This window comes from Gracilibacillus sp. D59, from assembly GCF_052246695.1.
In the GTDB taxonomy this organism is placed as follows: Bacteria; Bacillota; Bacilli; order Bacillales; family Amphibacillaceae; genus Gracilibacillus.
The window spans coordinates 1-57671 of the sequence record NZ_JBQQCK010000015.1 but is presented as its reverse complement, the minus strand read 5'-3'; the positions used below and the strand labels follow the sequence as shown (position 1 = coordinate 57671).

At 36.3% G+C, this 57671-nt stretch carries 57 protein-coding genes (1 of these 57 running past the window's edge); 41 read left to right on the top strand and 16 right to left on the bottom strand.

Going from position 1 to position 57671, the window contains the following annotated elements; genetic code table 11:
* Nucleotides 1–902 carry the 3' portion of a glycosyltransferase family 2 protein gene (locus tag ACTWP4_RS19800; RefSeq protein ID WP_443130520.1) on the top strand. Its footprint begins 376 nt before the window's first position, so 902 of the gene's 1278 nt are visible here — the last part of the coding sequence; the start codon falls outside the window, past its left edge; it ends in the stop codon at nt 900–902.
* A gap of 50 nt (nt 903–952) precedes the next feature.
* Nucleotides 953–2050, top strand: a complete 1098-nt coding sequence (locus ACTWP4_RS19795; protein ID WP_443130519.1) for a glycosyl hydrolase — start codon at nt 953–955, stop codon at nt 2048–2050.
* Nucleotides 2051–2256: 206 nt separating this feature from the next.
* Here ACTWP4_RS19795 and ACTWP4_RS19790 read toward each other — a convergent pair whose 3' ends face one another.
* Entirely contained in the window at nt 2257–2925 is a 669-nt protein-coding gene (locus ACTWP4_RS19790) for an SIMPL domain-containing protein (RefSeq protein WP_443130518.1), read from the bottom strand.
* Nucleotides 2926–3223: 298 nt separating this feature from the next.
* Here ACTWP4_RS19790 and ACTWP4_RS19785 point away from each other — a divergent pair, with 298 nt between their 5' ends.
* Nucleotides 3224–4228, top strand: coding sequence for a DUF3231 family protein (locus ACTWP4_RS19785; protein WP_443130517.1), 1005 nt, complete (start codon nt 3224–3226; stop codon nt 4226–4228).
* A gap of 173 nt (nt 4229–4401) precedes the next feature.
* Here ACTWP4_RS19785 and ACTWP4_RS19780 read toward each other — a convergent pair whose 3' ends face one another.
* Nucleotides 4402–5763: a PFL family protein gene (locus ACTWP4_RS19780; protein WP_443130516.1), complete on the bottom strand. Its 1362-nt coding sequence runs from the start codon at nt 5761–5763 to the stop codon at nt 4402–4404.
* A gap of 12 nt (nt 5764–5775) precedes the next feature.
* On the bottom strand, nt 5776–6048 hold the full coding sequence (locus ACTWP4_RS19775) for an ACT domain-containing protein (RefSeq protein WP_443130515.1): 273 nt from the start codon (nt 6046–6048) through the stop codon (nt 5776–5778).
* A 134-nt stretch (nt 6049–6182) separates the two neighbouring features.
* Between ACTWP4_RS19775 and ACTWP4_RS19770 the strand changes: the two genes are divergently transcribed.
* Together ACTWP4_RS19770 and gndA are read left to right on the top strand one after the other, a co-directional pair.
* Entirely contained in the window at nt 6183–6914 is a 732-nt protein-coding gene (locus ACTWP4_RS19770; protein WP_443130514.1) for a Cof-type HAD-IIB family hydrolase, read from the top strand.
* A gap of 175 nt (nt 6915–7089) precedes the next feature.
* Complete coding sequence (gndA, locus tag ACTWP4_RS19765; RefSeq protein ID WP_443130513.1) at nt 7090–8511, top strand: NADP-dependent phosphogluconate dehydrogenase; 1422 nt, start codon at nt 7090–7092, stop codon at nt 8509–8511.
* A 211-nt stretch (nt 8512–8722) separates the two neighbouring features.
* Here gndA and ACTWP4_RS19760 read toward each other — a convergent pair whose 3' ends face one another.
* The gene (locus ACTWP4_RS19760) at nt 8723–9352 is read right to left on the bottom strand and encodes a cyclase family protein (RefSeq protein ID WP_443130512.1); all 630 of its coding nucleotides are present in this window, start codon (nt 9350–9352) and stop codon (nt 8723–8725) included.
* Between the two features lie 72 nt (nt 9353–9424).
* Nucleotides 9425–10906: a glucose-6-phosphate dehydrogenase gene (gene zwf, locus ACTWP4_RS19755; RefSeq protein WP_443130511.1), complete on the bottom strand. Its 1482-nt coding sequence runs from the start codon at nt 10904–10906 to the stop codon at nt 9425–9427.
* Nucleotides 10907–11159: 253 nt separating this feature from the next.
* On the opposite strand from zwf, the gene ACTWP4_RS19750 reads away from it, so the two are divergent.
* A complete protein-coding gene (locus ACTWP4_RS19750) occupies nt 11160–11930 on the top strand; it encodes a TIGR01457 family HAD-type hydrolase (RefSeq protein ID WP_443130510.1) in 771 nt (256 codons plus the stop codon).
* A gap of 28 nt (nt 11931–11958) precedes the next feature.
* Here the strand turns inward: ACTWP4_RS19750 and ACTWP4_RS19745 are convergent, their stop codons facing one another.
* A complete protein-coding gene (locus ACTWP4_RS19745; RefSeq protein ID WP_443130509.1) occupies nt 11959–12840 on the bottom strand; it encodes a DMT family transporter in 882 nt (293 codons plus the stop codon).
* Nucleotides 12841–12976: 136 nt separating this feature from the next.
* Here ACTWP4_RS19745 and ACTWP4_RS19740 point away from each other — a divergent pair, with 136 nt between their 5' ends.
* Complete coding sequence (locus ACTWP4_RS19740; protein ID WP_443130508.1) at nt 12977–13138, top strand: hypothetical protein; 162 nt, start codon at nt 12977–12979, stop codon at nt 13136–13138.
* 15 nt (nt 13139–13153) lie between these two features.
* Nucleotides 13154–13420 carry an immunoglobulin-like domain-containing protein gene (locus tag ACTWP4_RS19735; protein ID WP_443130507.1) on the top strand — a complete coding sequence of 89 codons (267 nt, stop codon included), beginning with the start codon at nt 13154–13156 and terminating at the stop codon, nt 13418–13420.
* A gap of 96 nt (nt 13421–13516) precedes the next feature.
* Here ACTWP4_RS19735 and ACTWP4_RS19730 read toward each other — a convergent pair whose 3' ends face one another.
* The 3 genes from ACTWP4_RS19730 to ACTWP4_RS19720 are packed head-to-tail and all read right to left on the bottom strand — an operon-like array spanning nt 13517 to nt 16652.
* Nucleotides 13517–14548, bottom strand: a complete 1032-nt coding sequence (locus ACTWP4_RS19730; RefSeq protein WP_443130506.1) for an ABC transporter permease — start codon at nt 14546–14548, stop codon at nt 13517–13519.
* On the bottom strand, nt 14526–15488 hold the full coding sequence (locus tag ACTWP4_RS19725; RefSeq protein WP_443130505.1) for an ABC transporter ATP-binding protein: 963 nt from the start codon (nt 15486–15488) through the stop codon (nt 14526–14528). The genes ACTWP4_RS19730 and ACTWP4_RS19725 overlap by 23 nt, the downstream gene beginning before the upstream one ends.
* Before the next feature lie 3 nt (nt 15489–15491).
* Entirely contained in the window at nt 15492–16652 is a 1161-nt protein-coding gene (locus ACTWP4_RS19720) for a COG1470 family protein (protein WP_443130504.1), read from the bottom strand.
* A 120-nt stretch (nt 16653–16772) separates the two neighbouring features.
* Here ACTWP4_RS19720 and ACTWP4_RS19715 point away from each other — a divergent pair, with 120 nt between their 5' ends.
* Both ACTWP4_RS19715 and ACTWP4_RS19710 read left to right on the top strand, forming a co-directional pair.
* Nucleotides 16773–17333, top strand: coding sequence for an RNA polymerase sigma factor (locus tag ACTWP4_RS19715; RefSeq protein WP_443130503.1), 561 nt, complete (start codon nt 16773–16775; stop codon nt 17331–17333).
* Between the two features lie 2 nt (nt 17334–17335).
* Nucleotides 17336–18058, top strand: coding sequence for a zf-HC2 domain-containing protein (locus ACTWP4_RS19710; protein WP_443130502.1), 723 nt, complete (start codon nt 17336–17338; stop codon nt 18056–18058).
* 97 nt (nt 18059–18155) lie between these two features.
* Here ACTWP4_RS19710 and ACTWP4_RS19705 read toward each other — a convergent pair whose 3' ends face one another.
* From ACTWP4_RS19705 to ACTWP4_RS19695, 3 genes are all read right to left on the bottom strand, one after another.
* Nucleotides 18156–18392, bottom strand: a complete 237-nt coding sequence (locus ACTWP4_RS19705) for a DUF2164 domain-containing protein (protein WP_443130501.1) — start codon at nt 18390–18392, stop codon at nt 18156–18158.
* 36 nt (nt 18393–18428) lie between these two features.
* Nucleotides 18429–19439, bottom strand: coding sequence for a rod-share determining protein MreBH (gene mreBH, locus ACTWP4_RS19700; RefSeq protein WP_443130500.1), 1011 nt, complete (start codon nt 19437–19439; stop codon nt 18429–18431).
* A gap of 699 nt (nt 19440–20138) precedes the next feature.
* Nucleotides 20139–20273, bottom strand: coding sequence for a YflJ family protein (locus ACTWP4_RS19695; RefSeq protein ID WP_443130499.1), 135 nt, complete (start codon nt 20271–20273; stop codon nt 20139–20141).
* A gap of 137 nt (nt 20274–20410) precedes the next feature.
* On the opposite strand from ACTWP4_RS19695, the gene ACTWP4_RS19690 reads away from it, so the two are divergent.
* The 19 genes from ACTWP4_RS19690 to ACTWP4_RS19600 all read left to right on the top strand — a co-directional run bounded on the left by ACTWP4_RS19690 (nt 20411) and on the right by ACTWP4_RS19600 (nt 36171).
* Nucleotides 20411–21058: an MOSC domain-containing protein gene (locus tag ACTWP4_RS19690; protein ID WP_443130498.1), complete on the top strand. Its 648-nt coding sequence runs from the start codon at nt 20411–20413 to the stop codon at nt 21056–21058.
* Between the two features lie 6 nt (nt 21059–21064).
* Nucleotides 21065–21433: a J-domain-containing protein gene (locus ACTWP4_RS19685; protein WP_443130497.1), complete on the top strand. Its 369-nt coding sequence runs from the start codon at nt 21065–21067 to the stop codon at nt 21431–21433.
* Between the two features lie 88 nt (nt 21434–21521).
* Nucleotides 21522–23192 carry a putative bifunctional diguanylate cyclase/phosphodiesterase gene (locus ACTWP4_RS19680; RefSeq protein WP_443130496.1) on the top strand — a complete coding sequence of 557 codons (1671 nt, stop codon included), beginning with the start codon at nt 21522–21524 and terminating at the stop codon, nt 23190–23192.
* A gap of 49 nt (nt 23193–23241) precedes the next feature.
* The gene (locus ACTWP4_RS19675; RefSeq protein WP_443130495.1) at nt 23242–23721 is read left to right on the top strand and encodes a low molecular weight protein-tyrosine-phosphatase; all 480 of its coding nucleotides are present in this window, start codon (nt 23242–23244) and stop codon (nt 23719–23721) included.
* A gap of 51 nt (nt 23722–23772) precedes the next feature.
* Nucleotides 23773–24060, top strand: coding sequence for a hypothetical protein (locus ACTWP4_RS19670; RefSeq protein ID WP_443130494.1), 288 nt, complete (start codon nt 23773–23775; stop codon nt 24058–24060).
* Nucleotides 24053–24901 carry a YihY/virulence factor BrkB family protein gene (locus ACTWP4_RS19665; protein WP_443130493.1) on the top strand — a complete coding sequence of 283 codons (849 nt, stop codon included), beginning with the start codon at nt 24053–24055 and terminating at the stop codon, nt 24899–24901. The genes ACTWP4_RS19670 and ACTWP4_RS19665 overlap by 8 nt, the downstream gene beginning before the upstream one ends.
* A 208-nt stretch (nt 24902–25109) precedes the next feature.
* Nucleotides 25110–25946, top strand: a complete 837-nt coding sequence (locus tag ACTWP4_RS19660; protein WP_443130492.1) for a transporter substrate-binding domain-containing protein — start codon at nt 25110–25112, stop codon at nt 25944–25946.
* 11 nt (nt 25947–25957) lie between these two features.
* The gene (locus ACTWP4_RS19655) at nt 25958–26623 is read left to right on the top strand and encodes an amino acid ABC transporter permease (protein ID WP_443130491.1); all 666 of its coding nucleotides are present in this window, start codon (nt 25958–25960) and stop codon (nt 26621–26623) included.
* An 868-nt stretch (nt 26624–27491) separates the two neighbouring features.
* Nucleotides 27492–28640: an NAD-dependent epimerase/dehydratase family protein gene (locus tag ACTWP4_RS19650; RefSeq protein WP_443130490.1), complete on the top strand. Its 1149-nt coding sequence runs from the start codon at nt 27492–27494 to the stop codon at nt 28638–28640.
* Between the two features lie 30 nt (nt 28641–28670).
* Entirely contained in the window at nt 28671–29813 is a 1143-nt protein-coding gene (locus ACTWP4_RS19645; RefSeq protein ID WP_443130489.1) for a glycosyltransferase family 4 protein, read from the top strand.
* Nucleotides 29810–30241 (top strand): GtrA family protein, encoded by a 432-nt coding sequence (locus ACTWP4_RS19640; protein WP_443130488.1) that lies wholly within the window; start codon nt 29810–29812, stop codon nt 30239–30241. Before ACTWP4_RS19645 ends, ACTWP4_RS19640 begins: the two co-directional genes overlap by 4 nt.
* A 34-nt stretch (nt 30242–30275) precedes the next feature.
* Nucleotides 30276–30668, top strand: coding sequence for an OsmC family protein (locus ACTWP4_RS19635; RefSeq protein ID WP_443130487.1), 393 nt, complete (start codon nt 30276–30278; stop codon nt 30666–30668).
* A 57-nt stretch (nt 30669–30725) separates the two neighbouring features.
* Complete coding sequence (locus ACTWP4_RS19630) at nt 30726–31493, top strand: YfkD family protein (protein WP_443130486.1); 768 nt, start codon at nt 30726–30728, stop codon at nt 31491–31493.
* 296 nt (nt 31494–31789) lie between these two features.
* Complete coding sequence (locus tag ACTWP4_RS19625; RefSeq protein ID WP_443130485.1) at nt 31790–31939, top strand: SE1561 family protein; 150 nt, start codon at nt 31790–31792, stop codon at nt 31937–31939.
* 24 nt (nt 31940–31963) lie between these two features.
* Nucleotides 31964–33268 carry a Na+/H+ antiporter family protein gene (locus ACTWP4_RS19620; RefSeq protein ID WP_443130484.1) on the top strand — a complete coding sequence of 435 codons (1305 nt, stop codon included), beginning with the start codon at nt 31964–31966 and terminating at the stop codon, nt 33266–33268.
* Nucleotides 33269–33326: 58 nt separating this feature from the next.
* Nucleotides 33327–34121: a delta-lactam-biosynthetic de-N-acetylase gene (gene pdaA, locus ACTWP4_RS19615; protein ID WP_443130483.1), complete on the top strand. Its 795-nt coding sequence runs from the start codon at nt 33327–33329 to the stop codon at nt 34119–34121.
* 258 nt (nt 34122–34379) lie between these two features.
* Nucleotides 34380–34997, top strand: coding sequence for a hypothetical protein (locus ACTWP4_RS19610; protein WP_443130482.1), 618 nt, complete (start codon nt 34380–34382; stop codon nt 34995–34997).
* A gap of 57 nt (nt 34998–35054) precedes the next feature.
* Complete coding sequence (locus ACTWP4_RS19605) at nt 35055–35528, top strand: hypothetical protein (RefSeq protein ID WP_443130481.1); 474 nt, start codon at nt 35055–35057, stop codon at nt 35526–35528.
* 88 nt (nt 35529–35616) lie between these two features.
* Nucleotides 35617–36171 carry a hypothetical protein gene (locus ACTWP4_RS19600; RefSeq protein ID WP_443130480.1) on the top strand — a complete coding sequence of 185 codons (555 nt, stop codon included), beginning with the start codon at nt 35617–35619 and terminating at the stop codon, nt 36169–36171.
* 750 nt (nt 36172–36921) lie between these two features.
* On the opposite strand, the gene ACTWP4_RS19595 is transcribed toward ACTWP4_RS19600, so the two are convergent.
* Together ACTWP4_RS19595 and ACTWP4_RS19590 are read right to left on the bottom strand one after the other, a co-directional pair.
* Nucleotides 36922–39018, bottom strand: a complete 2097-nt coding sequence (locus ACTWP4_RS19595; RefSeq protein ID WP_443130479.1) for an RNA degradosome polyphosphate kinase — start codon at nt 39016–39018, stop codon at nt 36922–36924.
* A gap of 96 nt (nt 39019–39114) precedes the next feature.
* Nucleotides 39115–40641 carry a Ppx/GppA phosphatase family protein gene (locus tag ACTWP4_RS19590; RefSeq protein WP_443130478.1) on the bottom strand — a complete coding sequence of 509 codons (1527 nt, stop codon included), beginning with the start codon at nt 40639–40641 and terminating at the stop codon, nt 39115–39117.
* 84 nt (nt 40642–40725) lie between these two features.
* Here ACTWP4_RS19590 and ACTWP4_RS19585 point away from each other — a divergent pair, with 84 nt between their 5' ends.
* On the top strand, nt 40726–41598 hold the full coding sequence (locus tag ACTWP4_RS19585; RefSeq protein WP_443130477.1) for a DNA-3-methyladenine glycosylase family protein: 873 nt from the start codon (nt 40726–40728) through the stop codon (nt 41596–41598).
* Between the two features lie 5 nt (nt 41599–41603).
* On the opposite strand, the gene ACTWP4_RS19580 is transcribed toward ACTWP4_RS19585, so the two are convergent.
* Both ACTWP4_RS19580 and ACTWP4_RS19575 read right to left on the bottom strand, forming a co-directional pair.
* On the bottom strand, nt 41604–42950 hold the full coding sequence (locus ACTWP4_RS19580) for a tetratricopeptide repeat protein (RefSeq protein WP_443130476.1): 1347 nt from the start codon (nt 42948–42950) through the stop codon (nt 41604–41606).
* 459 nt (nt 42951–43409) lie between these two features.
* Nucleotides 43410–44300 carry an AraC family transcriptional regulator gene (locus ACTWP4_RS19575; protein WP_443130475.1) on the bottom strand — a complete coding sequence of 297 codons (891 nt, stop codon included), beginning with the start codon at nt 44298–44300 and terminating at the stop codon, nt 43410–43412.
* Nucleotides 44301–44551: 251 nt separating this feature from the next.
* Between ACTWP4_RS19575 and ACTWP4_RS19570 the strand changes: the two genes are divergently transcribed.
* From ACTWP4_RS19570 to ACTWP4_RS19520, 11 genes are all read left to right on the top strand, one after another.
* A complete protein-coding gene (locus tag ACTWP4_RS19570; RefSeq protein WP_443130474.1) occupies nt 44552–45880 on the top strand; it encodes an ABC transporter substrate-binding protein in 1329 nt (442 codons plus the stop codon).
* 138 nt (nt 45881–46018) lie between these two features.
* Entirely contained in the window at nt 46019–46894 is an 876-nt protein-coding gene (locus tag ACTWP4_RS19565) for a carbohydrate ABC transporter permease (protein ID WP_443130563.1), read from the top strand.
* 16 nt (nt 46895–46910) lie between these two features.
* The gene (locus ACTWP4_RS19560; RefSeq protein WP_443130473.1) at nt 46911–47735 is read left to right on the top strand and encodes a carbohydrate ABC transporter permease; all 825 of its coding nucleotides are present in this window, start codon (nt 46911–46913) and stop codon (nt 47733–47735) included.
* Nucleotides 47736–47751: 16 nt separating this feature from the next.
* Nucleotides 47752–49704, top strand: a complete 1953-nt coding sequence (locus ACTWP4_RS19555; RefSeq protein WP_443130472.1) for a glycoside hydrolase family 127 protein — start codon at nt 47752–47754, stop codon at nt 49702–49704.
* A gap of 341 nt (nt 49705–50045) precedes the next feature.
* Nucleotides 50046–52172: an ATP-dependent Clp protease ATP-binding subunit gene (locus ACTWP4_RS19550; RefSeq protein WP_443130471.1), complete on the top strand. Its 2127-nt coding sequence runs from the start codon at nt 50046–50048 to the stop codon at nt 52170–52172.
* A 166-nt stretch (nt 52173–52338) separates the two neighbouring features.
* The gene (locus ACTWP4_RS19545) at nt 52339–52848 is read left to right on the top strand and encodes an RNA polymerase sigma factor (RefSeq protein WP_443130470.1); all 510 of its coding nucleotides are present in this window, start codon (nt 52339–52341) and stop codon (nt 52846–52848) included.
* Nucleotides 52845–54140 carry a DUF4179 domain-containing protein gene (locus ACTWP4_RS19540; protein ID WP_443130469.1) on the top strand — a complete coding sequence of 432 codons (1296 nt, stop codon included), beginning with the start codon at nt 52845–52847 and terminating at the stop codon, nt 54138–54140. The genes ACTWP4_RS19545 and ACTWP4_RS19540 overlap by 4 nt, the downstream gene beginning before the upstream one ends.
* Before the next feature lie 581 nt (nt 54141–54721).
* A complete protein-coding gene (locus ACTWP4_RS19535; RefSeq protein WP_443130468.1) occupies nt 54722–55552 on the top strand; it encodes a dimethylarginine dimethylaminohydrolase family protein in 831 nt (276 codons plus the stop codon).
* 115 nt (nt 55553–55667) lie between these two features.
* Nucleotides 55668–55853, top strand: a complete 186-nt coding sequence (locus tag ACTWP4_RS19530; protein ID WP_443130467.1) for a PLDc N-terminal domain-containing protein — start codon at nt 55668–55670, stop codon at nt 55851–55853.
* On the top strand, nt 55854–56762 hold the full coding sequence (locus tag ACTWP4_RS19525; RefSeq protein ID WP_443130466.1) for an ABC transporter ATP-binding protein: 909 nt from the start codon (nt 55854–55856) through the stop codon (nt 56760–56762).
* Nucleotides 56762–57538 carry an ABC transporter permease gene (locus ACTWP4_RS19520; protein ID WP_443130465.1) on the top strand — a complete coding sequence of 259 codons (777 nt, stop codon included), beginning with the start codon at nt 56762–56764 and terminating at the stop codon, nt 57536–57538. The genes ACTWP4_RS19525 and ACTWP4_RS19520 overlap by 1 nt, the downstream gene beginning before the upstream one ends.
* The last annotated feature ends 133 nt before the right edge of the window (nt 57539–57671 follow it).

Genomic DNA, 57671 nt, shown 5'->3' with positions numbered 1-57671 from the left:
TAAATAATGGTTTTCATGTATCAACTGGGGAGATTATTTGTGTATATGATGCTGACAATTGCCCAGAACCAGATGCAATTTATTGGTTGGCTCTAGGTCTAATTAATGATCCTAAAGCAGGGGCAATTGTTGGGAAGTTTCGCGTGGTCAATGCCACTAAAAATCTATTAACTAGGCTTATAAATGTGGAAACCCTCACCTTTCAATGGTTAGCTCAGGCGGGGAGATGGTTTTGGTTTAAAATGGCTACCATTCCCGGAACTAACTTTGCCATACGCAGTTCTATTTTAGAGGAATTAGGTGGCTGGGATGAAAAAGCGTTATCCGAAGATACGGAACTTAGCTTCCGTGTATATAATTTAGGCTACCATATCCGCTTTTTTCCCTCTGCGGTTACATGGGAACAAGAGCCAGAGACGTTAAAGGTTTGGTGGAGACAAAGAACACGTTGGGCACGTGGGAATATCTATGTTGTTATCAAATTCATATTAAGTTTTCATAAATTAAAGAGGAAAAATATTGGTATTGATCTGTTTTATTTCTTGTATACGTATCTACTTTTTTTCGGTGGTGTCATGATATCACACGTGATTTTTATTATTAATTTATTTGTTGATTTGAAACTGACAATTGGATTTGTATCCTACATTTTGTTAGTTTTAGGATTTTTACTATTCGTTACAGAAGCTTTACTTGCACTAAGTGTAGAAAAAGGTCAATTGACAAAAAGGAATTTCTTAACAGTGCTTTTTATGTACTTCAGTTATTCGCAAATGTGGTTGTTTTTAGTAGTCTATGCATCTTTTTTAGAAATCAAACGAGTACTATTAAAACAAGAGGTACAATGGTATAAAACAAAGCGTTTTAAACAAACGGTTGTTCCAAAGGATAAATCAGCCTAGTTTTTAGCACACTTCTCTTAAAATCTATTCTATAGGATGTGTGACAAGGGGTGAGGAAATTAATAATAGCATCTATAATCGTTGTTATGGTAGTAATATCAGCTATATATCATATTAATAAGCAAGAAAACCATGAACAAGCAACGGAACAGTTTATTAAGAAATGGCTCATTAATGAAAACGGTACCCTAGCTACTTATATAAAAGAAAGTAAAGAAGTAGATGGGGATTTCGTACAAGGGAGAGAGGCGTTATCTGAAACGTTGGGGCTTTGGATGGATTATGCATTGGAAATAGAAAATGAACAACTTTTTAATAATGCGTTTAATACACTAACCGAATATTTTTTAGAAGAAGATGGATTTATTCATTGGAAACTAGGAAAATCAGGGGAGAGCGAAGTTTATACGAATGCTTTAGTGGATGATTTACGGTTAGTGGATGCATTATTTGATGGATACGGAAAATGGAAAAATGAACATTACATCGATGTTGCAATGGAAATCAGTAATTATCTTGCTCAATTTAGTACAACGCAAGATGTTTTAACGGACTTCTATGATCGGAAACATCAGGATAGTAGTAATTTTGTTACAGTATCCTACATTGATCCAGAACCTTTGGAGAAAATGCTTAATTATCGAAGTTTGGGCCAAAGAACATATCAGAATACGATAGCTGTACTGGTTAATGCACCTCTTGAAAATGGCTTTTATCCAAAAACATATCATGTGAATAAGGGATTCTATCAATTTGATGACGAGATTAACATGATAGATCAAGCCTTAGTAGCTTACCATCTTGCCAAGTTGAACATGGTATCAACTGAATTTATTCAATTTATTAAGGACGAAATCTCGACGTCTGGAGTAGTTGCTGGAATGTATGATAAAAACAGTAAAAAGCCAGTTGTTACCTATGAGTCTCCAGCGGTATACGGGCTATTAATCTTGCTCTGTCTAGAGACAGATAACTACTCGTTAGCACATAAACTATATGAACGAATGACTGAATTTCGCAATGACCGAAAGAGAGATGAATTTTATGGGGGATATTCTGTTAGTCCATCGGGTAATACACATATTTTTGATAACATCGTTCCTTTATTAGCTGAAAGAAAGTTAATAAAGTCTTTGAACAAAAAATAGCGACGCATTCCCCTTGAAAAGTTGGGGTTAGTCGCTAAGCTTTTATCAAGGGGATAACGGACGCTAACACCCTGATAAGTTTAACTAATCATCAGTGGGGGGATAAGCCCCTCACTGATGGAAGTCTCACTTTATAAACCTTGTTCTTCTTTTTTAGATTGCCTTCAGCATAAACAGACAACTAAGGCTGGCGAAATTCTACATTTTCAATAACGAAACTCTGCCTCAACTTTAGCTTTAATTTCCAATCTGCCTGGTTCGATTGGGGTGGTAGGACTGTCAGTGGAAATACCTAATACGACTGGTCGATGCTCCCTATCTTCACGCCTCGAAATTTCCTTCAAAGAATATGGCACAGAACTAATGCTTATTCCTAACTCTTGTGCTATTATGCTGGCTTTTACTTGAGCACTTTCCACAGCACGTTTGAGCGCTTCTTGATAATATCGATCTTCATTTACTACGGTTAATTGAATGTTACGAACGATATTTGAACCATGATCAACAACGATATCAACAATCAGCCCAACCTTATCAATTGGTTCAATGATAACCTGTAGCAAATTAGTTACGCGATAACCTCTAAAAATTTGAACGCCTTCCTTATAGTCATACTCTATATCCATGCGGTATTCATGGGTTTGAATCTTGTCACGAGGTATATTCTCTTGAAGTAGTGCATTAATTACGTTGTTTGTAGATTCAGCATTCTCACTTTGTGCTTTTTGAAGGTTTGAATCTTCTGTTACAACACCTAAGATAACTACGGCTTGATCTGGTTCAACAGACACAATACCATCGCCTGTTACTAGTAGTGAATGATCAAGCTGTCGTACTTGTGAATCGGATCTTATGTAAGGATTGGCATAATACATCACATTCACCTCTTTCCTGTTATAACTTCTTTTACTTCTACTTTACTCGGTATATGGTGAATACATTCGATGATTGAGGAGATAAATTTTTTAGTAATGGATAAAAAGATAATATTCATCTAACGAATAATGCGGTGGCACTTACAGATACAAATAATCAACATTGGACGTAAGGGAAGTACGAAACCCACTTTTACATAGAAACCTGTATATTACTATTGATCAGTATTGTTTCAGAAGAATAGGGAATATTAAAGCAAACATTTAGTAATATTATTTATAAAAGGATTGATGGTCTATGGAAGTAGATAACTCACAACTAACAGCAGCGGAAATGGGAAAACTTTGGGCAGTTTATACTGGAAATACGATGGGGAAGTGTGTACTTAGCTACTATCTTAAACATGTGGATGATGTGGATATTAAAAAAGTTTTAGAACAAGGTTTTAATTTATCTCATTCACTCAATCAAGATATCAAACCAATATTTAATCAGGCGAACTTTCCTATCCCAGTTGGATTTACCGATGATGACGTTAACTTAGATGCACCAAGGTTATTTCAAGATGAGTTTTATCTTCATTATTTGAAATATTTAGGGAAAGCGGGAATGAGTATTTATAGCGCTGCTATCCCTTTGGTTACCAGGATTGATGTAAGAAACTTTTTTCTTAATGCTCTTAGTGAAACTGCCCAATTAATGGCTGACGTCGATGACGTGTTAATATTAAAAGGAAAATTAATGAATTCACCGACTATACCCGTTCCTGAAAAAGTTGATTTTATTAAAAAACAACATTTTTTGAATGGTTTTTTTGGAGACGTTCGTCCTCTCCATGGATTAGAAATGGCTCACCTTTATGGTAACATTAACAACGATATTACAAGTAAAGCGCTTATTATTGGCTTTAGTCAGGGAGCAAGAAATGAAAAAGTTAGAACGTATTTAGAAAGAGGAAAGAATATCAATCAAAAACATATTGAAATGTTTTCAAGCAAATTAACTAAAAATAATGTTCCTGCACCATCACTTTTAGACCATTTAGTAACGACATCAATTACACCAGCGTTCTCAGATAAACTGATGGTTTATCATAAAATAGATATGTTCTCCATGAAAATCAGAGAGTATGCCAATGGTGCTTCACTGAATGGAAGAAGAGATGTCGGATCATTGTATGGACGTTGTTTAATGGATGTATCACTATATGTAGAAGACGGCGCTAATATTATGATTGACAATGGTTGGATGGAACAACCACCAGAAGCGGTTAACAGAGAAGATCTGTCTTCAAAAGAATAGTAATAAATGCTACACTTAGTTGAAAGTTTAACAAGATAATATAAAAACAGAACGCTTGGATTTAATATTGAACTGCACCTCAATTGTTGGACACAATCTAACAATTGGAGTGCAGTTTTTTTAGTCAATTCTCCACGGTATCGGAACTACTTACACCAAATACCCTGTTCTCTTTAATTAATCAATGATTGTAATGGAGCAGGGATTCTGCCACCACGTTGAATTAATTTATCAGAAGAAAACTGGTTCACCCCAATAATTGGGGCACGGCCAAGTAAACCGCCGAATTCAACTGTTTCTCCTTCTTCTTTACCAATTACAGGAATTACCCGTACAGCGGTTGTTTTTTTATTGATCATCCCAATTGCAGCCTCATCTGCAATAATGGCAGACAATGTCTCGGGACTAGCTTTTCCTTCTAATGCGATCATATCTAATCCAACTGAACAGACACATGTCATCGCCTCTAATTTGGAAAGATTTAAGGCTCCTTCTTCAATACCACGGATCATGCCGTTATCCTCACTAACTGGAATAAACGCACCACTTAATCCGCCGACATACGAACTTGCCATTGCTCCACCTTTTTTAACTGCATCATTCATTAATGCTAAGGCTGCGATCGTACCGTGTGTTCCTACACGTTCGAGGCCGATTTCTTCTAGAATTTCAGCAACACTATCGTTCATCGCATTAGTAGGTGCAAGGGAAAGGTCCATAATTCCAAAAGGTACATTTAAACGATCAGCAACGACACGTCCGATTAACTCTCCAGCTCTTGTAATTTTAAAAGCTGTGTTTTTAATTACGTCAGAAACTTCACCTAAATCCGCATCTGGGTAGCGCCTTAACGCATTAAGTACAACTCCTGGGCCACTTACCCCAACGCTTAAGACTGATTCACCTTCTCCAGCACCATGAAACGCTCCAGCCATAAATGGGTTATCCTCAACAGGGTTACAGAAGACAACTAACTTGGCACAACCAATACTGTTATCGACTTTGGTTAGTGTAGCTGTTTTTTGAATGATATGTCCCATTTGAGCTACAGCATCCATATTAATACCAGTTCTGGTCGTTGCAACAGAGATCGAAGAACAAACACGCTCTGTATTACTTAAAGCCTCAGGTAAAGCATCAAGTAATACTTGATCCCCTTTAGAAATACCTTTATGTACTAAAGCTGAAAATCCGCCGATAAAGTCTACTTCTAATGTTTGTGCTGCCTTGTCTAACGTTTTAGCAAGTTCAATTGCTTGTTCTTTCGTTGCATTACCTAATAGTTCAGCAGCAGGGGAAATGGCAATTCGTTTATTAATAATCGGAACTCCATATTCTTTTGCCACTTGATTAGCAGTGGATTGTAAGTCTTTCGCATAACTGGTGATCTTTTCATAAACTTTTTGTTTTACTATTTCAAAATCATGGTCAGCACAATCTCGTAAGCTAATTCCCATTGTCACCGTACGAATATCAAGGTGTTCCATCTCTACCATACGTATCGTTTCTTGTATTTCGGTAAAAGCTATTGGCATCAGTTTCCCTCCTTAGACACGATGCATTGCTTGAAAGACATCTTCTAGTTGAATGTTGATTTTCAAACCTAATTCTTGTTCGACAGGCTTGAATTTTTCTTGTAAAGTCTCGAGATTACTTGGATCATTAATTTCAATCAACATGATCATTGTAAAAAAACCTTGTAAAATGGTCTGGCTAATATCTAAAATATTGATCTTATTTTCTGATATGACAGTCGTTACTTTGGCAATGATTCCTACCTGGTCTTTGCCAACCACACTGACTACAGCTCGTTTTTGCATTAATGTCACCTCATTTTTTATTGTTAAGTTTTTGACAATAAGTCTCACTTTATTATACCCAAAGCTTCCTTTTTTGCTAAATCATACAGCATCGCATAAAATAAAAGGGAATGCATGACGAGAGGAGCTTACATATGAAAAAGGATTTACAACTGATTGCCTTGGATATGGATGGAACCTTGTTAGGTAATGACCATCTAGTGTCAGAAACGAACAAAGAAGCCATTATAAAAGCACGGGAAAAAGGTGTAGAAGTGATTATTTCTACAGGAAGACATTATCAAACAAGCTCTGATATTGCAAAAGAATTGGATATCCATTATTTGATAACGGTAAATGGCAGTGAAATTTGGACAATGACTGGCGATTTAATTGCCCGTCAAACACTTGATGCACGAATCATTGAGAAACTTGTATCTTTAAAAGAAGAACACCAAACATGGGCATGGCTTTCTTCAACAAATCAAATATGGCGAGGAGAAGTGCCAGAAGATATTTTAGCACATGAATGGTTAAAATTCGGCTTTGATACGAAAGATCCAGAGACAAAAGGGAAGATTATGAAAACAATTGAAAGTTGGGAAGAAATTGAGTTAAGTAACTCGAGTCCAACAAATATTGAAGTCAATGCTGTAGGCGTCAATAAAGCAGCAGCGATCGAAGTCGTGTGTGAACGAATAGGAATTAATATGTCCCAGGTAATGGCGATGGGAGACAGTTTAAATGATATCAAAATGATCGAAAAAGCTGGATTAGGAGTCGCGATGGGGAATGCACAGGAAGAAGTCAAAGAAGTAGCTGACTTTGAGACGGCAACAAACGACCAAGATGGAGTAGCAAAAGCTATTGAAAAATGGGTATTGTAAGATATAATGTAGAAATTTTCAGAAAATTAGTGGCTATTACTTGCAGTGCTCAAGTCGTTATAATAACTTAGTATATGGAGTGAATTTTTCAGATCACTACAGTAATATTCGATTTCGTGCTAAAATAGACATTGGAATCATACATAGTGATAAAAGAAAAGGAGCGAATAAAAGAATGGCAAAACAACAATTTGGTGTGATAGGTCTTGCTGTTATGGGTAAAAACCTTGCGCTTAACGTGGAAAGCAGAGGATACTCTGTAGCAGTATTTAACAGAACTTATCAAAAAACAGAAGACTTTTTAAATAATGAAGCAAAAGGTAAAAACTTTGTTGGGGCAGAAACAATCGAAGAATTTGTAGATTCTTTAGAAAAACCTCGTAAGATCATGCTTATGGTACAAGCAGGTCCAGCAACAGATGCAACGATTGCTTCACTTAAACCACTTCTTGATAAAGGAGATATTTTGATCGACGGTGGTAACACGTTCTTCAAAGATACTATGCGTCGTAACGCAGAGTTAGACGAATCCGGTATCCACTTTATCGGAACTGGTGTATCTGGTGGGGAAGAAGGGGCACTTAAAGGACCTTCTATTATGCCAGGTGGACAAAAAGAAGCTTACGATAAGGTAGCGCCAATTTTTGAAGCAATTTCTGCAAAAGTTGAAGGAGATCCATGTGTAACATACATTGGACCAAACGGTGCTGGTCACTATGTAAAAATGGTACACAACGGTATCGAGTATGGAGATATGCAATTAATCTGTGAAGCATATTTCATTATGAAGAATGTGCTAGGATTAAGTGCAGAAGAATTACATGAAGTATTTGGTGAGTGGAACAAAGGTGAGTTAGACAGTTACCTTATCGAAATTACAACAGATATCTTTAAGAAAAAAGATAAAGAAACAGGTAAACCAATGGTAGATGTCATCCTTGATACCGCTGGTCAAAAAGGTACAGGTAAATGGACAAGCCAAAGCTCATTAGACTTAGGTGTACCATTACCAGTTATCACAGAATCTGTTTTTGCACGTTTCATATCTGCAATGAAAGAAGAACGTGTGGCAGCAAGCAAAGTATTACAAGGACCATCTGCTGGAGACAAGCCATATGAAGGTGACAAGGATGAACTTATCGAAGCTATCCGTAAAGCACTTTATATGAGTAAAATTGTTTCTTATGCACAAGGTTTCGCACAAATGCGTGCTGCATCTGAAGAAAATGATTGGAACCTACGTTATGGAGATATCTCTATGATCTTCCGCGGTGGATGTATCATTCGTGCACAATTCTTACAAAAAATTAAAGAAGCATATGATCGCGATCCAGCACTTGCGAACCTATTGCTTGATCCATACTTTAAAGAAATCGTGGAAAGCTATCAAACATCACTACGTAAAGTACTTTCTATTGCAATGGAACGTGGTATTCCAGTACCAGGCTTTGCTAGTGCATTAGCTTATTATGACAGCTATCGTACAGAAACTTTACCTGCAAACCTATTGCAAGCACAACGCGACTACTTCGGTGCCCACACTTATCAACGTGTAGACAAAGAAGGCGTGTTCCATACAGAATGGTTAGAAGATTAATAATCAAAAATCCCTCTTGCTTTTTGACAAGAGGGATTTTTTTTACGTGCAAATCAGAAATAGGGTATCTCGAGGACAAAAGATCACTAAAAAAGAGAAAAGAGTCTTCGAGAACGGCTCTCAAGGACAAAAGATAATAAATATCAGAGAACTTGTCTTCGAGTAGGAATACAAAATGATACAAAGTTTCTATGGGAATTCAGGATATAAGTCACATACTTGGAGCTTCATCAAACAGAAGCACTCTTGCGGGCGCCGCTTCGGTTCCGACTAATTTTAAGGGTGCTGCCACCATAAAATATTCTCCTGGTTCCACAGTTTTTAATCGTAGACCTTCCACTATAATAATGTCATTTCGAAACAACTTGCGGTGTGTGGGGTTCCCTTCTTGGCTTCGCTCGATCCCTAATGTATCAATACCGATACCTTCAATCCCTTTTTCCACTAAGTAATCTGCACCATCTTCTTTTAAATAAATAAAGTTAAAGTCAAAATTCTCACTAGCATGATATGAATTTTTCGTTTTACATAAAAGGAAATCACCATCTTCTATCGTATGCGCTTCCAAATCAGATCGAGTGATACCATCTTCCGCCTTTTCTAAATCGATTACTTTCACTTTTCTAACAAGTCGTTCTAATTGTATGGTTTCAAAAGTGTCTGCACCATTGATCATATGTAATGGCGCATCGATATGGGTGCCTGTGTGCAGGCCAATTGTAGCTGTAGTGTCTGTGACATGATCAAATGTTTGCGTATCAAAAATTGGTTTCTTACTTTCAATGTCTTCCCAGACTTGCATGTTAGGGTAGACATTCATTGAAATATCATAACATTTCATCTAAATTCCTCCTTCTTTGATAGGAAAAAAGCAACCAATCAACATTACATTGACTGATTGCTCCTGACTTGATTATTCTGGAGTTACGTCCCACCATTCGAAACCATCTTTGTTTAATAAAAGATCTGCTTCGTCTGGACCGTTTGATCCTGATGTATAGTTAGGGAAGTCAGCTTTTTTCTTAGACCATGCATTGGCAATTACATCGACAAACTTCCAAGATAAAGCAACTTCATCCCAGTGAGTAAAGTTAGTAGAATCACCGCGCATACAGTCATGCAATAAGATTTCGTATGCTTCAGGTGTATTCATTTTATCTTCTGAATTATTGTCATAGCTTAATGTAATTGGTGTAGATGACGCATTGTAGTCACCTTTCTTCGCATTAACATGTAACGTAATACCTTCATGTGGTTGTACGTGAATCACTAATAGGTTTGATTTCGTTTCATGTTCTTTGCCATAGTAAAGGTTCATTGGTAAGTCTTTAAACTCTACTACGATTTCCGTTGATTTATGTTTCATACGTTTTCCGGTACGGATGTAGAATGGAACACCAGCCCAACGGAAGTTATCAATCATTAATTTCGCTGCGACAAATGTATCTGTATTAGACTCAGGGTCTACGCCGTTACCTTCACGGTAAGCAGGCAAGTCTTCGCCATTTACATTACCTTTGTCGTATTGGCCGCGAACGAAGTAGTCATCGACCTCCGTTTCGTTCAAATCACGTAATGCACGCAATACTTTTACTTTTTCACCGCGTATTTCTTCTGGTGTTAATTTGATTGGCGGATCCATCGCGATTAATGCCAGCATTTGCAACATGTGGTTTTGTACCATATCTTTTAATGCACCTGCACCATCATAATAGCGTCCACGCTCTTCAACACCAAGAGTCTCACTTGATGTAATTTGGATGTTAGAAATATATTGATTATTCCATAATGGTTCAAATAAAGCATTGGCAAAACGGATAACTTCGATGTTTTGTACCATCTCTTTCCCAAGATAGTGGTCGATACGATAAATTTGATCCTCCGTAAATGCTTCACGAATTTGGTCATTCAGCTCTTTGGCTGACTGGTAATCATGACCGAATGGTTTTTCGATAACTAAGCGTGTCCAGCCTTTAGTTGTTGTTAAACCTTCAGTTTTAAGATTAGCTGCAAGTGTTCCGAAGAAATTAGGCGCCATAGAGAAATAGAATAGGCGATTACCATCTGTTTCATGCTTGCCATCTAATTCTTTAATTAATGTTTCCAATTCTTGATAGTGTTCAAGGTCTTGGATATCAAATGGATTGTAGTGGAAGTGACTTGCGAATTCATCTTTGTCAATATGTGGATCATCAAAATTATTGATTGATTCTTTTACTTTGTCACGAAATACGTCATTTGTCCAAGGTCGTCTTGCTACACCAATTACGGCAAAATTATCAGATAACTTTCCATTTCGATAAAGCCTGTAAATGGAAGGGTAAAGTTTTCTGTTTGCCAGATCCCCTGTTGCACCAAAAATCACTATTACTGCTTTTGGATTATTCGTTGTCATTGACTTTAACTACCTTTCTACTTGTTTATTTACGAGTTAAACGCATATGTGTCACGATATGCTTATAATCATGAAATGAACTAAAAACAGCTTACTCTAACTATATTACCATGTTAAATACTTCTGTTAAATTATTTAACATGATAACATACAAATAACTGCTAAGTCTTTTTTGTCATAAATATATACTATCATTTATTATGAAAATGACAAATGAAATACTTGGAATATTCAAAAAATTTAGGAGGATATCATGGATAGATATAAAGGATTTTTAATTGATCTAGATGGGACAGTCTATAAAGGAACCGAAAAAATTATCGAAGCGATTGAGTTTGTTAAAGAGTTAGAACGTAGGGGGTTGCCATATCTTTTTTTAACGAATAATTCCACCAAACATCCTAGTGATGTATCGAAAAAGTTAGTTGATATGGGAGTGCCGAGTACAACCGAGCATGTTTTTACAACAAGTATGGCAACAGCAAGCTATATAAAGGAACAAAAGGCAGGTGCGAAGGTCTATCCTGTTGGGGAAGAAGGGTTACATATGGCTCTAGAAGAATGTGGCTTGGAAATTGTTGATGAAGGTGCGGATTTTGTCGTAATGGGATTGGATCGAACCATTAACTATGAAAAATTAGCAAAAGGGGCACTGAATATTCGGGCTGGAGCAAAGTTTGTAGCGACTAATGGTGATGTCGCATTGCCGACCGAGCGTGGATTTTTGCCTGGCGCTGGTTCGTTAATTTCTGTGTTATCCGTCACTACGGGTGTAGAGCCAAAATTTATTGGAAAACCAGAATCGATTATCGTTGAGCAGGCGATTGAAGTATTAGGAACCCCAAAAGAAGAAACATTAATGGTTGGAGATAATTATGCGACAGATATTTTGGCCGGGATAAATGCTGGTATTGATTCATTGTTGGTACATACTGGCGTAACGACAAAAGAAGATCTCAAAGAAATTGAAAAGCAGCCTACGTTTTCAATAGACAGCTTGGCTGAATGGATTTTTGATGAGTAAAAAAATTATGAGCCGTTTTGGTAACGGCTCATTTGTTCCCTTTCGCGCGATTAGTGATCAGTACACCAAATATAACGAATAACGCCCCAATCACTTGAATCAATGTCAGTTGTTCCCCTAAAAATATAACCGCACCGATCATGGTGAAGACTGGGATGAGATTAAGAAAAACAGATGCCCGTGAGGGACCAATTGCTTCAATTCCTTTATTATAGGCAAGTAATGCTATAAGTGAAGGGAATATCCCTAAATACAACAGTCCTGAAATAACCTTCCAAGACCAGTTAATCGTTTGGATTTGTCCAACTTCAATGGTCATTAATGGGATGAAAATAATAAGAGATACAACAGCCATTACCAGTAATGCACCGTAAGTAGGGAATTTCCATGTATGCTGTTTGATAAAAATCGAATAAAACGCCCACGTAATCATGGCGAGAATCATAATTAAATCGCCACTGTTAAATTGTAAATTCATTATAATCTCCAGTGAACCTTTCGTAATGACAAAAAACACACCGAATAAAGAAATCAGTACTCCTATCATTTGCTTTCGTGAAAAGCGTTCTTTAAACAATAAAAAAGTAAGGATTAAAGTAAAAATTGGTGCAGTTGCTTCGACAATACCTGCATTAATCGAAGTAGTATAATTTAATGCCAAATATACGAATATATTAAATAGTACAAGGCCGGTAGCTGATAATGCAAGAATTGCTTTCCATTCTTTTTTCCATAACGCCTTATTATTTTTCCATTCTCGATAGCCAAACGGAATGATGACTATTACAGCTACAATATAACGAAAGAAAGACAATGTAATCGGAGGTATTTCCTGAGCAACAGGTTTCCCGACAATTAAGTTTCCTGCATAAAATATCGCTGCTAATATTAAAAGAAGATAAGCCTTCATGATTCCACCTCCAACAGAGGGAATCATAACACTTTTTGATTGAAGAAGAAAGGGGAGAGTCTGATATTAGACTTGAATTGGAAAATATTGATATTATGTATATGAGTCTACTAATGTGTCCCGGAAGGAGTTTACTATGAAGGGTGAAAGATTAAATTCTTTCTTTTATATATTATCAGTTCTATTTATTTTACTAGTTGGCTGTAATAAGAGTGTGAATGAGGATTTATCAGAATCTGATTATGGAGAAATACCTGAACAAGACGATATTGAAATGAAACTAGATAAAAATATCTAATCTGCAATTGACCAGATGTCACTAGAGATAATTAACAATAGATCTTCTACTTTAAACTTAAGTGTTCCATATTATGTTGAACAATATATAGAAGGCTCATGGTATCAAATTCCGTTTGAAAACAATCATGATTTTATAATGACTGGTATTATACTGGAACCTAATGAATCCTACACCCAGAATATTTCCATCAAACAATTTGATCTTTCTTCAGGAAAATATAGAGTGGTGAAACCTATAAGCGAAAAATTAATTTTGGCAGAGGAATTTGAGATTGAATAGAATCTCTTCTTATAAAAAAGAAGCATCAAATTGTTTTACAATTCAATGCTCCAATTATCTATACATTTTAAAAGATTGTCCGCTACGTAATAAGAATTATTTTGATCTAATTTCCTGTCGCATAAATAGTAAATAAGAGATCGCAAAACAAATTAAAGTTGCTGCAATTAAACCTGTTAATTGTGGCCAAATTAACATTAAGCTTTGACTTAATGGCAGAGGCCCAGCAATTGCTCCTGTAGTTTGTTCAACTGTTAATGGCCCTAAACTTCGGACAGATGGTGACAAAAGGGTTGTCGTTGATTCAGTAAATAAATAATTAGGAGACAATCGCATTAGATTAAGGACGATTCCTTGTTTGCTAACGGCATCAGCCATGTTTGAAATGCTGGCAGGATTCAAAATCGATTTCGACAACAATTGGACGATCATCGAATAAAAAATGTTAAAGAAAATCCAGACAGCAATCGCAGCTAATGCTGAAGTTGCAGGTTGTTTAAATCGTACCGAGAATACGATCCCAAGATTCAGCCAAAAAGCAATATAGGCAATACACAAAACCAGGAAGCAAAGAATACGTAAAAATTCTTCCCCTGTTGGTGGAATACCAAGAATCAATATCCCTAGTGCCATAACCATAAATCCTAACGCAACAAAAAGTACAGCATTTAATAGTAAAGCCGCTGCGAATTTTGCATTTAGTACATAATCACGCGGGATAGGCTGTGCCATAAGTCTGCTTAGTGTGCCTTTGTTACGTTCAGAGTTAATAGCATCAAAGCCAAGTGCAATCCCTAATAGTGGACCTAAAAACGAAACAAAGGTAATAAAAGATGGTAAGGTTCCATCAGAAATTGTGAATAGTTTTAAGAAAAGGAAGGAGCTTTTGGCGATCTCTTTCGCTTCTTTATTAGCATCAATAGCATCCTGAATCGAAATGATTGCAGTATATAAAGAACCGACACATGTAAGAACGATCAAAGCTAACATGATAATGATACGCCAACTAGTGATATAATCGGTAAATTCCTTGCGAACAATCGCTTGAAAGGCTTCGATATTATCGTTTGATCGCACTTCTCGTCTCCAATCAGGAAGCCACTTTTTAAGCACTTGAAGCTTCTCCATCTCCAGCACCTCCTTCAAAGTATCGATGATAGATTTCATCTAAGCCGTAATTTTTCTTTTTAATATAATATAAATCAGCACCAGCCTCGATGACTGTTCTAGCTACGGCAGAAGATATGTCTGTTTCACCATAGATTTCTAATTGTTCCTGTTTTTGTTCAACTCGATTAACTCCTTTTAACGACTGTAATTGTTCATTTAACTTGCCATCAATTGGTGAAACTTTGGCATAGACAACAAAAGAGTCATCAAAGAATAATTGTTTTGCTAAACTTTCGACATTACCTTCTGCCAGTAATTTTCCTTCGACGAAGATACCTACTCGGTCACAAATTTGTTGTACCTGATGGAGTTGGTGAGAGGAAAGAAGTACCGTAATTCCTTCCTCCTTGTTTAGTCGTTTAATTAAAGCGAGTAATTCACGTACCCCCTCTGGATCGATCCCTAATGTAGGTTCATCGAGTATGATCACTTCAGGATCTTTCATTAAGACGTCAGCTAACCCCAAACGCTGACGCATTCCTCGAGAATACTTTCCTGCTTTTTTGTCAGCTGATTCAGTTAGTCCGACTTTTGCTAATAGATCTTTTGCCCGTTCTTCTGCTATGCGACGTGGAATCGCATTAAGGCTGGCAGTGAAAAGTAAATTTTCGTATCCTGTCATTTGCTCGTAAAAACCAAGATCGTCTGGTAAATAACCGACCCGTTTTTTGACGGCGAGTGGGTTAGTTGTCGAGTTCATTCCACATACTTGGATGCTGCCACCAGTTGGTTCACTTAAACCTAACATCATCAGAATAGAAGTTGATTTTCCCGCACCGTTAGGACCTAGTAAACCAAAAATTTCACCTTTATTAATGGTTAATGTCAGTTCATTTACCGCATATTGTTCATCATATTTTTTGGAGATACGATCGAGTTGAATAATAGGTTCAACCATGAATTATCTCCTCCCGTATTTTCTAATGATAAAGTATAGTCCGCCAATTACCGCTACGATGATTAATACACCAATAATCCCCCATAAAGTTGACGTTTTTACCGATACACGGAAATCCGCGTCAGAAGATGTTTCAGCTGTTTTTGCTGTGAAGGTTGTGACATAATCGCCGGCAATGGCATCATCTGGTGCAGTCAACGTTGCTTGAATCGTCTTCGATTTACCTGCTTCTAATGTAGCAATGGAACTTTCGCTAAATTCAGATTCCCAATTTGGCGGAGTGGAAGCAGAAATCGATATATCGTTAAGCGTTGCTGTTCCGGTATTCTCGATTACAAGATCAAAAGTTCGGTCATTTCCGGCTGTAACATCACCACTTAGGTTCCCGTCCGGTGTTGAGAGAGAGAGCTTATAGGAACCTGTTATCACGGCTTCCAGTGTAAGATCAGCTGATGTAGAACTAGTTGCAGCACGGACTGGTATTTCATACGTATCAGCTTTCACGCTGGTTGGAGGAGTTACATCAACCGTGATATCTTTTGATCCGTTTGGTTCTAATGTGACAGAAGTTACGTTTTTACCATCTGCTTTAAATTGGACGCCCCAGCCTTCACCTGCTCCGGCAGATAAAGCATATGTCTGTTCATCCGCTGTTCGGTTCCGTAATGTCGCAGTATATGAGAAAGTGGCGTCAGCATGTCCTTCCATATTGGGTTGTTCAGAAGTGAACTCTGAAGTAAATGTACCTTCCTCAGTTACTTTTGTAACAAATGGTAATTCTGCATTTGCATCCCCATTTCCATCAGCAACTAGTTCGAATGAATAATCAGCTTTTTCAACTTCAAGTGGAACCGTTACTTCTAAAGAAATTTGCTGCTCATTATTCCCTCGGATCGATAGCTGACTAATATCATTTCCTCCTGCAGTTAAGGAATAATCCCAGCCCTCCGGCAGATTATTTACATCAAAAGATACATTCTGAATAGAAGAATTGTCATTAATTACGGTGACATCATATGATAGTGTTTCACCAGGTGTAACAGAAAGACCGGTGTACGGTGTGTACAACGTTAATCCTCCAGCTGCAAACACACTATTAATTGGAGTGAAAAGAGATAAAAACAGTAAAATGGTTAGCGAGATCGCTAATTTTTTACGAAGCATTTTTTATTCCCCCTATATTTATTGTTATTCATCAAGTGATACGGAGGAAAAAAGATTTTGGATTTGTCATTTTCAAAAAAATTTGTAAAATAGAAATTAAAAAGGGAAGGGGCGATAAATGTGGATGATTATTTGTTGTTGGAAAAAATGCGTGTAGGTAGTCAAGAGGCATTCGATCAATTCTATCAACGATATCATCAATATATTTTTCGAATTGCCTATAAAGTACTTGCTAATCGCCCGGAAGCAGAAGACATCACACAGGAAGTATTTATTGAGATCTATCAAAAGTGCGATCAGTATCAAGGCTCAAGGGGCAGTGTCAAAGCCTGGGTCGCTGTCAAAACAAGATCCAGAGCAATTGACAGGTTACGGAAAAAACCAGAAATGTTAGCAAATAAATTGGAGGATATCATTTCCAATTCTAGTCCGGCAGCAGACCAAGTTGTTATTGGAAATATGGAAAAAGATATATTGCAGGCAGCACTTAAAAAGCTTCCGTTTGCACAGCAACAAGCTATTTTTCATATGTATTATAGCCAATTTACCCAAAAAGAAATTGCATTAAAAACGAATCGACCACTTGGTTCGGTGAAATCATCGATTCGTTATGGATTACAAAACTTAAAAAAACAAAAATCATTACTGCGCTGGATTGGTTCTGGTGGAGGTGACAAATAACCATGGAAGAAAAACATTTACCTGAGGAAAAATTGGTTGATTACTTAGAAGGTCATGTATCAGAATCAGAAGTTCAAGGCATAGAACGTCATTTAGATAATTGCGCGAAGTGTCAGCAAACATTAGCATTTTGGCAGGAAATATTAGAAGTGGATGAAGAGCTTCAGCCTTCAGCCCAATTAAAAGAAAAAATAGATCAATCCTTACATCGAGAGCGCTCACTGAAGCAACGTGTATTCAAATGGAAAAAACCTTTGTTTGGATTAACTGGTGTTATCGTTGTATTTATTCTTTTCTTTAGTTTGACTGATTTTTGGAATGTACAGAATACGGTGTCACCGGAATATGAAGTATATCAAAATCAAGATATTATCAGTGACCAAGTGTTTATCGATAATCCGGTTGTAGAAAAACAGCCGATTAAACCGTATGAAGATTTTGCTGGTATTGAAGGAATGGTCTGGATTAACCCGCAAACACAAGAAATATTGTTAGAAGTGGAAGGCTTAAACGGTTTATATAATAACGATCATCAAATTTGGATAATTGATAAGGCTGGAAATATTAATGGAGATCTTGTTATGGTAGAGAACGGATCAGCTCGGATATTATACCGTCTAGAAGACTTATCCGATTTCCGGTTTATGAAAGGAAGTGTAGAACCACCAGGGGGAAGCCACAAGCCAACAGGACCAGAAACGTTCTACGTAGACATTGAAGAATAAAGCTGAAGGTGAATATTCTGAATGTGGATAAGTAAAAAATAGCTGAGGAAAGATGCGAAGATCGCGTCTTTCCTCAGCGTTAGTCAATACAAATTTATTATTTCTTTACTTTCTCAAGCTCGAACACATCCTCTAATTTCTCACTCAAAAACTGATGTGCATCTCTTACACCTTGATTATAAAAAGTAGGGGCAATCTCAAGCATAAAAAAATCAAGTATAAATCCAGCTTCTAAATTTCCCAGTTCTTCCTGTCGTTCAGCAGCAAAATAATCCTGAATAGCAATAATCATTTCATCGCGCATCTCTTTTGATATAGAAAAAGGTGTCTTCATGGAAAAACTCCTTTCGTTTTTCCCTATTATAACAGACTATTTAGCCGCTTTTTGTAATTTCTGAATCATTTTTAACGAACGTCCTGTACCAACCGCAACAGATTCCAAAGGGTTAGAAGCCAAATGTACGGGCACATCATTGATTTCATTAGATAGCCAGTGCTGCATACCTTTTAACAATGCACCGCCACCAGTAATAGTAATACCCTGATCCACAATATCTCCACTTAATTCAGGCGGGCAACTTTCGAGCGTTTCTGTAATTGCATGTAAAATCGATTCTAAAACTTCCTTGAAGGCATAGTGAACCTCAGAGGCACGAAGGTTAACCACTTTTGGTAAGCCTGTTACAAGATCACGGCCTCTGACATCCATTTCTTCATCAGGCTCTTCACTATATGCATAACCGATTTCTATTTTTACTTTTTCAGCGGTACTTTCCCCGATCAGAACATTGTGCTGACGTTTCACATACTGGATAATTTCTTCATCCATGTGGTCACCACCAACACGAACAGACCTGCTGGCAACAACACCACCGAACGATATAATACCTACTTCACTCGTACCACCACCAATATCAACAATCATACTAGCCTGTGGCTCTGCTACTGGTAAGTCTGCACCAATTGCTGCTGCAACCGGTTCTTCAATAAGGTGTACTTCTTTTGCGCCAAAGCTTTTGACCGCATTGTCAATTGCTCTACGTTCCACTGCGGTACTTCCTGATGGCGTACAAACAACAACACTCGGCTTACGTGTGGATATTCCAGCTTTTTTACTTACTTTTTTTAGGAAGGCTTTAAGCATTTGCGTCGTCATATCAAAATCTGCGATGACACCGTCTTTTAATGGGCGGATAGGCACAATATTTCGTGGTGTTTTTCCGATCATATTTTTAGCTTCATTACCAACTGCGACTACTTGGTTAGTTCTTGTGTCGACAGCAACGACAGAAGGTTCATTCAAGATAATGCCTTTATTTTTTGTATATATAAGGATATTGGCTGTTCCTAAATCTATTCCAATTTCTGTATTTGAAAACATGATGTTACCTCCAATTAAGTATAATCTCTTTCTATAGTTATTCTATTTTCCATGAAGAATTATGACGGTAGATGACGTGGAGGATTTTAACAATTTTATTACAAGAAAAAAGAGTTTAAATCCGAGCTAGATAAAAGCTGTGAACTAGTGAAAATTTGTCTTGGTATAGCTTCCTCACGTTCTGATTAATGATGAGTGCTAGGAAATGCTCCGGCAGAATACTGCGCTTTCCATGGGCACGGCCTCAGCTTCCTCGGAAAGCAAAGATCGCTTTCCTGCGGGATCTTCAGCTCGTGCGCATCCCTGGAGTCTCCGTATTCTGCCTCCGCTAATTTTAGTGTTTTAATAATTGAAAGAATAGAACCCATGTATATGTATTCTTTGTATTTTTTGTCACTTTATCAGAACACTATTCTAAGCTGCGGAAAAATGCGACACTCCTGGGGGAATAGCGCGAGCTAAAGATCCACTTGGTAAAGTGCTTGTCTTTACCAAGTTAGCTGAAGCCGTGCCCCCGGAAAGGGAGTGTTTTTTCGCAGCGATGATCAAGAACTCAGCAATAATAGAATGAAAGTAAGCAAGTGTTAAAAGAAGTAGGATGATGTGCACAATTAAATACTTTTTATTTATAGATTGTTTTAGACAATTTCCCCTGATATGCAACAAAAAAACAGGTCGATCACTCGACCTGTTGGTATCTTAATTATTTTCTTTTTCATCTAATAAATTTGCGAGGATGTGTGTTTTGAATTTTTCGATTTTTCTGCCTTCAATATGACGCACACCTTTTTCTTTTAATTTTTCTACATACCAACCTTTGCTTCCTACGTGCATCGCTCAACACCCCTTACTATAAATTTTGCAGGTGCCATTCTAACATCTGTAAAATTCATTGAAAAGAGGTTATCGTTAATTCTTTAGTTAATTTTTTGTATAATGGTTATAAGTAAGCTGATAAAGGAGTTTTGCACGTGTCATATAGAGTCATATCCTTAAATGTAGGAAAGCCGACAGTACATCAATTGAGTGGACAGGAAATTAAAACAGGCTTTATTAAAACGTCTACTCATCAACCAAATTATTTAACCGTCACAGGCTTTGAAAACGACGGACAAGCGGATCTTAAAAACCATGGTGGAGAAGAAAAGGCGTTATTAATGTATCCAAAAGATCATTATTCATTTTGGGAAAATAAGTACCAGCAGGAGTTTACATACCCTGCTTTTGGAGAAAATATAACGATTGACGGTTTAAAAGAAAATGATCTTTATATTGGAGATATTTTTCAACTTGGTGAGGCAGAAATTCAAGTTTCACAACCAAGACAGCCTTGTTATAAAATCGCTAAAGTCCACGGTCTGAAAGATATTCCTGCTATTGTAACGGAAACAGGCTACAGTGGTTATTACTTTCGAGTTCTAAAAGAAGGTTTAGTTAAGCCGACAGATCGATTAGTTAAAGTAAAGGAAGATCCACAACAGGTATCCCCAGTTGATGTATTCCATTGTTTGTTCCATGACCGGGAAAATAGGGGAAGAATGGAAAAGTATCTAGAAATAGAGGCATTAGCACCTAATGTCAAAAGGACTTTAATAAAACGAATCGAAAAGTTAGGATGATACAGGATGGACGTATTTTCACAGCTTGCGGAAGAACGAATTAAACAAGCAATCCAAGATGGTGACTTTGAAGATATAAAAGGAAAGGGTAAACCACAAAAGAAGGATCCGCTAGAACATGTCCCGGCAGAGTTGCGGATGGGTTATCGTATTATGAAAAATAGTGGTTACCTGCCTGAAGAAGTGCAAATTAATAAAGAATTGGCTTCATTAAGAGATTTGTTAAAGTTATGTACGGATGATCAAGACAAAAAAAGAATTGAGAAACGAATTACAGAAAAAGAATTACAGTTTCAATTGCTGTTAGAAAAAAGAAACATAAAACAAACCTCATCATACAAAAGATATAGCAGTAAAATAAATCGATTATTTTAACGGAAAATGTAGAAAAGTTTATATGTTACTTTTTTCAGAGAACCTTTTCACGTATACTAGAAGAAAATAAAAAATAAAGGTGACTATTATGCCACTCGAAACCAATATGTATCCAGGTAATAACGATTTATTAAGAATGTTACAACATAACATGAACCTAATATTCGTACTTAGGAGGCAAAAGGGGCAATTCTATTGTTCATTTTTAACTGGTAAGTTGAAGGAACAATTAGGGTTGCCAGAAAATATTACAGCTTCAGGTGGGGATATTAAAGAGTTGGACCTTGGGTTCTGTTCATTGCACCGAAGTAAACTAACACAAGCATTCACAGGAAAAGAAATCACATTCAGACATCATTTCCATCAATATTATTTATTCACCATGTTATCCCCTGTCATAGAAAATGATGAAGTGATAGAGGTAGTAGGAACAACTATTGACATTACATCATTTGAAAAATCTGAACAACAGATCGAATTTATGACAACTCACGACACGCTTACAAAGCTTCCCAATCGGCAAAGGTTACTTGAGGATTTGGACAAAATTATACATAATAATCGCAAAGATAAGCCAAAAGCGATCATGATTTGTGATTTGGATCGTTTGAAGAATGTTAATGATACATTAGGGCAATTTGCAGGAGATCAGGTAATTACGTTAATAGCAGACCGTTTAAAGGGAATAGCATTGGAAATGTGTCCGGTTTATAGATTAGGTGGTGACGAGTTTGTCATTGTCATAAATCAACAAGTGTCAGATATAAAGGTGTTTGCAGAGCAGATTTTACAGATTATCAGACAGCCAATCATTATTTCAAATCATGATTTTTATATGACAGGGACAATTGGGATAAGTTATATGAGTGAAAATGCCTGTAAAACAGAGGATTATATCAATCGGGCAAGTGTAGCCGTTCATTATGGGAAACTCCAGGGTGGGAATCGAATTAGTGAATATACGAATCAAATGAGTGAACAATATAATGAACTGATCTTGTTAGAGTCAGATATTCGTAAAGCATTTAAATTTAATGAATTCACGCTGTCCTACCAGCCTAAGGTGGATGTACATACCAATGAAATTGTCGGAGTAGAAGCTTTAATTCGGTGGGAACACGGTAAAAAAGGCAAGATTCCACCCTCTCTTTTTATTCCAATTGCTGAAGAAATTGGTATGATTGATCAAATCGGGGAATGGGTATTACGTGAAGCATGTAAACAATTCGTGAGATGGAAAGAGAGTGGGACAAGTCCTGTAATGGTTGCTGTCAATATTTCTGCTGTTGAATTACAGCAACCAGATTTTCTGCAGAGAGTAAAGCAAGTTATTAAAGAAACAGGAATGGATCCTAATTATTTAGAAATAGAAATTACGGAAAACAGTGTCATGCAAAATACCGAAGAATGTATCGCAATGATGAATGAATTAAGGGCTATGGGTGTCTCCTTATCCATTGATGATTTTGGTACAGGATATTCTTCGATGGGGTACCTGCAAAAATTCCCGATAAATTATTTAAAAATAGATCAATCTTTTATAAAGGAATTGTTTGAAGAATCCGGGAGTGCAGAAATTATAAAAGCTATGATTCAATTAGGGCATACGTTTGGTTTAAAAGTTGTAGCCGAAGGTGTTGAAGGCGAACAGATACTATCTTTTATTAGAAATCAAAAATGTGATTATTATCAAGGATATTTTTATAGTAAACCAGTTGAGGCGGATTTAATTGAAGAAAAATTATTAGCATGTTTATAGTTATTTTCAGAATAAAACAGGATTAATTTGATAGTTGAGGTGGTATTATATGATTAAAGTATTATTTATTTGTTTAGGAAATATTTGCAGATCTCCAATGGCTGAAGCGGTATTTCGTCATATCGTCAAGGAAAAGGGAGTAGAGGATAAATTTTTTATTGATTCGGCAGGGTTGGGTGACTGGCATATTGGTAATCCTCCACATCAAGGAACTAGAGCTAAATTAGATGAATTGAATATTTCTTACCACGGACAAAAGGCGAGACAAATACAAGCAAATGATATAAATGATTTTGATTACGTCATTGCAATGGATCAGCAAAACATGGATGATTTATCGCAATTTTCTTTACAAGCATCAGAAGTGACCATCAAAAAATTGATGGACTTTGTGGAGCAGCCAAAAGAACAAAATGTACCAGACCCGTATTTTACAAAGAATTTTGATTACACGTATGAACTAGTAAAAGAAGGTTGTGAGCACTTGTTGGATTACATTTCAGACCAACATGATTTAAGTTTAAAATAAGACTTATGTTTAACACCGTGACAAACTAAGATAAAGAAGGGTTGAGAGGTTATGGGAAAACAAAGACTAATCACAGGAATCCTAACAGGAGCAATTGTGGGAGGACTTATAACATTAAGTGATAGGGAAACAAGGTCTTATGTGACAAAAAAAATACAAATTTGTGGTAATAAGACCGCCTACTTTGCTAAGAATCCAGCAGAAGCTATTCATCAATTAAACGTGAATTATGCAAAGTGTTCCGAACAGCTTGCTGCAGGATTGACCTCGGCTTTAAATACGCTTCATCGATTACAGGAACTAACAGAAAAAATAGAAAAACGAGATGACAATGAATAAATTATTAAACAATCGTTTTGCTCGTTTTATCAAACAATTGATAGAACGAATTATGAAAGACGATGTACCGGGATTAGCAGCTCAATTGTCTTATTTTTTTCTGTTATCCTTATTCCCTTTTATGATTTTCCTTGTAACGTTAGTTGGTTATTTACCATTTGATGAGATTAATGTCATGAATTTTGTATCAACTTATGCACCTGAGGAAATTATGACACTATTAAATAACAATCTCACGCAAATCATGAATAACCGTAACGGCAGTTTGTTATCGATTGGTATAATTGGTACACTTTGGTCAGCATCAAATGGCATTAACGCTTTAGTGCGCTCTTTCAATAAGGCTTATAATATTGAGGAAGAGCGTTCCTTTATTGTAATGCGAGGTATTTCGATAGTGTTGACTGTTGCAATGTTGCTTGTCATTCTTGTTGCCTTTTTGTTACCGATTTTTGGAAAAATGATTGGGGTCTACCTCTTTTCACTCTTCGGATTATCACAAGGCTTCCTTGATATTTGGAACACCTTGAGATGGGTAATTTCCTCTGCGATTTTCTTTATCGTATTAATGATGTTATACCGAATGGCTCCAAGTAAGCGTGTCTATTTTAAACATGTTTACATCGGTACAATATTTGCCACCATTTGTTGGCAGCTGACATCCCTTGCGTTCTCCTATTACGTTACATCGATGGGAAACTACTCTGCCACATATGGCAGCCTCGGAGGAGTAATCATCCTTATGATTTGGTTCTACCTCTCCGGAATCATAATCATCACTGGAGGAGAGATCAACGCCCAAATTGAAAGTATGACAAAAAGGAATAGGACTAAAAAATGAATATTTTTATTATCTGAGACTGTTTCCTTAAAAGGGAACAGTCTCATTTATTATGTTTTGAGCTCCCAATATCAATCAAGAAAAAAATGGAATATAACAGATGATATAAAAATATGAAACAGATATTATAAACGTTGAAATAATAAAAATAAACTGTTATCTTTTAATAGAGAAATATATTATAACAAAACAAAAGGGGTGCGATCTTATGAGGAGATTAGTTGTATGTTTCAGTTTGTTAGTTTTAATTAGCTTACTTGTAGCGTGTGGTCAAGGGGACAACAAGTCAGCAAAATGGGATCAGATTCAGGAGAAAGGGGTGATTGTAGCAGGTACATCTGGTACGTTGATTGGTGCCTCTACATATGACAAAGATGATAACTTGACAGGCTATGACGTCGAGATTATGAAAGAAATAGCAGATCGTCTCGGTTTGAAAGTTAAATTCGAAATAATGGGAATTGACGGTATGCTACCGGCAATCCAAAGTGGAAGAATTGACGTAGCTGTTAATGATATTGAAGTAACAGACAGCCGTAAAGAACAGTTTGCTTTTTCTGAGCCATATAAATATTCTTATTCAACAATGGTTGTCCGAAAAGAAGATAATTCAGGCATAGAAAGCTTGGAAGACTTGGAAGGTAAGCGTGCAGGTGGTGGCGCGACAACAATCTTTAGTCAGATAGCTGAACACTTTGGTGCAGAGGTTGTTACTTATGGAAATGCGCCAAACGAAGCCTATTTACGCGATGTCCATAATGGTAATACCGATGTTATTGTTAATGATTATTATTTATCTAAATTTGGTGTAGCGGGATTTCCAGAATTTGATATCCACCTTCATCCAGATTTAAAGTTTCATCCAACAGAACAAGCTGTCGTAATGGACTTAGAAGCGGAAACGTTACAGCAAAAAATTAATGAAACATTAGCAAAGATGAGAGAAGACGGTACATTGACAGAGTTAGCAACTGAATTTTATCAAGAAGATGCTTCAAAAAAACCAGAAGGCGAGATCGCTGAGATTGAGGGTCTTGATCTATAAGGTGTGATTCCATGGGTGATTTTTTTGATGTGAAATTAGCGCTAGAGAATTTACCACTGATTTTAAGTGGTTTACCGATGACATTGATTGTGTCGTTCGCAAGTATGGTATTAGGACTTGTTCTGGGACTATTTATATCCCTAGGCAGAAGCTCTGATTCGTTTGTATTGCGATATCCTGCGAGAGTCTATATATCGTTCATGCGTGGAACACCAATCTTAGTTTTTTTGTTTATTTTGTATTATGGTTTACCGATGATAGGCCTGAAAATGCCAGCAATCATGGCAGCGATCTTAGGATTTGGCTTGAATAGTGCGGCTTACATTGCCGAAGTTATTCGTGCTTCTATTAATAGTGTTCCAAAAGGTCAATGGGAATCTGCTAAAGCATTAGGTTTTGGTTATTGGCAATCATTAACGAAAATTATCTTACCACAAGGTACGCGTATTGCACTACCGCCTTTAACGAACGTCTTTTTAGATTTAGTGAAGGCAACATCCTTAGCAGCGGTAATTACGGTACCAGAGCTTTTTCAGAAAGCACAAATTGCCGGAGGTAGATCCTTTGATTCACTAACAATGTATGTGTTAGTCGCATTTATTTATTGGCCGATTTGTATACTGATATCTGTTTTTCAAGAACGATTAGAAAACAAATTCAGTCGGTTTACCAAGTAATTAAAGGGACCGGGACAAAGCAATTTTTTCCACTCCAAAGACGAACAAATGTAAGGAATTAAAATAAATATAAGAAGGATTATTTGTAGTAACAGATAAATGTATAACTATTGATCAAAGTGGCAATTTTGAAATGGTTGGAACTGCTAAACCTCCGCTCCGGCTGCCCGCTTCCCTTTCCGTGGGGTTTTCTCTTCAGCTAACTTTTCCAAGCAAAGACCGCTTGGAAAAGTGGATCTTCAGAGAAAACATTCCCACAGGAGTGAAAGCGGGCGCCTTTCGCTACATAATGGTTTTACAACGTTTATGACCGTTAGCTTTTTGAACTTTCGAAAAACTTAGTATATATTGATCAGCGGGGGCTTACATACGGCTAGCACCGTGATAAAACAAGAGATAAGAAATGAAATGCTACCACTTACATTCATTGTAGAACTTTTTTAGCGCAGGCGCCCACTTCGACTCCTGGGGGATCAGCGTGATCTGAAGATCCACTTTTGTAAAGTGAATTTCTTTACAAAAGTTAGCTGAAGACACGCCCCTTGGAAAGCGAAGTGGGCAAGCCGGAGCGGTTGTTAAACATTGTAGACATGTCAAAATGACCACTGTTCCTATTACGAAATTGAAAAAACCGAACGATAACAATTTCTAATCGTAGAAATTGAAAATCGTTCGGTTTTTACTTTTATCAAATCACTCGTGTCTCAGTCTCATTTTAAGCGCACTACTTTTACTTGGTTTTTGTAAAGTATTTAGTAAAAAGTGTGTAAAAATTTAAAATTTTCTACCTCATTAATTTTATTCAATGTTAATATGGATATTATAGGGCATTTATTTATAAAAATAGAGAAGTGAAGGTGGGAAAAGAATGAAGATTATTGTAGCAGGAGGAGATGGCTTTTGTGGTTGGCCAACTGCTCTATACTTATCGAAACAGGGGCATGAAGTAGCAATTATTGATAATTATGCGAGAAGGAAAATTGATAACGAACTGCATTCGAATTCATTAACACCTATTTCCTCATTAGAGGAGCGAGTGGCAAAATGGCAAGAAATTACTGGGAAACAAATTAATCTTTATGAAGGTGACTTAACACATTATGACTTTCTAAAAGAAGTGTTAAAACAAGAACAACCAGATGCATTTGTTCATTTTGCTGAACAACGCTCTGCGCCCTATTCTATGATTGATAGAGAACATGCAGTGTACACACAAGAAAATAATGTGACCGGAACATTAAATGTACTTTTTGCTATTAAAGAAATCGTTCCTGATTGTCATTTAATCAAATTGGGTACACTAGGGGAATATGGGACACCTAATATTCCGATTGAAGAAGGCTATATTGAAATTGAACATAAAGGACGAAAAGACACATTACCTTTTCCAAAACAGCCAGGTTCCTTTTATCATTTATCAAAGGTGCACGATAGTCATAATATTATGTTCGCTTGTAAAATATGGGGGATTAGAGCTACAGACTTAAACCAAGGTATTGTATATGGTTTAGAAACAGACGAAACAAAATTAGATCCTGTCCTCACCAACCGTTTAGATTATGACGGAGTGTTTGGTACTGCTTTAAATCGTTTTATCATTCAAGCAACTGTAGGACAAGATTTAACCGTGTATGGAAAAGGTGGACAAACAAGAGGATTTCTTAATATCAAGGACACGGTGCGTTGTATTGAAATTGCGGCTGAAAACCCAGCAGATCATGGTGAATTCCGTGTATTCAACCAATTTACCGAACAATTTTCTGTGGGTGACTTAGCAGAAAAAGTACAAAAAGTAGCACAGGAAGAAGGCTTTGATACCAATATTGCTCATTTAGAAAATCCGAGAGTAGAGCTGGAAGATCATTTCTTTGAAGCGGCAAACACAAAATTAAAAGATCTTGGATTAGAACCATATCTTCTTGACGAAAATGTAATAAGAGAAATTCTAAAAACGGTGGTGGAATATAAAGATCGTGTTATTGAGAAAAATATTTTACCACAAGTGAAATGGAAATAATTGAACCAGACAAATAAGGATGATCTAGCAATGCACATACTTATCATCACCGAAACATTTCTACCATCTACAGACGGAGTAGTGACAAGGTTAACCAATAGTATTCGCTATTTTTTGGAACAAGGACATCAAGTTACAGTGGTAGCGCCAGATTTAGGAGTAAGTGAATTTGAAGGGGCGAAAGTAATTGGCTTACCAGCTCGAAATTTGCCATTTTATCGTTCCAAAGCATTCGCATTACCAAATCCTCGTGTGAAAAAGCTATTGATGGAATGCAATCCAGATATTGTTCACGTAGTGAATCCGGCGCTACTTGGCGCCTCAGGCGTCTATTATGCAAAAAAATCGAAGTTTCCTTTAATTGCGTCCTATCATACACAGGTACCAAAGTACGCAGAGTATTATCATTTATCGATATTTAAAGGTCTCTTGTGGTGGTATTTTCGCAAGTTACATAATCAAGCATCCATTAATCTCTGTACATCCAACGTGGTGAAAGAAGAATTAGATGAACAGAATTTTCACAATGTGCATGTATGGAAACGAGGTGTGGATACTAACCTATTTCATCCGGAGAAGTCTGATTTAAATATGAGGGCTAGGTTGACAAATGGCAAGGATAATAAAAAGCTGTTATTATATGTTGGCAGACTTGCTCCAGAAAAAGAAATAGAGAAGATTCGAACAGTTCTGGAACAATCCGAACAATTTGTTTTAGCAATTGTTGGGGATGGACCACATCGAGGACCATTGGAAAAACATTTTGAAAGTACAAATACTGTGTTTACCGGGTTTATGCATGGAGAAGAGTTAGCGAAAGCTTATGCATCTGCAGATCTATTTGTTTTTCCGTCTACAACTGAAACATTAGGTTTGGTACTGATGGAAGCAATGGCATCAGGTTTACCAATTGTTGCAGCTGATAGTGGTCCGACACGGGAACAAATTAAACACGAAAAACACGGCTTGTTATATAATCCTGAAAGTGTGGAAAGCTTTAAAGAAACCGTTTTGCGATTAGAAGACGAGGCATTGCGAAAAAGATTAGCTGAGGCAGCTTGGCAAGACATCCATAAGATGGGATGGGATGATCAGTCCCGGCAAGCGTTAGCATTTTATCAGCAAGTGATTGAATCACATACTAAAGATTACAATAAGAAGGAATGTTCATGAAAAGAAAAAGTGGTCGTTTTCAATTTTTTCAATTTAGTATCATTGGGCTTAGCAATGCACTAATTGATATTGGTGTGCTCAATTTACTGTTATTGTTATTCCATACAGAGAAGCCAACACTCCTTATTGTATATAATAGTATTGCTTATAGTCTTGCGATCTTAAATAGTTATATTTGGAATGCGATGATCACGTTTAAACGTGCGTCAAAAGGTAGTCATTATCAACGACTTGCTTTTTTTATACAAGCTTTGATAAGTTTGGGAATTAGTAACCTTGTTTTCTTGGGTGCTAATTCCTTGTTTGCTATAATGGAAATACCTAATTGGTGGCGTTATAATATATCGAAAGCCTTAGCAATGGTATTATCATCGTTAGCCAGTTTTTTTATGATTAAGTACTTTGTATTTAAAGACTACCGAAAGTGAAATCTTTGACTACTACACCTAAGGAGGAGTTCAGATGGATTTTTATTTATCAGAAGGTGGCGTTCGGACTATGTTACCGTTCGGGGAATTAGACATATCCGGAAATGAGGACTTCGGTTACCGGCCATTTCAATTAATGGTCGCTTCAGTGGTTGGATGCAGTGCTTCTGTGTTGCGCAAAATATTGGATAAAAAACGACTCCCGATAGATGATATAAAGATTTCAGCAGATGTTGAAAGATCACCAGATGAAGCCAACAAAATTACTTCCATCCATCTTCATTTTGTTGTAAAGGGTGTACAGTTGAAAAAGGATCAGGTAGAAAAAAGCTTGGGAGTAGCTCGTAAGAATTGTTCTATGATTCGAACAATTGAAGATAGTGTAAAGATCACCGAAACACTTGAAATAGTTAACTTGAGTAATTAATCCGCATAATTTTCCGCTCTTATTGTCACACTAAGGGAAAAAGGAGCGGAAATAATAATGGAGAAACTCGGTCTTTCAGCAATTTTATGTTTAATGATGTTAACTATCCCTCTAATTGCAGAGTCTAAAGAGGAAAAACCTGATGATCTAGTGTCGATCGAAAAGGAAAATACCTATAAACAAATGACAGAAGAAGATACTACGGTCGAACCGAGTAAATTAGTAAAGGAACTGTTAGAGGATATAAATGTTGATATAGACAATCCATTGTTAATAAAATCATTAAATGAATCAACCATTAACCCTTCACCAATCGCTTTTGGCTATCGTGCTGAGATATATCTCGGACATTGGCCTTTATCGTATCAATCCGAATCGTCTAAGATCAATTGGGATTTTCAAACAGTTAATACCAATGAAGTGAATAATGTCAATGGTGAAAAAAATGAAGATGTTTATTATTATCAAACCGAAGAAAAACATGTGAAAGGCGCCCTGACAGCCAAAGTAGACCAGACGGATCAGATTAAACAAATGATTTTACAAAAAGCAAGAGACCAGCATGATTTACCTCTTACATTTCACGCGGTCATTGGAAAAGAGACAAAGCTTAGTAAAACATATACCGTACCAACTTCGAAAATTGGAAGATTAAAAGCACATATACCGGTAGTCAAAGATACAGGACAAATTACACTTGGTGAAGTATACCTTGAGTTAAAAGGATCCAAGAAGAAACTAGTAATTAAAAATGTCACCAAACAGGAAATAGGGGCATATATCCCGATTATGAATCATCTCACTTTTACATTTGAGACAAAATAAAGTGAGACTATGATCAGCGGGGGTCTTGACCCGCACTGATCATTAGCGAAACTTATCAGGGTGTTAGCGTCTGTTATACCACTTAGCTTCCTTGTGTGGGGGTCTTACAGACGGTTAGCACCGTGATAAAGTTAGAAGCATGTATTTCTCGTTAAGGACGGGATGCATGCTTTTTTATATTTGTTGAAATACTAGGGAAACAAGGCATTACCTTGTCTGTATTGATCCAAAAAATGCTAGACATGTAGGTTTTTTTGGATTAGGATGAGTAGGGGAAGTTGGAAAGGGGTGTTGATATGAGTAGTGAGGATAAGATTAAACAGCTTCGGTTGCAACTGGAGCATTTTATGGAACGTTTAGATCATTTGGATCCGGAACAGACGTCGATTGAGGATGTCGATCAGTTAATTCAAATGATCGAAAAAATAGAAAAAGACCTTGGCTAAAGAAAAAGAGGGAGAGGGAAAAGTATGGAATGGGTTGTTGTTGTTTCTGTTCTTGTCATGCTTGTCCTAAGTTTGTTACGTGTTCATGTAATTTTCGCAATTATTATTGCAGCGGTAGTAGCTGGACTTATGACAGGTATGAACATTCAAGATACAATTGAATTGTTAATTGAAGGAATGGGTGGGCAAGCAAACACAGCGTTAAGTTATATTTTACTTGGTGTGTTTGCGGCTATGATTAGTTATACCGGAATTACATCGATATTAGTTCGATCTTTAATTAAAGTATTAACAAACAAAAAAACGATGCTTGTTTTAGCAATAGCCGGTGTTGCTTCAATGTCTCAAAATATTGTGCCGGTTCATATCGCATTTATTCCGATTTTAATACCACCATTATTAACTTTATTTGATAAAATGAAATTAGACAGACGTGCGGTAGCCACTGCTTTGACGTTCGGCCTTAAAGCACCTTATGTCATGATTCCTTTAGGATTTGGCCTTATTTTTCACCAAACCATTCAAGAGGGAATGAGTAATAATGGTGTAGATATAACGATAAGAGAAAGTGCTTTATCGATGCTATTACCAGGTATCGGTATGATTATTGGTTTACTGATCGCAGTATTTTTTACATACCGCAAACCTCGTGAAGCAAAAAAATGGTTACCAACCGATGGTATAAGTAAAGACGATCAGGAAAAAGTAACATTTAACCATACACATGGCTTAACGATTGTAGCCATTTTAGTTGCATTAGTTGTACAGATTATTACGGAAAGTCTTGTAATTGGTGCGTTGACAGGTGTTATATTAATGGTGTTATTTTTTGTCGTACCATTACGTGAAGGGGATGCATTTGTTCAGCAAGGTGTCGGCATTATGGGTACAATTGCTTTCGTAATGCTTGTCGCATCTGGTTTTGGTCATATACTGAAGGAAACAGGTGCTGTAGATGAGTTAGTAGCATCTTCTTCTGGTATATTAGCAGGGAACCAGGCCATCATTGCATTTATTTTGTTATTAGTCGGTTTATTGATTACCTTAGGAATCGGTTCATCCTTTGGTACGATACCAATTATTGCAGCATTATATGTTCCAATTTGTATGGAAGCAGGGTTCTCACCAATGGCAATAGCTGTATTAATCGGTACTGCAGGTGCGCTAGGAGATGCTGGTAGCCCTGCAAGTGATAGTACATTAGGACCGACATCAGGTTTAAGTGCTGATGGGAAACACCATCATATTTGGGATACATGTGTGCCAACCTTTTTACACTTTAACATTCCATTGTTTTTATTTGGATGGATTGCCAGCATACTTCTGTAAATTATCAGAATATGATCACCTTTTTTAACTTAAACTAAAAATAAAAAAAGGTGATTATATGAAAAAAATAATGGTGTTGGTGATGTTTTTCTTGCTCGTTATACCCATAGAAGCAGGTGCTGTCAGCTATGGTTGGGGATATAAAAAAAATACTGATGGACAACCACCAGATGTGGGAAAGTACAAGCAGATTTTAGAAAAGCATCAAAGCTATTACATGGATCCTTCAGGCGACAAACATGTTTATTTAACATTTGATAATGGTTATGAAGCTGGATTTACCAAGCAAATCTTAGATGTATTGAAAGATAAAGGAGTGCCAGCAACCTTTTTCTTAACTGGTCATTATGTGGAGGATCAGCCGGATTTAGTTCGTCGTATGTTAGCGGATGGTCATATTGTAGGTAACCACTCTAATGGTCATCGTGACTTTACTAAGATATCTAAAGAAGAATTCAGAAAAGATGTCACAGTTTTAACAGAAAAAATTAAGAAGATAGATGATAAAGCTGTTGTCCAATATATACGCCCTCCTAAAGGAACTTTTAATGAGGAATCATTAAGCTGGGCAAATGAACTTGGCTATACACATATTTTTTGGTCACTGGCATTTGTAGATTGGAATAAAGGTTCTGAAAAAGGCTGGCAACATGCTTATGAACAAGTGATGAATCAGATTCATCCAGGTGCGATTGTTTTGATGCATACTGTTTCGAAAGATAATGCAGATGCATTAGAATATTTGATTGATGATTTGAGAAAGCAAGGATATCAATTCAAAAGTCTGGATGATCTCATGTTAAAACAGCTCCTTCCTGAGGAACTGATCGGATTCACTAAAAGTGCCCGATAAAAGAGATAGAAGTGCCCGATATCTATTTGAAAGTGCCCGATAAGTTAAAAAAAGCGCCCGAAAAAAATTGAAAGTGCCCGATATCACAACAAAAGTGCCCGATAAAATGGGCCACTTAGTAAATGGGACGGGTTTCGAGTGAAAAAAGCAGTCCAATTAGCAATATAATTGGGCTGCTTATTTTTATTCAATTTTTCGAAAAGGGTAATTGGATATTTATGTTAAAATAAGGGTGGAACGTATTTAACTAGCCAAAAAATGGAGTTTTTTTTCACCAACTTTATCGTAAAAAAGAGTTTAGACTTAGAGACATTAAACAACATAATATTGAACGAAGCTGATGAAATTCTTTATGAGTTTGGATTATACGGTACCTTAAAAAAGTTTGGAAATCCACAGGTAAGTGGAAGTTATTTGTTAAAACTAATGACTTGGAGAGATTTAGATATTTACCTTGAATCGGAATCAATTGACAATGAAACTTTTTTTGAGCTAGGTAAAGAAATCTCTATTAAGTTGAATCCATCTAAAATGAATTTCAGAAATGAATTAATCGGTAAAACACCTCATTTACCAAAGGGATTATATTGGGGCGTCCATACAAATCTTTTTGGACAGAAATGGAAAATTGATATATGGGCAATCGACTCAGAAGAGGTTAAGCAAAAACAAAGCAGAGTGAAGGAAATAATGTTTAAAGTTGATAATTATAAAAGACAATCAATTTTAGAACTAAAGAATCAATTGCATAGTCATCCTTTATATCGCAAAACATTTTTTAGTATAGATATTTATGATGCAGTATTGAATGATAAGATTACATCTTTAGAATCATTTAAACAATGGTTATATAAAAAGAGGAAAATAGAAATTTAATTTTAGAAGAGCTGACAGTTTAGTTGAGAAGATATCTCTTCATATAGGGGGGATTTTATGAAGAAATTCTTGTTATTGATGTTAGTGGGTTCTTTTATAATTGTAGCTTGCAACTCCGAGAGTAATAATGGTAATGGAAACACAGATGATTCAGAAGCACAGGCGGATTGGGATGTATTATCTTTAAAAGAACTTAAAGAAAGAGTTGACGTAATTGCCTTTTTTACAGTTGAAGATGTGGAAATACAAGAAAAAAGCAACGGAATAAATGCTCAAATTTCAACATTAGAATTAACCAAAACCATATCAGGAACAGTCTCAGGGGAAGTGAAATTAGACCAGTCGACTAATTATGTGGAAAAAGGAGAAGATTATTTGCTCTTTCTTGAACAAAACGGAACGGAAGGATATTACTATGTTCCTAGCCCGTCCGGTGTTATTCAGGAGAAGGATGGCATGTATAACAGTGATAAACTGGGTGGCGATAGCAAACTCAATAAAGAAGAAATGGAAAAGCTAATTTCAGACTAAAGGGTTGCTCAAATAAATTGTTACTTTGGGAGAGATTTCATTTAGTAGTTTTCCATAAACAGGCGCGATTGTTGGGGGGGATTTTAAAGTGAGAAAAAAGTATATGTTTATAGTAATGATTATAGTTGTACTATGTATTACTGGATGTGAAAGAACAAATAATGATATAAAAGATTATCTTAATAGTGGAAATTCCATTGATACGGAGGCAAAAGGCATAATGCCTGCTCTCAATGATTTATCTGAATACGAGGATATCGAGTACAAGTACACACATAAAACGATTCTTATGTTTCAATCTGAATCGATTGCTCTCGTTGTTCATTATGATGATAACACTTATAAAAGTGAAAAAGATGAATTAGAAAAAGAATATAGATTTTTAAACCATGACATGACTTCTTCTTTTAATGAAAAAGAGCAAATTATCCCTGAACATGAATTCGAACTAAATAGTTATACTTTTAAAGTTGTTGGTGAAAATGAAAAAAATAACACACGATATCCAAAATCATTTGGCATGATTGGAACATCTGATGAAAAGCAAAGTATAGCATATCTATATTTTTTAGATACAGAATTAGATTATATCAGCGACTCTATGAAAGATTTTGTTAAGGATTATTTTGATTACGATTTTTAGTGAGTCTCCATCAGTTTCAATTTTTACTAAGAGTCTTTATAAGTAAAACAATAAACAGCAAAATAACTCCAAAATAAAAAAGAGGGAGACGAATCCCTCATTTAAAAGACAAGAAAAGACTTAGCTTCATCAAAAATGAGCGTAGATTTGTTGAATAAACCAGGTAAGCGACAAATCCAATAAGGAAGAGCAAAGATTTGTTGAATAAATCAAGATAAACGACAAATCCAAGAAGGAAGAGCAAAGATTTGTTGAATAAATCAAGATAAACGACAAATCCAAGAAGGAAGAGCAAAGATTTGTTGAATAAATCAAGATAAACGACAAATCCGATAAGGAAGAGTAAAGATTTGTTGGATAAACTAGGATAAACGACAAATCCAATAAGGAAGAGCGTAGATTTGTTGAATAAACCAGGATAATCAACAAATCTTATTTTTAATAGCTAGGAGGTATAATATTCATTTTGAAATAGGATAAGCAGACGGATTTTCACGATTTTTCTTATGAGGCAAGAAAGTAAATTTGCACAGATGTCTAGATTCAAACGCCCAAAAACTAGGCGAATTCACGAATCGACCTACGATAAAGAAGACTTGTTGATTGGTGAAACCAGAGGCTTATTTGCTCTTTTAGTCTTGGATGAAAGTCATCGCCGGTTTGTAACCTCACTGTGATTCCTTTATCTCAGTTGATTCTAAAGTCGCTACATTTTTAAACGGGTGTGCTCTGCACTTTTCTTACAATGCCCTATTCTTCATCTTCTAACACATTATAGGCCATATTGAATAACATTAGCTGACTATTTAATAGAGATCCTGTCGTTCGATATCTGATATGTGAATAGCTGCCATCGTGAGCCTGAATTCTCTTTTTGGCTGTATCTCTTAGTGTTATATCTAAAATGGAAAGAATTCTTGCTTTGATTCTGCCTTCAAAGATCGGAAACATTAATTCTACACGCTTTACCATGTTTCTTGTCATTAAATCAGCAGAGGATAAGAATAATTTCTCTTCCCCATTATGATGGAAATAATAAATACGACTATGTTCCAAAAACCTACCGACAACACTTTGAACCTGGATATTGTCACTGACGCCAGAGATCCCTGGCCGTAGACAGCAAATACCACGAACGATCAAGTCAATTTTTACACCTGTTTGTGACGCTTCGTAAAATTTTTGAATCAATAGTTTATCTGTTAATGAGTTCATTTTTGCAATAATTCGGCCATTTCCATAGCGTTTATGGAATATCATTTCGTTGTCAATGTACTTTAAGATATCATCACGAATATCAAACGGCGCCATCGATAAATGATGGTAAGTCGGTTTTTCGGTATAACCACTTAAATAATTAAAAAAGTTAGTTGCATCTACTCCAAATTTCCGTTTTGTTGTTAGATAAGACATATCAGTATAAAATTTTGCTGTTTGATCATTGTAATTACCAGTACCTAGATGAACTACTCTTTCAATTCCACCTGTAGTTTTACGGACTACAAGTGTTATTTTACTGTGTGTTTTTAAGGAAATCATACCATAAATAACGTGGCAACCTGCTTTTTCTAATTCCTTCGCCCATTGCACATTATTTTCTTCATCAAATCGTGCCTTTAATTCAACCAGTACGGTTACTTGTTTCCCATTTTCGGCAGCTCTTTTTAACCCATCAATAATAGGAGAACCACCACTGACACGATACAATGTTTGTTTTATTGCTAATACTTCTGGATCATCGGCAGCATCCCGAATTAAATCAATAATAGGCTCGAATGATTCATACGGATGGTGTAAAAATAAATCCCTTTTTCTAACTGCCTCAAATACACTCTCATCTTCATGAATATCCTGGGCAGGTTGAGGGATTAATGTTTCATATACTAAATGTTCAAATTCTTTTCTAATATGTCCATAAAAATCGGCTAAAAAGGTGAGATCCAAGGGGCCATTAATGATGTATAAATCTTTTTTATGAATTTCGAGAACATGAAGTAAAAAGTCAATCATTTCAGGGTTATTCTCACGAGCGTCCACTTCTAAGCGGACAGCTGCTCCCCATTTTCTTTTCTTTAATTCCTTTTCAATTTCTTTTAGAAGATCGCGTGCACCTTCCTCATGAATCGTCATATCTGCATTTCTTGTTATTCGAAAAGTGGTAGTAGTCAGAACCTGATAGCCTGTAAAAAATTTTTGAATAAAATAACGAATCAAATCTTCAAGCAATACATAATGGTGCATATCACCGACTTGAATAAATCGATCAAGCAAAGCGGGTACTTGGACAATAGCTGTTTTCACTTGTTCATGTTCAAGGTCATATATATCTTCAAGCTGTACTGCCAAGTTTAAAGATTTATTGAGTAGCATTGGAAAAGCACGATAGGCATCAATTGCCATTGGAGTTAACACAGGGAAAATTTGTTCATCAAAGTATTCCTCTAATCTACTGATTTGCTCGGAAGTTAAGTCTTCGATATCGACAATACGAATATTTTCATTTCTTAACTGTGGTAATAGCTCTTTATATAAATCATATTGTTGTTCAACCAATTCATGATTAAAGCTGGAAATACTGGAAAGCTGCTGTTTTGGCGTTAATCCCGATTTATTATCTGGCCGATTGAAGCCGGCTTTTACTTGATCCTTTAATCCGGCAACGCGTACCATAAAAAATTCATCTAAATTAGAAGAAAAGATGGAGAGGAAACGTAATCTTTCTAATAAGGGATTCGTTTCATCCCCGGCCTCTTCTAGCACTCGTTTATTAAAAGCGAGCCAGCTCAATTCCCGATTATTAAAGTAAGCTGGTAGCTCTAAATTTTTCTCTTGTTTGACGGTTGACATCAATCATCATCCTTTTTCGACAATCTCTATCATTATCATAACGCTAAAAGCCCAATATTTTGTTAATGAAATGTAAAAATATTGTAAATTCATCCTTTACAAAAAATCAAATTTTAACTCTACATCTTTTTTGATTGCCTTTTCCACATGTTTTTTTTGCTTTTCAGATTGATACTCTTCAGGTTTCGCGTCACCATCACAATGTAATATTATCGTTAGCGTGTCTTTTCTAAAGTCAAAACTCATTTCTTTCACTACTTGACGTTTCGTTGCATCTAAACAATAGCTGAACTTCAATAGCGCACCTAAATGACGCAGTTTCTTTTGTTCCTCTTTTAAAAACCATTGTTTATAGGGTTTTATAAATTGTTTGAAAATCGTCTTGTTTTTAAAGGAAGCAATTAATGCCAATTGTAGGCGGTCCTTATGCATTAAGCCATCAATTGTTCGGTTAGCAAGTAAATAGAAGGTATGCTGTGCACTTGATTCTGCATCGATATATTCTCCAAGGTGGCATAGATAGCTTGCTCTTTTTAATAATGTCCAGTCTTTTTTTGTTAAATGTAGGAGCCCATTTTCCTTTAAATAATCAAATAGCTTACGCGTTAGATATTGGACATGCAAAATTTGTTTTGGATCTAGATCAAAATCATTGATCAGCTCTTGAATGCTATCCTCTAACACATTTGGGAAAAGGATAGACCCCATTTCCTTTGATAATTGTTCATAGAACACACCATCACGTAGACCTTTCCGGCTTAAAATAAAGCTGTCTGCCTGAACCATTTTATATAAACTATGGAACACTTCAATTGCTGGTACGATAATATCGGCTCGATCCTTCGATAAGCCTTCTACTTTTGGTAATTTATCTGGTTTTAATGACGTTAAATAATTACTAACATGGATAATATCTGTATCATACATTTTATATTGATGAAGACCCGCAAGAGGATATTCTTTTAGGTTTTGGTCAATTTGCACAAGGTTACGGGCACTCCCTCCGATACCAACTAAAGGGACTTCCCTATTACGTAACCAAGGTAATGTAGCAAACTGCTCTGCTAAATAATTACGCAAGTTTTCCAATTCCTCACTAGTAGGGATCTCCTTTGCAAAGAATTCTTTTAATGTTAAGGCACCAAAAGGAAAGCTGTGCGATGCAACCAATTCTCTATTTTTAAAATAGGTAACTTCTGTACTACCACCACCAATATCAACCGTTACGCCTGTGGAGAGAGAAGTTGAATTGACTACTGCCAGGTATCCATAATAAGCTTCCTCTTCTTCTGATAAAATCCGCATTGTCAGACCGGTTTGATGTTCTACCTGAACTAAAATTTTCTCTTTATTCTGCGCCTGTCTGATTGTCGCAGTTGCTACGCAAACGACATCTTTTACTGCATATGTCACTAGTACATCCTGAAAGCTCTGGAGAGTTGAAATTAATCGTATTATACCTGTATCATTTAACGTATTATCTGTTTCTAAAAAAGACCGTAGTCTGGCAACTGCCTTGACGTTTTCTACTTCTTTTAACCTGCCACCTTTTTCTCTTAGATAGATTACTAGTCGCATTGTGTTAGAACCTATGTCGATAATGGCGTAATATTGTTTTTCCATTGTATCACCCTACTATTGTTGTGAATTTGGCTTAATTATATCATAATAGGGTGAAAACTCTGAAATCTTGGAAGGAGTAGTGTAATGTGGCGAGAAAACATAGAACTTGAGATGCCATATGATTTTGACTATCTTTTATTTCGATTAGAGATGGATAAGTTGAATTATGTTGATTTCAAGAAACGATGCGTGTTAGTGCCATTGCGCATCAACCAGGAAAAACATGTCGTAACAGTGACGGCAACAGGTACAACAGAAAACCCTAGATTTTTAATAGAAGGGCAAGACAAAGAGCGAAAGAAAGATCTGCTTGTCCAAATAGCTGATATATTTGCTTGGGATCAGGATTTACATAAGATTCAGCAATTTTTTGCTAAAACAGATTTAGCAGGCCTTTTTGAGAACTACCCAGCGACACCATTGATTCGAGAATTTGATCCATTTAGTAATTTGGTAAAAACAATTATTCATCAACAGTTAAACATGGCATTTGCCCAAGTGCTAACTGCAAGATTTGTAACAACTTATGGCGAACAACTAGACGGTGTATGGTTCTATCCGACACCTGAAAAGGTAGCTAGCATCCCTTATCAAGAGCTGCAAGACATGCAATTTAGTAGACGAAAAGCAGAATATGTTATTGATACAGCGAAGAAAATTGTCGCAAAAGAGCTTAATCTAACTTCATTTTATGACAAAAGTGATCAAGAAGTGATACGACAATTAACTAAAATTCGCGGAATTGGCGCATGGACGGTGCAAAATTGGCTGATGTTCTCACTGGGTAGAAAGGATCTTTTTCCATCAAGTGATATAGGCATTCAAAATGCATTAAAACTTTATTTTGGTCTTGATAATAAACCAACAACATCCAAAATAGAAGAATGGAATCAAGCATGGCAACCATACCGTTCATACGCCACTATGACTTTATGGCGCAGTATTGAAGAAGGTTAAGAAGGTTAAGAAGGTATGTTGACCATCAACTGTTTATAAGTGTTTGCTTGTTCTTTGTCTCCTTTTGCTAGATAGCTTTTGTATAGGTATTGGATGGGTGCAGGATCCTCTGGTGCTAATTCCATTTCCCATTCAAAACAAGCAATTGCTTGATCATATTGTTCCAGATCATAGTATATTTCGCCTAAAGCAAATTGCTGGTCTGGATTATCCGTCAATTTATCCATTTTCCTTAACTTTTGCATAATCGGCAGTTCGGTATCTTTTAGTGATGTGATGATGTCTTTTAAAGGCAGATACTGTAATAACTTTTTGATAGTTAGGTGTAGAACTCTCTCCAGTTGAGCAGTATCATCTTTGTAAGTGAGCATTAGTGCTTGTAATAAAGGTTGATAATCTTCTATTAATTGGTCAGTAGAAACAGATTCAAGGGACTTCTCGAATAGTTCACGATCTTCAATTGCTTCATGGTGGTGAAGATAATACTTTAAAATGGCTTGATAACCGTTGAGTTTTACAAGCTTTTCAATAATTGTCTTTGGTGCAGGATATGAGGCTAATAAATCTTCCCATAACGCAATTTGGTCCTGCTCGGAAAGTAGTTCTTGACATAACTCATCAAGCTTTGAAACAACCTCTAACGATGAACATTTCATGTAGATGAGGAAGAGTTGATCAAATTTTCGATTATCTTTATGATATTGTTGGATTACAAAATTTATGACAGTGTCAGGGAATTTTTGTTCGAAATAAACGGATTCTAAATAGAGAGGGTCTGACCATTCTATTGTCAGTTGCTCAATGTCTTGATATTGGTCTTTATATTTTTGGAAGTCAAAATGTTGGAGCATATCTTTGGCAAACATATCTTGCGGGCGTACTTGTGCATAATTGGCTAGGATTCGAAATGCTTTCTTTAACTGGCCGTTTCTTCGATAGTTGTAAAAAGTCTTTTTGCAAAGTGCTTGGATTTTTTTCTCATTTACATAGTTATCGAACATGGCGAGAACGTAGAGCATTTCTGTTTCGTTATATTTATTGGATAGTTTTTGTACCATTTGATTATTGGAAGTAAGGCGATAAGCTTTTTCTTCAGTGAGCAGTGCTTTGGTTAATGGATGATCAGCAGTGAATGTATATCCATATTGGAGAGCATTTTTTAGAAAGGATTGCAGTCGTATAGAAGTCGTTTTTTTTGCGTTAATATAGCGGTCTTTGTAGAAAAATAAATAATAAGATTGATTTTTTTGACCAATCGCTTCCACAATTTTGGTCTGTTTATATATTGTCATTTGTACTACATCAAAACGCATTGTTTTTTTATTGTGCATTAGCTGGATGGTTGTCATCATCGAAACAACTCCTTTTTCTTACGGATTATCTCTAGTGTAGCACAAATAAACTTAAGGCAAAAGAATGTTGTGAATGTAAATTCTTTGTAATGTTTCCTTGCAAAACACAAGCAGTCGTTTTTTTATGTGTTAAGATAGACGAAAAGTTAACTAGGAGGATCCTTGTGCTAAAAGAAATTTTGTGGACGATACTCTTAGCCTTACTACTCGTATTTATTCCTTTTGGTGTTGTGATATAAATATAATAGATAATGATAACAATCTACTTTTGTGGGTTGTTTTTTTATGGGAAAAGATATAAAAAAGGTGCACTCAAAACTTAAACTTCGTTAACTTGGTCAAGAAAACCACTTTACCTTCAGCTCGTGTGAGTTCTCACAGTAGTCTTCGTATTCTCTCTACACTAATAACGTTTTTCTATTTTTTAACAGCTAGGAACACGAGTGGATTGCATGACCATTATTTTCTGTTTAGGTGTGTGCGAACAAAGGCTTTTCTATATTCAGTGGGAGTTATTTTCTCGTATTTTTTAAATAGCCTCATAAAATATTTCTCGTCTTCAATACCGACTCTTTCAGATATAGTTTTAATATTTAATCTAGTACCAACGAGAAGGTCTTTAGCTTTAGAAATTCGTAATGCATGAATATAGGACTGTAATGTTTTACCAGTATGTTGTTTAAAATATCTTGACAAGTAGTCCTTATTATAAGTGAAGCGATCCGCAATATCTGAAACTGATATCCCTTCAAACGCATTAATTCTTGTCCACTCCAGTATTTGATTTAAGTTAATATCATTATTTGATAAGGTACTATTTTCGATCGAAGAGTGAACAAAAGATTGTTCAGAGAACTCGATGAGTAACGAGGTCATTAAATAATTCATACTCATTCTTGTGTAATAGTTGGAATTATCTACATCTAATAATTGATTTGCCAAAATATTTAAACGTTGAATAGCAATAGGCGAACCATATTTAGGAATGTAAATATCTTTGATTAAGTGACTTGTTTCAGGACTAGTACGAATTTGAATAATCGTTGTATCATTAATTTCTTTCCCTGTACTAATATAATCCGATACAAAGTGAAACCAGTAAAACGATAGATTTTTATTACAAAATTGATAACCAGAGTGAATCGAGTCCGGATAAATAAATAAAACTTCACCAGGCTTCACCTGATATTGGACATTATCTTGTTCAATATAAAGAATATCATTAACCCCGATAATCATTTCATAGCTGTCTATAACTCTTCTTTTATGCTTCCATTTTTGATCTGTTTCAAAACGTCCACCAGATATATAATTAACAGGTTCTTGTATGTTGATTTTTAAAAAATCCATCTAAACCTCCTCTCTGATACAAAGCTGATATGACAACAATAATCCGCTTTATAACATATTATGAAATTCTTTTTAAAAATATTTTGATTAATAAGTGGTCAAAAAAGTCCACCTTTTATTTGAATTCAACTACTTACTTGTATACATATCCATGATACTATTTTGCTCAAGGAAGCGCTTTCTTTGATTGGAGGCTCACAGGATTAGTGACCATAAAATTAACTCATTATTTGAAAATGGAGGTGTCATTGATGCTTAAAAAATGTCTTTGGTTGATCGTGATGTTAGTGACTTTATGTGTTTTTACTGTAGCTTGTAGTAATGATAATAAGGATGACAATGGAAACGGTGAAGGAGAGTCGTCTTCTTCTGAGGGGATAATTGAGCTTGAGTTTATGGGGTGGGAAGCAAGTCCCTTAGAAACGGAAAGTGTGAAAAAAGGCTTGGAGAAATTTATGAGTGAAAATCCAAATATAAAAGTCACTTACACACCAGTTCCTAATGAACAATATCATTCAAAATTATTAACCATGTTAGCTGGATCGTCGGCTCCAGATGTATTTTTCTTAGGAGCAGAAGAATATCGTGACTTTCAAAGTAGGGATGTATTAATGGATTTGACAGATACACTTGCAGAGGATCCAGACTTGTCTTTAGACGATTTTATTGATTCTTCTAAACAAATAATGGAAATAGATGGATCTGTTTTTGGAATTAGCAGCACAACCGTATCACCAGTGCTTTACTATAATAAAGATTTGTTTGACGAGGCGAATATTCCATATCCACCAAGTAATCCAAATGAAGCATGGACATGGGAAGAATTTCGAGATGTAGCAAATCAACTTACAATTGATGAAGGTGATACACAGTTCGGGGTTTATGGTTTGGAGAATTTATATAATAACATTCCATTGGTACTAGGAAACGGTGGTGACGTCTGGGCAGAGGATGGATCTCTTGCTCTAAACAGTGATGCGACAAGTGAGGTGTGGGAGAAAGTAAAACAATTACGTTATGAAGATGGAGCAAGTCCAGCAGCACAAACGTTAGAAAACATTGGTATGAACGCCTCTCAAATGCTTCAAACAGGAAGGGTCGGAATGATTATAGAAGGATCCTGGGCTCTCCAAGAACTTGCGACAATGGGATTTCCGGTTGGAGTTGCTGCCCTCCCTAAAATTGGTGAAAAAGCAATGACTCATGGTCAAGCACATCTCCATTCCGTTTGGAGTGAAACAGAACATCCAGAAGCGGCATGGAAATTAGTTAAATTCTTATCCTCTGAAGAATATCAATTAGATTTGATAAGAGAAGGATTGTGGATGCCGAATAGAATTGATATGTACTCAGAAGAAGGTATAAAGGAATGGCATGATGAATCGATACACCCTGAAGGTTTTCTAGAGTTAGCACCATTTTTTAAAGATGCTCAACCATATCCATTTGCTTTAGGGACTAAAATTGCTGTTCGAGATGCGATTATAGAAGAGATGGAGCAATATTTCAATGATGATAAGTCTTTAGAGGATGCCCTTGATAATATTGATACTCGTTCATCAGAAGCACTCTCAAAATGAGAAGTCGTAATTAAATGATGCCCTCTATGGAACTTTCAATTCATAGAGGGTAGATGCAAAGGGGTGAGAAGCTTGCTGCAAGATAATAAAGAGGTGATTGTTACCACTCGTTCTAGACAAAATCGTAAGAAAAAAAGGATGAATGCATTTTTTTATAAAGATAGCACTTGGGCAGTTATATTTTTATTACCGCACCTACTTCTATTTTTAGCATTTATGTTATTACCTGTTATTGGATCATTCGTTCTTAGTTTTGCAAATTGGGATATGCTTAGTCCCATTGAATGGGTTGGGTTTGGAAATTATTCAGAGCTGTTTAATGATGAAATATTTGTAGAGGTTTTTTGGAATACCATTATATTTACAGCTGTTTCTGTCCCGGTTGGTATTTTCATTTCATTGCTGTTAGCAGTAGCGTTAAATCAAAAGATTAGAGGTATCAAATTCTATCGAGTGGCTTATTTTCTGCCTGTTATTTCATCAATGGTAGCAGTAGCCATTATTTGGCAATGGATTTACAATCCGGAATACGGATTCTTGAACTATTTGTTAGGCTTATTTGGAATTAATGGTCCTAACTGGTTAAGTAGTCAAACATGGGCATTGCCTGCAGTCATACTAACAAGTATTTGGAAGAATTTAGGTTTTAATATGTTGATTTTTTTAGCAGGTTTACAAGGTATACCAGAAAGTTATTATGAAGCCTCAGAATTGGATGGAGCATCAGTGATACAAAAATTTTTCCATATTACCGTTCCATTATTGTCGCCAACAACGTTTTTTGTAACGATTATGTCGTTAATCAATTCGTTCCAAGTTTTTGATACCGTTTATTTAATGACTGGTGGTGGGCCAGGGCGAGCATCTTCTGTTATTGTACATTATCTTTATCAAAGTGGATTTGAGTATTTCAGGATGGGATATGCGAGTGCAATGGCATATGTATTATTCTTCTTAGTCTTAGTGATTACTATCTTTCAGTTTTGGCGTCAGAAACGAAAGAATGTTTACTAGAAAGGAGGAATTCTAATTGAAATCTTCAAAAAAAATAAAAATTATATCACATTTCGTTCTCGGGTTAGGTGCGATAACGATGGTTTTCCCTTTTTTATGGATGATTAGTACATCATTAAAGGATATAAGTGAAGTCTTTGTATTTCCTCCTACTTTTTTTGGCGACACATTACAATTTGCAAACTATGCAGCTATTTCAGATCGCTTTCCGTTTGGTCAGTTTTTTATTAATAGTTTGAAAGTGACAACAATTGTCGTTATAGCACAATTAATAACAGGATCGATGGCAGGCTTTGCTTTTGCCAGGTTACAATTCAAGGGTAGAGATTTGTTATTTTTATTATATCTAGCAACACTAATGGTTCCTCCACAAGTAACGATGATTCCTAACTTCATAACCATGAGTTATTACGGATTGGTTGATACACATGCATCACTGTATTTACCTCAAATGGCAAATGCTTTTAGTACCTTTTTGTTACGTCAGTTTTTCCTGACGATACCGAAATCGCTGGAAGATGCCGCGAAAATTGATGGTTGTACACCATTTGGCGTTTATTGGAGGATATTCTTACCTTTATGTAAGCCAGCATTGGCAACTTTAGGGGTATTTGTTTTCATGTTTGTATGGAATGATTTTATGGGACCACTCGTTTTTATCAACACCATTGATAAAATGACATTACCGTTAGGGTTAGCATCTATGCAAGGTATGTATTCAACTAATTGGCCGGTACTTATGGCTGGAACAGTTGTCAGTATTTTGCCACTAATTATTATCTTTTTGCTTGCCCAGGATTTCTTTATCAAAGGAATTACTTTGTCTGGATTAAAAGAATAGTTAGGAGTGGATAATGATGAAAAATAAGAAGAAGTTAGCGAAAATGGAACCTATTAAACTAAAAAATGTAATCATTAATGATCTGTTTTGGAACCCATGGAAAAATCTTGTTAAAGAATCTATTATACCTTATCAATGGGACGCACTTAATGATCGGATAGAAGGCGCAGAACCTAGTCGTACCATCACGAACTTTGAAATAGCTGCAGGAAGAAAAGAAGGGCAGCATTATGGCATGGTTTTTCAAGATAGTGATTTATATAAATGGATGGAGACTGTTGCTTTTTCATTGGCAACAGAAAAAGATGAAGAATGGGAGAAGGTATTCGATGATGTAGTGGCACTAATAGAGGATGCCCAAGAAAAGGATGGTTATTTAAATACGTATTTCTCTGTAAATTATCCAGATCAAAAATGGACTAATTTAAAGAACGACCATGAACTATATTGTGCAGGGCACTTGATTGAAGCAGCAGTGGCCTATTACGAAGCTACAAGTAAGACACAAATCTTAGGTGTTGTAAGTAAATTAGTAGATCATATCCGAACTGTCCTTGGAGACAAGGAAGGACAAAAGCGAGGTTATCCGGGACATCCGGAAATAGAATTAGCATTAATGAAGCTTTATAAAGCAACAAATGAGGCAAAGTACATTGATTTATGTCAATTCTTTATTGAAGAAAGAGGGAGACGAAATCCGGTTCATTACTATGATGTGGAATTAGAGGAACGAGGTGGAGCAAGGCGTTCAGATAATCGCGACTATGACTATTACCAAGCACACTTACCTGTAAGAGAACAACAAACAGCTGAAGGGCATGCCGTTCGTGCCACATATTTATACAGTGGAATGGTAGATTTAGCGAACGAATTGGAAGATGAAGAACTTTTAACAGTTTGTCGAACACTTTGGGAAAATACCGTTAATAAGAGAATGTATGTAACTGGTGGAATTGGTTCTTCAGCTCATGAGGAACGTTTTACGGTAGATTATGATTTGCCCAATGACCGTGCTTATACGGAAACTTGTGCAGCTATTGCACTTGTTATGTGGGCACACCGTATGGTACAAATAGAAGCAAATAACGAGTACACAGACGTACTGGAGAAAGCACTCTATAATGGAGCGTTGAGCGGTATTTCACTAGATGGAAAAGGCTATTTTTATGTGAATCCATTAGAAGTTTGGCCGCATACAGCTAATTTCCGTCATGATATGAGAACAGTGAAACCAACAAGACAACAATGGTTTGGTTGTGCATGCTGTCCACCAAATATTGCAAGGCTATTAGCATCGTTAGGTCAATATATTTATTCTGTCAACGAATCAGAGGTTTATGTTCACTTATTTATTGGAGGAGAAACATCTTTTATTGCTAATGATCAGCAAGTTGCTCTATCACAAGAATCCAATTATCCGTGGGATGGAAACGTAAAAATTTCACTTGCTTTAGAAATCCCGACAATATTTACGGTAGCCACGAGAATCCCCGGATGGTGCCGCCATGCTGATATTTTTGTGAATGGTATGAAAAAAGATGTACCGATCGAAAATGGATATGCGAAAATAACAGAGCAATGGAGTGATGGGGATACGATTGAATTGTTGTTTGATATGCCAGTTGAAATTATACGATCCCATCCCGAAGTTCGTGAAAATGCAGGAAAAGTAGCGTTACAACGTGGACCAATCATATATTGCTTAGAAGAACAGGATAATGGAGCTAACCTGCAGGATCTTAGCATTCATACAAATCAAACATTTAAGGTAAAATATGAAGAAAATTTGTTAAATGGTGTGACCATTATTGAAGGAAAAGCCAGCCAAACAGATAGAAAGAAGATAGAAGATATTTTATATACTACAAAAACTTATCCAGAAGTTGAAAGAGATTTTAAGGCGATTCCATATTATGCATGGAGCAATCGTGGAGAAAATGAAATGACTGTATGGATTCGAGAAAGATAAAAAACAAAAGAGAGACTGTCTCAAGGTTAGTTATGTAATGAGCTAACTTTTGGGGCAGTTTTTTCATTGTGAAAATTTTTTTGAGCAAAGATCTTGAAAGTCAAAGAAGGTCAGATTATAATATAATCAAGAAAGGTCAAATATAGTCAAAGTCAAAATTGACCTTGATCACGGTGCTAAACGTCTGTAAGCTCCCCACTTCAAGATTCAAGTAAAACTAGGAAGATAAATGTGGGTTAACAGACGCTAACAGCCTGATCAGTTTCGCTAATGATCAGTGGGGTCAAAAGCCCACACTGATCATAGTCTCACTTTATAAAAAATTGAAGGAGGAATGACAAATGAAATGCCAACAATGTGGTATTCATCAAGCAACGATTAATGTAAACCTTCGATTTAATGATCAAACCGAATCTTTACATGTATGTGACTCATGCTTCCAAGATATAAAAAATCAAATGAAACATCCATCTGGTATGTTTGGAGGACAAGACTTCGAAGGCTTTTTTGCTGGAGGAGCAAATGGTTCAAACCAAGCAAATACCAAAACAAATACAAAACAAGGCGGAAAAGGAAATGGCCTACTGGATCAATTAGGTAAAAACCTTACAGATGCGGCTAGGGCAGGATTAATTGATCCTGTGATTGGACGTGACAAAGAGGTTAAACGCGTAATGGAAACCTTAAACCGTCGTAACAAAAATAACCCTGTCTTAATCGGGGAACCTGGTGTTGGTAAAACAGCTATTGCAGAAGGGTTAGCACTAAAAGTAACAGAAGGAAACGTTCCATCTAAATTGTTGGATAAAGAAATTTACATTTTAGATGTTGCGTCATTGGTTGCTAATACTGGAATTCGTGGTCAATTTGAAGAGCGAATGAAGCAACTTGTATCTGAGTTGCAAGAACGTCAAAATGTGATCCTTTTCGTTGATGAAATTCACTTACTTGTAGGTGCCGGAACGACAGAAGGCTCTCAAATGGATGCCGGAAACATCTTAAAACCAGCGTTAGCACGAGGGGAATTACAATTAATAGGTGCGACAACATTGAAAGAGTACCGTCAAATTGAAAAAGACGCTGCATTAGAGCGTCGTTTCCAGCCAATTATGGTGAAGGAACCATCTCTAGAAGAGGCTGAGCAAATTTTGCAAGGCTTAAAAGAGCGTTATGAGAAATATCATCAAGTAAGCTACTCTGATCAGGTATTACAAGCTGCTGTAACATTATCTAAACGTTATATTCAAGACCGCTTCCTGCCTGACAAAGCAATTGATTTAATTGATGAAGCAGGTGCACGTCTTAACCTTGATGTAAGTGAGTCAGATCACGAAGCATTGCAAAAACGCTTAGATGAAATCGGTAAAGAAAAAATGGAAGCAGCTGAAAAAGAAGATTATGAACGTGCAGCAAACCTAAGACATCAAGAGATCAAATTAGAGAAGAAATTAGCGGAAACAAAGGAAGCGCCAAAAGCAGAAGTAACTGTGGAAGATATTCAATTAATCATTGAAGAGAAAACGGGAATCCCGGTTCGTAAAATCCAAGCAGATGAGCAATCAAAAATGAAAAACTTAGCGAACAATCTAAGTCAAAATGTGATTGGCCAACAAGTAGCCGTTGATAAAGTAGCTAAAGCGGTTCGCCGAAGTCGTGCCGGCTTGAAATCGAAACATCGTCCAATTGGTTCATTCCTTTTTGTTGGACCAACTGGTGTCGGTAAAACCGAGCTAACCAAAGCATTAGCAAGAGAGCTGTTTGGTACAAAAGATGCAATGATTCGCCTTGATATGAGTGAATATATGGAGAAACATGCTGTATCTAAAATCATCGGTTCACCACCAGGCTATGTAGGACATGAAGAAGCAGGACAATTAACAGAGAAAGTTCGTCACAATCCGTACAGCTTGATTCTGTTAGACGAAATCGAAAAAGCACACCCAGATGTACAAAACATGTTCCTGCAAATCATGGAAGACGGTCAGTTAACCGATAGTCATGGCAGAACCGTAAGCTTCAAAGATTCTGTAATTATCATGACAAGTAATGCAGGTACAGGTACGAAGAATATTACAGTAGGCTTTAACAGTGACAATAATGAAGCTGTTTCAACACTAGAAAATTTAAGTAACTATTTCAAGCCGGAATTCTTAAACCGTTTTGATGCGATCATTCCATTCAATGAACTAGAACAAGAGGATCTGTTGAAAATTGTAGATCTGATGATCGCGGAACTAAGCGAACAATTAGAAGAATCTGACCTTGAAATAACGGTAAGCGATGAAGCGAAGCAATTCCTTGCTGATAAAGGCTATGACCCTCGCTTCGGTGCACGTCCACTACGCCGTGTCATTCAGGATAAAGTAGAAGACGGCATCACAGACCTTGTCTTGGAAGAAGAGGATGTAAGTAAGATAGAGATCGTGTTTGAAAACGAAGATATCGTTGTGAAGAAGAGTACTAGCTAGTATTTAGCTAGTGCTTTTTTTGTTTACATAATCGGAAAGTAGCCATAAAACGATTAGAAGTGGCCATAAAATCATGAAAAGTGGCCATAAAATAATAATCCATTCAAACTTTTTGTACTTCTCTGCGTCTAATAGATAAGATAGAGAAAGAAAAGGGGGCAGTGGAATGACTGATGTCACCAAAGAGGATTTTCGCAAAAACAATGATGCTTTCGTGTACATAATCACTAGATACCGTGATGATTTGTTCCGGACAGCGATTACCTTTTTGAAAAATAAAGAAGAAGCATTAGAAGCAATACAAGAAGTAACCTTTCGTGCCTATAAAAAACGCAGGCAGCTTAAAGATGTCCGTTATGTTAAAACATGGCTAATCCGTATTATGATCAATTATTGTAATGATGAAATAAAGAAATCAAAGCAAAAAACTGATGATCGGATGTTGAAAAACAAAGCTGTTAAAGATCATACGATGAATATCTGGCTTGAGGATGCGATTCACCACTTGAAAAGGGCAGATCAGGAATTGATTTATTTAAAGTATTTCCATGGGATGACATTTCCGGAGCTGGCACAGCAATTAAAATTACCAGAAAGCACAGTGAAGACAAGGGTGTACAGCGCATTAGATAAGTTGAAATCTCAATTGGCAGACGAAGGAGGGGAGCTATCATGAAGAAACAGTTGGAAGCATGGAAAAAGCAATATGACCATGTAGAGGTAACAGAAAATGAGTTAGATCAAGCGATTGAAGCAGGAATGCAAAAAGCAGAAAAGCAAGAAATGTTGAAACGCTGGGGAATTGCTCCGATAGTTACAGCGGCTCTTATTGTACTTTCATTTATAACTGTTATAAATGCTTCACCGACGTTTGCCGCACAAATTGCGAAGCTTCCAGGGATGGAGCGATTCATTGAACTCGTCCAATTTGATAAAGGACAGCAAGCAGCAATAGAGAATGATTATTTTCAAGTAATCGATAAGACCGTAACAAAAGGAGATATCACACTAACAGTAGATGGAGTGATTAGAGATGAAAATGGGCTTGTTCTTTTCTATACAGTTTCAAGTGAAAAAGAGCTAGATAGAGTCCGTCTCGAAGAAAGTCTAATTACTAATGTTAATGGCGAAGAACTTGCATACCAATCTAAGGGTTACAGTCCTAAAAGTGAAGACCAAGGAACTGTGGAATATTATACAGATGAACCTATCCCATTTGATGACTTTACCTTTACAACAGAGGTAGTCGGAGTTGAAACATTAGATAATGGTGTTGGCAATCAATTAAGAGAGACCATTTCGATCGATTTTCATGCGGAGGATACAAAAGAAGCGATCCAATATCAAGTAGACAAAACTGTATCGGTGAAAGGTCAAAAGATTCATATCAATTCTGTAACGATTCAACCACTCAGAACATCGATCAATCTCTATGCAGATCCTGAAAATGATATGCGGATTCTCTCATTTGATGATATCGCATTAGTTGATGAAAATGGGGAAGAATGGGCTGGAATTCGAAATGGGATAACGGCAAGTGGTACAATAGAGGATAAGAATTATGAAGTCTATTTACAAAGTAATTATTTTGAACAGCCAGAGTCATTATCTCTCACTTTTTCGAGAGTACAGGCCGTCGATCGAAATGAGGATTATATTCGTTTTGACTTAGAAAATGAACAAATTCTTCATGATCCAAATGATATATTTTATGATATGGAATATGAAAATAGCTGGTTATCGGTCACAATGGACAAAATAGAAGGCTATTATACGAACCCTTTTGGTAGTATTTTTGATTTGGATGGAAATAAAATTGAGCAAACCAGATCTGGCTCTAGTCATATTCAAAAGGATAACTCCAGTACTTTTAGACAATCGATCCAAACCAATGAACCTATCATAGATATAAAATTATCTGGCTATCCAAACTGGATTGAGGAGAAAGTGGAAATACCACTCAAATAAATAGTAAAACAAAAAACACGATTGGCAGTCTAACAACGAACCAATCGTGCTTGTATTAGGATATTACTTTATTTGTATGAAAGAATGAATCATTTGATTACTGAAACATAACTTTAAATGTTAAAATGATGCATGTGAACAGGTTTGGGTTTTTTCTTTTCGGACGATTCATGAAAAGATCCTCCTTCATAAGTATTTATCACGGTGCTAATCGTCCGTAATACCCCTACTTCAAGGTTCTAGTAAATCAAAGATAAGTTTAGGGATAACGGACGCTAACACCCTGATAAGTTTCACTAACCATCAGTGGGGATTAAAAACCCCCACTGATGGAAGTCTCACTTTAATGGAACATAAGCTTAAACGTCAAAATAACACAAGTAAAAATGTTAGGGTTTTGCATTCTTTTACTATTCAATGTAATACCCTCCCGCGTTGAATTTTTAAGTTGTATTAAGATTAACACGGTCGAATTCACTGTAAAACAAACCTGTAAGAATATGTAACAGACTATTTTCTTTAAGAATGAATGTATAGATAATAGGTATAATAATAAATAAAAAAGGGAGCGCTTTTCTCGAATGATTTATCTTCAAAATGAATATAATCGCTTAAAAAGAGTGATTGTCTGCCCACCCACATATATGGAAATCAGAAAGATAATTAATGAAACACAAAAATTTTATGAAGATGAAAATATTGATGTCAACATAGCAATGGAGCAGCATGAACGTTTTGTTCAGACGCTGAATCAGTTTGATATTGAAGTGATCGAACTAATGACAGACCCTAAGCTTAATGAACAAGTCTTTACGAGAGATATTGGGTTTGTGGCTGGGGATACACTATTCACTTGCGAGATGGGTCGTAATATAAGAAAGCCAGAAATAGATGTGTTGCAGCAATTTCTTGATCGTAATGATCTTTCTTATACACCAATGACGACACGCTCCATTGAAGGCGGAGATGTTGTGGTTGCGGATGATAAAGTTTATGTAGGGAGAAGCCTTCGCACTACAACAAAAGCGATTGCAGATTTACAAAAACAAATTCCTGACAAAGAAGTTGTTGCCGTTCCAATTCGAGAAGATATACTTCATCTAGATTGTTGCTTTAATTTGGTGAGTGATAAAGTTGGACTTATTTATAATGATGCCTTTCATGAAAAGGAACGTAACATGCTTCACAATCAATTTGATTTAATTGAAGTGACGGATGATGAACAGTTTACACTAGGTACGAATGTTTTTTCCATAGGAGACCGTAGAGTTATTTCATTACCTGAAAATAAACAGGTGAATGAACAGTTAACGAAAAAAGGATTCGAAGTAATAGAAGTACAGTTCTCTGAAATTATTAAATCGGGAGGTTCCTTTCGTTGTTGCACATTGCCAATAGAACGAGAAAAATAATGAAAAGCATGCCGTTATAGGTATGCTTTTTTTCGTTAGAATAGCAATGAATTTACAAAGAATTTGAAACTATTTCTCGAGAGGATGCGTATGTATTTTTAAGGAGGTGACTAGAGTGGATATTATCATGATGCTCGCTCCGTTAATTATTATTCAATTTCTATTAATGATTGTTGCAATTATAGCTTTATTAAAAACAGAGCAAACAAATGGCCCTAAGGCGATGTGGGCAGTAATAATTATTTTTATCGGCTTTATTGGTCCGATTTTATTCTTTATTGTTGGAAGGAGACAATATTAAATGACAGTAATTGGAGTCGAAAAGCTTACGAAAGCTTTTAAAGGCAAGTCAATAGTAAAAGGTCTTGACTTTCAGTTGGAAAAAGGCAGGTGTGTTGCTCTGCTTGGCCCGAACGGTGCTGGTAAAACAACGACATTAAGAATGCTTTCAGGCTTGTTGAAGCCGACATCAGGAACCATTCGTTTTTCCGGAGCGCAACAAGGAGAAGACATTAGGAATTATATCGGTTATCTACCACAATATCCGGTTTTTTACCCATGGATGACAGGAAAAGAGTTTCTTGTTTATGTTGGTCAACTTGCGCATTTAACCAAACAAGAAGCAGCAGATAAAGCAGATCAATTTCTCGAAAAAGTCGCTATTTATGAAGCGCGCAATCAACGAATCGGTAAATATTCTGGTGGGATGAAGCAACGCCTTGGTATAGCACAAGCAATGATTCACAGTCCGCAACTTCTCATGTTAGATGAACCAGTTTCTTCACTAGACCCGATTGGACGCCGTGAAGTATTAACATTAATGGAAGAATTAAAAACACAAACAACGATTCTTTTTTCCACACATATATTGGGAGATGCCGAAGAAATATCTGATGATTTACTATTGATGCATCAAGGAGAAATACTCGAATCAGGTTCGATTGAAACATTACGCCAAAGACATCAATCAGCTAAATTCGAAATCGCCTTACGCGGTGATACAGTTACATATCTAGAAAAACTAAAAGCTTTTACATCAGTACAGGATGTTTTTCAGGAAAAGGGAGAAGTCCATGTTGTTGTCGAGGACATTGAGTTAGCTAGAAAAGAAATATTATCCAAAGCACTGGAAGAGGATTGGCCACTTGAGAAGTTAGCGCTAAGCAAGACAACACTTGAAGATTTATTTATGAAAGTGGTGAACAAATAATGCAATGGATCACAATTTTCAAAAAGGAACTATTGGAAGACTGGCGTAATTTTAAATGGGTTTGGGTACCTCTCGTTTTTGTCATCATTTGTATTATGGATCCATTGTCAACCTACTATTTGCCACAAATATTAGAATCTGTTGGTGGTATGCCTGAAGGAGCAGTGATTGAAGTTCCAGAAATGGGACCTCCAAAAGCGATTATGCTAAGTTTGACAGAAGTTAGTATGCTCGGTGTCCTTGTAATTGTTGCGATCTCCATGGCAGTGATTGCTGGTGAAAGAAAAAGTGGTGTGGCGGAATTAGTATTAGTTAAGCCAGTAAGTTATTCCACCTATATTTCAGCAAAATGGGCAGCGAAAATTTTATTAGTATTTACAGCTTATTTGATCGGTATGTTAACAAGTTGGTATTATGTGAATCTATTATTTGGTGATCTGAGCACGACGCAATTTACCGGATTGTTCTTGTTTTATTTTATTTGGTTGATTTTCGTAGTATCGTTAACGATTTTTTACAATACGGTTGTCAAAATCCCTGGACTTGTCTTAACACTAACAATTGTAACGATTATGGCAATGTCTGCAATCAACCAGATTTTCTCTTACCGGCTACCATGGTTTCCCAATAGTATTAGCGAACATATCACAAGCATGCTGGCAGAAGGAACTGTACCAAGTGATTTATGGGGAGCGGCTGCCGTTACGTTAGGGTTTTCAATCCTATTAATGTTTGCGTCCAACTTTGTATTGAAGACGAAAGAAATGGCTGATTAGAGTTCGTGATATGCTCCCTTCTAAGTAGACAGATAAAAAATAAAAATCTGTTACTTGGGGGGAGTTACTTTTATGTCTAGAAAAGGTTATACTATTGAATTTAAACGGATGGTATTGGAAGCATACGAAAACA

Excerpts from the sequence above, each read along its gene's own strand:
- ACTWP4_RS19685 (WP_443130497.1), top strand. The coding sequence starts at position 21,065 with ATGGACGTATTTTCACAGCTTGCGGAAGAACGAATTAAACAAGCAATC.
- ACTWP4_RS19565 (WP_443130563.1), top strand. The coding sequence starts at position 46,019 with ATGAATGCATTTTTTTATAAAGATAGCACTTGGGCAGTTATATTTTTA.
- ACTWP4_RS19545 (WP_443130470.1), top strand. The coding sequence starts at position 52,339 with ATGACTGATGTCACCAAAGAGGATTTTCGCAAAAACAATGATGCTTTC.
- ACTWP4_RS19620 (WP_443130484.1), top strand. The coding sequence starts at position 31,964 with ATGGAATGGGTTGTTGTTGTTTCTGTTCTTGTCATGCTTGTCCTAAGT.
- ACTWP4_RS19740 (WP_443130508.1), top strand. The coding sequence starts at position 12,977 with ATGAAGGGTGAAAGATTAAATTCTTTCTTTTATATATTATCAGTTCTA.
- ACTWP4_RS19655 (WP_443130491.1), top strand. The coding sequence starts at position 25,958 with ATGGGTGATTTTTTTGATGTGAAATTAGCGCTAGAGAATTTACCACTG.
- ACTWP4_RS19725 (WP_443130505.1), bottom strand. The coding sequence starts at position 15,488 with ATGGTTGAACCTATTATTCAACTCGATCGTATCTCCAAAAAATATGAT.
- ACTWP4_RS19630 (WP_443130486.1), top strand. The coding sequence starts at position 30,726 with ATGGAGAAACTCGGTCTTTCAGCAATTTTATGTTTAATGATGTTAACT.
- ACTWP4_RS19745 (WP_443130509.1), bottom strand. The coding sequence starts at position 12,840 with ATGAAGGCTTATCTTCTTTTAATATTAGCAGCGATATTTTATGCAGGA.
- ACTWP4_RS19660 (WP_443130492.1), top strand. The coding sequence starts at position 25,110 with ATGAGGAGATTAGTTGTATGTTTCAGTTTGTTAGTTTTAATTAGCTTA.
- ACTWP4_RS19695 (WP_443130499.1), bottom strand. The coding sequence starts at position 20,273 with ATGCACGTAGGAAGCAAAGGTTGGTATGTAGAAAAATTAAAAGAAAAA.
- ACTWP4_RS19540 (WP_443130469.1), top strand. The coding sequence starts at position 52,845 with ATGAAGAAACAGTTGGAAGCATGGAAAAAGCAATATGACCATGTAGAG.
- ACTWP4_RS19720 (WP_443130504.1), bottom strand. The coding sequence starts at position 16,652 with ATGCTTCGTAAAAAATTAGCGATCTCGCTAACCATTTTACTGTTTTTA.
- ACTWP4_RS19525 (WP_443130466.1), top strand. The coding sequence starts at position 55,854 with ATGACAGTAATTGGAGTCGAAAAGCTTACGAAAGCTTTTAAAGGCAAG.
- ACTWP4_RS19770 (WP_443130514.1), top strand. The coding sequence starts at position 6,183 with ATGAAAAAGGATTTACAACTGATTGCCTTGGATATGGATGGAACCTTG.
- ACTWP4_RS19665 (WP_443130493.1), top strand. The coding sequence starts at position 24,053 with ATGAATAAATTATTAAACAATCGTTTTGCTCGTTTTATCAAACAATTG.
- ACTWP4_RS19555 (WP_443130472.1), top strand. The coding sequence starts at position 47,752 with ATGAAAAATAAGAAGAAGTTAGCGAAAATGGAACCTATTAAACTAAAA.
- ACTWP4_RS19670 (WP_443130494.1), top strand. The coding sequence starts at position 23,773 with ATGGGAAAACAAAGACTAATCACAGGAATCCTAACAGGAGCAATTGTG.
- ACTWP4_RS19570 (WP_443130474.1), top strand. The coding sequence starts at position 44,552 with ATGCTTAAAAAATGTCTTTGGTTGATCGTGATGTTAGTGACTTTATGT.
- zwf (WP_443130511.1), bottom strand. The coding sequence starts at position 10,906 with ATGACAACGAATAATCCAAAAGCAGTAATAGTGATTTTTGGTGCAACA.
- ACTWP4_RS19575 (WP_443130475.1), bottom strand. The coding sequence starts at position 44,300 with ATGGATTTTTTAAAAATCAACATACAAGAACCTGTTAATTATATATCT.
- ACTWP4_RS19580 (WP_443130476.1), bottom strand. The coding sequence starts at position 42,950 with ATGATGACAACCATCCAGCTAATGCACAATAAAAAAACAATGCGTTTT.
- ACTWP4_RS19790 (WP_443130518.1), bottom strand. The coding sequence starts at position 2,925 with ATGTATTATGCCAATCCTTACATAAGATCCGATTCACAAGTACGACAG.
- ACTWP4_RS19775 (WP_443130515.1), bottom strand. The coding sequence starts at position 6,048 with ATGCAAAAACGAGCTGTAGTCAGTGTGGTTGGCAAAGACCAGGTAGGA.
- ACTWP4_RS19760 (WP_443130512.1), bottom strand. The coding sequence starts at position 9,352 with ATGAAATGTTATGATATTTCAATGAATGTCTACCCTAACATGCAAGTC.
- ACTWP4_RS19735 (WP_443130507.1), top strand. The coding sequence starts at position 13,154 with ATGTCACTAGAGATAATTAACAATAGATCTTCTACTTTAAACTTAAGT.
- ACTWP4_RS19650 (WP_443130490.1), top strand. The coding sequence starts at position 27,492 with ATGAAGATTATTGTAGCAGGAGGAGATGGCTTTTGTGGTTGGCCAACT.
- ACTWP4_RS19750 (WP_443130510.1), top strand. The coding sequence starts at position 11,160 with ATGGATAGATATAAAGGATTTTTAATTGATCTAGATGGGACAGTCTAT.
- ACTWP4_RS19520 (WP_443130465.1), top strand. The coding sequence starts at position 56,762 with ATGCAATGGATCACAATTTTCAAAAAGGAACTATTGGAAGACTGGCGT.
- mreBH (WP_443130500.1), bottom strand. The coding sequence starts at position 19,439 with ATGTTTTCAAATACAGAAATTGGAATAGATTTAGGAACAGCCAATATC.
- ACTWP4_RS19550 (WP_443130471.1), top strand. The coding sequence starts at position 50,046 with ATGAAATGCCAACAATGTGGTATTCATCAAGCAACGATTAATGTAAAC.
- ACTWP4_RS19610 (WP_443130482.1), top strand. The coding sequence starts at position 34,380 with ATGGAGTTTTTTTTCACCAACTTTATCGTAAAAAAGAGTTTAGACTTA.
- ACTWP4_RS19595 (WP_443130479.1), bottom strand. The coding sequence starts at position 39,018 with ATGTCAACCGTCAAACAAGAGAAAAATTTAGAGCTACCAGCTTACTTT.
- ACTWP4_RS19535 (WP_443130468.1), top strand. The coding sequence starts at position 54,722 with ATGATTTATCTTCAAAATGAATATAATCGCTTAAAAAGAGTGATTGTC.
- ACTWP4_RS19585 (WP_443130477.1), top strand. The coding sequence starts at position 40,726 with ATGTGGCGAGAAAACATAGAACTTGAGATGCCATATGATTTTGACTAT.
- ACTWP4_RS19680 (WP_443130496.1), top strand. The coding sequence starts at position 21,522 with ATGCCACTCGAAACCAATATGTATCCAGGTAATAACGATTTATTAAGA.
- ACTWP4_RS19625 (WP_443130485.1), top strand. The coding sequence starts at position 31,790 with ATGAGTAGTGAGGATAAGATTAAACAGCTTCGGTTGCAACTGGAGCAT.
- ACTWP4_RS19590 (WP_443130478.1), bottom strand. The coding sequence starts at position 40,641 with ATGGAAAAACAATATTACGCCATTATCGACATAGGTTCTAACACAATG.
- pdaA (WP_443130483.1), top strand. The coding sequence starts at position 33,327 with ATGAAAAAAATAATGGTGTTGGTGATGTTTTTCTTGCTCGTTATACCC.
- ACTWP4_RS19605 (WP_443130481.1), top strand. The coding sequence starts at position 35,055 with ATGAAGAAATTCTTGTTATTGATGTTAGTGGGTTCTTTTATAATTGTA.
- ACTWP4_RS19730 (WP_443130506.1), bottom strand. The coding sequence starts at position 14,548 with ATGGAGAAGCTTCAAGTGCTTAAAAAGTGGCTTCCTGATTGGAGACGA.
- ACTWP4_RS19705 (WP_443130501.1), bottom strand. The coding sequence starts at position 18,392 with ATGAAGACACCTTTTTCTATATCAAAAGAGATGCGCGATGAAATGATT.
- ACTWP4_RS19640 (WP_443130488.1), top strand. The coding sequence starts at position 29,810 with ATGAAAAGAAAAAGTGGTCGTTTTCAATTTTTTCAATTTAGTATCATT.
- ACTWP4_RS19785 (WP_443130517.1), top strand. The coding sequence starts at position 3,224 with ATGGAAGTAGATAACTCACAACTAACAGCAGCGGAAATGGGAAAACTT.
- ACTWP4_RS19675 (WP_443130495.1), top strand. The coding sequence starts at position 23,242 with ATGATTAAAGTATTATTTATTTGTTTAGGAAATATTTGCAGATCTCCA.
- ACTWP4_RS19645 (WP_443130489.1), top strand. The coding sequence starts at position 28,671 with ATGCACATACTTATCATCACCGAAACATTTCTACCATCTACAGACGGA.
- ACTWP4_RS19780 (WP_443130516.1), bottom strand. The coding sequence starts at position 5,763 with ATGCCAATAGCTTTTACCGAAATACAAGAAACGATACGTATGGTAGAG.
- gndA (WP_443130513.1), top strand. The coding sequence starts at position 7,090 with ATGGCAAAACAACAATTTGGTGTGATAGGTCTTGCTGTTATGGGTAAA.
- ACTWP4_RS19710 (WP_443130502.1), top strand. The coding sequence starts at position 17,336 with ATGGAAGAAAAACATTTACCTGAGGAAAAATTGGTTGATTACTTAGAA.
- ACTWP4_RS19635 (WP_443130487.1), top strand. The coding sequence starts at position 30,276 with ATGGATTTTTATTTATCAGAAGGTGGCGTTCGGACTATGTTACCGTTC.